The sequence below is a fragment of the Bradyrhizobium sp. AC87j1 genome (assembly GCF_002936975.1).
Classification (GTDB): domain Bacteria; phylum Pseudomonadota; class Alphaproteobacteria; order Rhizobiales; family Xanthobacteraceae; genus Bradyrhizobium; species Bradyrhizobium shewense.
Window position 1 is genome coordinate 114,606 of sequence record NZ_PTFE01000001.1, and the last position, 56,949, is coordinate 171,554.

The 56,949-nt window shown below is 64.2% G+C and carries 53 protein-coding genes (2 of these 53 running past the window's edge); 37 read left to right on the forward strand and 16 right to left on the reverse strand.

Annotation, left to right across the window (positions count from 1 at the left end; translation table 11 throughout):
• The 9 genes from CV770_RS00515 to CV770_RS00555 form a co-directional block, all read left to right on the forward strand.
• Positions 1-224 carry the end of an alpha/beta hydrolase gene (locus tag CV770_RS00515; RefSeq protein ID WP_104460969.1) on the forward strand. 562 nt of this gene lie to the left of the window's left edge, so only the last 224 of its 786 coding nucleotides appear in the window; its start codon lies off the left edge, out of view; its stop codon occupies positions 222-224.
• A gap of 180 nt (positions 225-404) precedes the next feature.
• The gene (gene mdcA / locus CV770_RS00520) at positions 405-2,051 is read left to right on the forward strand and encodes a malonate decarboxylase subunit alpha (protein WP_104460970.1); all 1,647 of its coding nucleotides are present in this window, start codon (positions 405-407) and stop codon (positions 2,049-2,051) included.
• 8 nt (positions 2,052-2,059) lie between these two features.
• Positions 2,060-2,377, forward strand: a complete 318-nt coding sequence (gene mdcC / locus CV770_RS00525; RefSeq protein ID WP_091952619.1) for a malonate decarboxylase acyl carrier protein — start codon at positions 2,060-2,062, stop codon at positions 2,375-2,377.
• On the forward strand, positions 2,374-3,312 hold the full coding sequence (locus tag CV770_RS00530) for a biotin-independent malonate decarboxylase subunit beta (RefSeq protein WP_165637090.1): 939 nt from the start codon (positions 2,374-2,376) through the stop codon (positions 3,310-3,312). The genes mdcC and CV770_RS00530 overlap by 4 nt, the downstream gene beginning before the upstream one ends.
• Entirely contained in the window at positions 3,299-4,021 is a 723-nt protein-coding gene (gene mdcE / locus CV770_RS00535; RefSeq protein WP_104460971.1) for a biotin-independent malonate decarboxylase subunit gamma, read from the forward strand. Before CV770_RS00530 ends, mdcE begins: the two co-directional genes overlap by 14 nt.
• Complete coding sequence (gene mdcG / locus CV770_RS00540) at positions 3,996-4,676, forward strand: malonate decarboxylase holo-[acyl-carrier-protein] synthase (protein WP_104460972.1); 681 nt, start codon at positions 3,996-3,998, stop codon at positions 4,674-4,676. Before mdcE ends, mdcG begins: the two co-directional genes overlap by 26 nt.
• Positions 4,673-5,548 carry a triphosphoribosyl-dephospho-CoA synthase MdcB gene (gene mdcB, locus CV770_RS00545; RefSeq protein WP_104460973.1) on the forward strand — a complete coding sequence of 292 codons (876 nt, stop codon included), beginning with the start codon at positions 4,673-4,675 and terminating at the stop codon, positions 5,546-5,548. Before mdcG ends, mdcB begins: the two co-directional genes overlap by 4 nt.
• On the forward strand, positions 5,545-6,495 hold the full coding sequence (locus CV770_RS00550) for an AEC family transporter (protein WP_104460974.1): 951 nt from the start codon (positions 5,545-5,547) through the stop codon (positions 6,493-6,495). The genes mdcB and CV770_RS00550 overlap by 4 nt, the downstream gene beginning before the upstream one ends.
• A 10-nt stretch (positions 6,496-6,505) precedes the next feature.
• Positions 6,506-7,444, forward strand: coding sequence for an acyltransferase domain-containing protein (locus CV770_RS00555; RefSeq protein ID WP_104460975.1), 939 nt, complete (start codon positions 6,506-6,508; stop codon positions 7,442-7,444).
• A 219-nt stretch (positions 7,445-7,663) separates the two neighbouring features.
• Here CV770_RS00555 and CV770_RS00560 read toward each other — a convergent pair whose 3' ends face one another.
• The 7 genes from CV770_RS00560 to CV770_RS00590 all read right to left on the reverse strand — a co-directional run bounded on the left by CV770_RS00560 (position 7,664) and on the right by CV770_RS00590 (position 15,362).
• Positions 7,664-8,671 carry a helix-turn-helix domain-containing protein gene (locus CV770_RS00560; RefSeq protein WP_104460976.1) on the reverse strand — a complete coding sequence of 336 codons (1,008 nt, stop codon included), beginning with the start codon at positions 8,669-8,671 and terminating at the stop codon, positions 7,664-7,666.
• A gap of 253 nt (positions 8,672-8,924) precedes the next feature.
• The gene (locus CV770_RS00565; protein WP_104460977.1) at positions 8,925-10,208 is read right to left on the reverse strand and encodes an HlyD family secretion protein; all 1,284 of its coding nucleotides are present in this window, start codon (positions 10,206-10,208) and stop codon (positions 8,925-8,927) included.
• Between the two features lie 11 nt (positions 10,209-10,219).
• Positions 10,220-10,423, reverse strand: coding sequence for a DUF1656 domain-containing protein (locus tag CV770_RS00570; protein ID WP_091952601.1), 204 nt, complete (start codon positions 10,421-10,423; stop codon positions 10,220-10,222).
• Positions 10,420-12,321: an FUSC family protein gene (locus tag CV770_RS00575; RefSeq protein ID WP_104460978.1), complete on the reverse strand. Its 1,902-nt coding sequence runs from the start codon at positions 12,319-12,321 to the stop codon at positions 10,420-10,422. Before CV770_RS00575 ends, CV770_RS00570 begins: the two co-directional genes overlap by 4 nt.
• Positions 12,322-12,485: 164 nt before the next feature.
• Positions 12,486-12,866: a response regulator transcription factor gene (locus tag CV770_RS00580; RefSeq protein WP_165637089.1), complete on the reverse strand. Its 381-nt coding sequence runs from the start codon at positions 12,864-12,866 to the stop codon at positions 12,486-12,488.
• A gap of 100 nt (positions 12,867-12,966) precedes the next feature.
• Complete coding sequence (locus CV770_RS00585) at positions 12,967-13,638, reverse strand: response regulator transcription factor (protein ID WP_104460979.1); 672 nt, start codon at positions 13,636-13,638, stop codon at positions 12,967-12,969.
• Entirely contained in the window at positions 13,635-15,362 is a 1,728-nt protein-coding gene (locus tag CV770_RS00590; RefSeq protein ID WP_245453634.1) for a PAS domain-containing sensor histidine kinase, read from the reverse strand. Before CV770_RS00590 ends, CV770_RS00585 begins: the two co-directional genes overlap by 4 nt.
• Before the next feature lie 622 nt (positions 15,363-15,984).
• On the opposite strand from CV770_RS00590, the gene CV770_RS00595 reads away from it, so the two are divergent.
• Both CV770_RS00595 and CV770_RS00600 read left to right on the forward strand, forming a co-directional pair.
• Positions 15,985-16,833, forward strand: coding sequence for a helix-turn-helix domain-containing protein (locus CV770_RS00595; protein ID WP_104460981.1), 849 nt, complete (start codon positions 15,985-15,987; stop codon positions 16,831-16,833).
• Entirely contained in the window at positions 16,830-17,039 is a 210-nt protein-coding gene (locus CV770_RS00600) for a hypothetical protein (protein WP_104460982.1), read from the forward strand. The genes CV770_RS00595 and CV770_RS00600 overlap by 4 nt, the downstream gene beginning before the upstream one ends.
• Before the next feature lie 89 nt (positions 17,040-17,128).
• Here CV770_RS00600 and CV770_RS43825 read toward each other — a convergent pair whose 3' ends face one another.
• Positions 17,129-17,254 carry a hypothetical protein gene (locus tag CV770_RS43825; RefSeq protein ID WP_283807978.1) on the reverse strand — a complete coding sequence of 42 codons (126 nt, stop codon included), beginning with the start codon at positions 17,252-17,254 and terminating at the stop codon, positions 17,129-17,131.
• Between the two features lie 159 nt (positions 17,255-17,413).
• On the opposite strand from CV770_RS43825, the gene CV770_RS00605 reads away from it, so the two are divergent.
• Positions 17,414-17,869, forward strand: a complete 456-nt coding sequence (locus CV770_RS00605; RefSeq protein ID WP_104460983.1) for a potassium channel family protein — start codon at positions 17,414-17,416, stop codon at positions 17,867-17,869.
• A gap of 61 nt (positions 17,870-17,930) precedes the next feature.
• Here the strand turns inward: CV770_RS00605 and CV770_RS00610 are convergent, their stop codons facing one another.
• Positions 17,931-18,614, reverse strand: a complete 684-nt coding sequence (locus tag CV770_RS00610; protein ID WP_091952582.1) for a helix-turn-helix domain-containing protein — start codon at positions 18,612-18,614, stop codon at positions 17,931-17,933.
• A gap of 308 nt (positions 18,615-18,922) precedes the next feature.
• Between CV770_RS00610 and CV770_RS00615 the strand changes: the two genes are divergently transcribed.
• Positions 18,923-19,546 (forward strand): response regulator transcription factor, encoded by a 624-nt coding sequence (locus CV770_RS00615; protein ID WP_165637088.1) that lies wholly within the window; start codon positions 18,923-18,925, stop codon positions 19,544-19,546.
• 195 nt (positions 19,547-19,741) lie between these two features.
• Positions 19,742-20,110, forward strand: coding sequence for a response regulator (locus tag CV770_RS00620; RefSeq protein ID WP_283811254.1), 369 nt, complete (start codon positions 19,742-19,744; stop codon positions 20,108-20,110).
• Positions 20,111-20,125: 15 nt separating this feature from the next.
• On the opposite strand, the gene CV770_RS00625 is transcribed toward CV770_RS00620, so the two are convergent.
• Genes CV770_RS00625 through CV770_RS00635 form a run of 3 tightly spaced genes read right to left on the reverse strand, consistent with a single transcriptional unit; the run spans position 20,126 to position 23,322 of the window.
• On the reverse strand, positions 20,126-20,710 hold the full coding sequence (locus tag CV770_RS00625; protein WP_104460984.1) for an invasion associated locus B family protein: 585 nt from the start codon (positions 20,708-20,710) through the stop codon (positions 20,126-20,128).
• Positions 20,711-20,733: 23 nt separating this feature from the next.
• Complete coding sequence (locus CV770_RS00630; protein WP_245453635.1) at positions 20,734-21,624, reverse strand: alpha/beta hydrolase family protein; 891 nt, start codon at positions 21,622-21,624, stop codon at positions 20,734-20,736.
• 9 nt (positions 21,625-21,633) lie between these two features.
• The gene (locus tag CV770_RS00635) at positions 21,634-23,322 is read right to left on the reverse strand and encodes an aspartate:alanine exchanger family transporter (RefSeq protein WP_104460986.1); all 1,689 of its coding nucleotides are present in this window, start codon (positions 23,320-23,322) and stop codon (positions 21,634-21,636) included.
• 136 nt (positions 23,323-23,458) lie between these two features.
• Here CV770_RS00635 and CV770_RS00640 point away from each other — a divergent pair, with 136 nt between their 5' ends.
• The 5 genes from CV770_RS00640 (at position 23,459) to CV770_RS00660 (ending at position 30,943) form a co-directional block, all read left to right on the forward strand.
• Complete coding sequence (locus tag CV770_RS00640) at positions 23,459-24,139, forward strand: YoaK family protein (RefSeq protein WP_104461059.1); 681 nt, start codon at positions 23,459-23,461, stop codon at positions 24,137-24,139.
• Positions 24,136-25,839: a SulP family inorganic anion transporter gene (locus CV770_RS00645; RefSeq protein ID WP_104460987.1), complete on the forward strand. Its 1,704-nt coding sequence runs from the start codon at positions 24,136-24,138 to the stop codon at positions 25,837-25,839. Before CV770_RS00640 ends, CV770_RS00645 begins: the two co-directional genes overlap by 4 nt.
• Positions 25,840-26,021: 182 nt before the next feature.
• Positions 26,022-28,775 (forward strand): decarboxylase, encoded by a 2,754-nt coding sequence (locus CV770_RS00650; RefSeq protein WP_104460988.1) that lies wholly within the window; start codon positions 26,022-26,024, stop codon positions 28,773-28,775.
• A 12-nt stretch (positions 28,776-28,787) separates the two neighbouring features.
• Positions 28,788-30,488 carry an aspartate:alanine exchanger family transporter gene (locus CV770_RS00655; protein ID WP_104460989.1) on the forward strand — a complete coding sequence of 567 codons (1,701 nt, stop codon included), beginning with the start codon at positions 28,788-28,790 and terminating at the stop codon, positions 30,486-30,488.
• 20 nt (positions 30,489-30,508) lie between these two features.
• Positions 30,509-30,943 carry a hypothetical protein gene (locus tag CV770_RS00660; protein ID WP_091953865.1) on the forward strand — a complete coding sequence of 145 codons (435 nt, stop codon included), beginning with the start codon at positions 30,509-30,511 and terminating at the stop codon, positions 30,941-30,943.
• Positions 30,944-31,005: 62 nt separating this feature from the next.
• Here CV770_RS00660 and ppk2 read toward each other — a convergent pair whose 3' ends face one another.
• On the reverse strand, positions 31,006-31,806 hold the full coding sequence (gene ppk2, locus CV770_RS00665) for a polyphosphate kinase 2 (protein ID WP_091952570.1): 801 nt from the start codon (positions 31,804-31,806) through the stop codon (positions 31,006-31,008).
• Between the two features lie 40 nt (positions 31,807-31,846).
• The gene (locus CV770_RS00670; protein WP_091952569.1) at positions 31,847-32,299 is read right to left on the reverse strand and encodes a hypothetical protein; all 453 of its coding nucleotides are present in this window, start codon (positions 32,297-32,299) and stop codon (positions 31,847-31,849) included.
• A 163-nt stretch (positions 32,300-32,462) separates the two neighbouring features.
• On the opposite strand from CV770_RS00670, the gene CV770_RS00675 reads away from it, so the two are divergent.
• The 18 genes from CV770_RS00675 (at position 32,463) to CV770_RS00760 (ending at position 55,254) form a co-directional block, all read left to right on the forward strand.
• A complete protein-coding gene (locus CV770_RS00675; RefSeq protein ID WP_049814962.1) occupies positions 32,463-32,879 on the forward strand; it encodes a hypothetical protein in 417 nt (138 codons plus the stop codon).
• Positions 32,872-34,104, forward strand: a complete 1,233-nt coding sequence (locus CV770_RS00680) for an HlyD family secretion protein (protein ID WP_104460990.1) — start codon at positions 32,872-32,874, stop codon at positions 34,102-34,104. Before CV770_RS00675 ends, CV770_RS00680 begins: the two co-directional genes overlap by 8 nt.
• Positions 34,105-34,195: 91 nt before the next feature.
• The gene (locus tag CV770_RS00685) at positions 34,196-36,088 is read left to right on the forward strand and encodes a sensor histidine kinase (RefSeq protein ID WP_104460991.1); all 1,893 of its coding nucleotides are present in this window, start codon (positions 34,196-34,198) and stop codon (positions 36,086-36,088) included.
• 108 nt (positions 36,089-36,196) lie between these two features.
• A complete protein-coding gene (locus CV770_RS00690) occupies positions 36,197-37,177 on the forward strand; it encodes an ABC transporter substrate-binding protein (protein WP_104461060.1) in 981 nt (326 codons plus the stop codon).
• A gap of 113 nt (positions 37,178-37,290) precedes the next feature.
• A complete protein-coding gene (locus CV770_RS00695; RefSeq protein WP_104460992.1) occupies positions 37,291-38,982 on the forward strand; it encodes a DUF3300 domain-containing protein in 1,692 nt (563 codons plus the stop codon).
• A complete protein-coding gene (locus tag CV770_RS00700) occupies positions 38,979-39,890 on the forward strand; it encodes a DUF2950 domain-containing protein (protein WP_104460993.1) in 912 nt (303 codons plus the stop codon). The genes CV770_RS00695 and CV770_RS00700 overlap by 4 nt, the downstream gene beginning before the upstream one ends.
• Positions 39,874-40,338 carry a hypothetical protein gene (locus tag CV770_RS00705; RefSeq protein WP_104460994.1) on the forward strand — a complete coding sequence of 155 codons (465 nt, stop codon included), beginning with the start codon at positions 39,874-39,876 and terminating at the stop codon, positions 40,336-40,338. The genes CV770_RS00700 and CV770_RS00705 overlap by 17 nt, the downstream gene beginning before the upstream one ends.
• 336 nt (positions 40,339-40,674) lie before the next feature.
• Positions 40,675-40,818: a hypothetical protein gene (locus tag CV770_RS42040; RefSeq protein ID WP_157644191.1), complete on the forward strand. Its 144-nt coding sequence runs from the start codon at positions 40,675-40,677 to the stop codon at positions 40,816-40,818.
• 302 nt (positions 40,819-41,120) lie between these two features.
• Positions 41,121-43,046 carry a TonB-dependent receptor gene (locus tag CV770_RS00710; RefSeq protein WP_104461061.1) on the forward strand — a complete coding sequence of 642 codons (1,926 nt, stop codon included), beginning with the start codon at positions 41,121-41,123 and terminating at the stop codon, positions 43,044-43,046.
• Positions 43,047-43,250: 204 nt separating this feature from the next.
• Positions 43,251-44,330 (forward strand): HoxN/HupN/NixA family nickel/cobalt transporter, encoded by a 1,080-nt coding sequence (locus tag CV770_RS00715; protein WP_104460995.1) that lies wholly within the window; start codon positions 43,251-43,253, stop codon positions 44,328-44,330.
• Positions 44,311-46,623, forward strand: coding sequence for a TonB-dependent receptor (locus tag CV770_RS00720; RefSeq protein ID WP_104461062.1), 2,313 nt, complete (start codon positions 44,311-44,313; stop codon positions 46,621-46,623). The genes CV770_RS00715 and CV770_RS00720 overlap by 20 nt, the downstream gene beginning before the upstream one ends.
• A gap of 146 nt (positions 46,624-46,769) precedes the next feature.
• Positions 46,770-48,089 carry a DUF3422 domain-containing protein gene (locus CV770_RS00725; RefSeq protein ID WP_104460996.1) on the forward strand — a complete coding sequence of 440 codons (1,320 nt, stop codon included), beginning with the start codon at positions 46,770-46,772 and terminating at the stop codon, positions 48,087-48,089.
• 1,300 nt (positions 48,090-49,389) lie between these two features.
• A complete protein-coding gene (locus CV770_RS00735) occupies positions 49,390-50,649 on the forward strand; it encodes an extracellular solute-binding protein (protein ID WP_104460997.1) in 1,260 nt (419 codons plus the stop codon).
• Between the two features lie 2 nt (positions 50,650-50,651).
• Entirely contained in the window at positions 50,652-51,593 is a 942-nt protein-coding gene (locus tag CV770_RS00740; RefSeq protein WP_091952549.1) for a carbohydrate ABC transporter permease, read from the forward strand.
• Positions 51,586-52,434, forward strand: coding sequence for a carbohydrate ABC transporter permease (locus CV770_RS00745; protein WP_104460998.1), 849 nt, complete (start codon positions 51,586-51,588; stop codon positions 52,432-52,434). Before CV770_RS00740 ends, CV770_RS00745 begins: the two co-directional genes overlap by 8 nt.
• 21 nt (positions 52,435-52,455) lie before the next feature.
• The gene (locus CV770_RS00750) at positions 52,456-53,553 is read left to right on the forward strand and encodes a Gfo/Idh/MocA family protein (protein WP_104460999.1); all 1,098 of its coding nucleotides are present in this window, start codon (positions 52,456-52,458) and stop codon (positions 53,551-53,553) included.
• 10 nt (positions 53,554-53,563) lie between these two features.
• Positions 53,564-54,208: a ThuA domain-containing protein gene (locus CV770_RS00755; RefSeq protein WP_104461063.1), complete on the forward strand. Its 645-nt coding sequence runs from the start codon at positions 53,564-53,566 to the stop codon at positions 54,206-54,208.
• On the forward strand, positions 54,205-55,254 hold the full coding sequence (locus tag CV770_RS00760; protein ID WP_104461064.1) for a LacI family DNA-binding transcriptional regulator: 1,050 nt from the start codon (positions 54,205-54,207) through the stop codon (positions 55,252-55,254). The genes CV770_RS00755 and CV770_RS00760 overlap by 4 nt, the downstream gene beginning before the upstream one ends.
• A gap of 128 nt (positions 55,255-55,382) precedes the next feature.
• On the opposite strand, the gene CV770_RS00765 is transcribed toward CV770_RS00760, so the two are convergent.
• Both CV770_RS00765 and CV770_RS00770 read right to left on the reverse strand, forming a co-directional pair.
• On the reverse strand, positions 55,383-56,423 hold the full coding sequence (locus tag CV770_RS00765; RefSeq protein WP_091952540.1) for a Bug family tripartite tricarboxylate transporter substrate binding protein: 1,041 nt from the start codon (positions 56,421-56,423) through the stop codon (positions 55,383-55,385).
• A 192-nt stretch (positions 56,424-56,615) separates the two neighbouring features.
• On the reverse strand, positions 56,616-56,949 hold the end of the coding sequence (locus CV770_RS00770; RefSeq protein ID WP_165637142.1) for a LysR family transcriptional regulator. It continues 635 nt past the right edge of the window; 334 of the gene's 969 nt are visible here — the last part of the coding sequence; the start codon falls outside the window, past its right edge; it ends in the stop codon at positions 56,616-56,618.

Below are 56,949 nucleotides of genomic sequence, written 5' to 3' on the forward strand. Positions count from 1 at the left end.
CGCTGACGGCGGCCGCGTGGAAGACCAAGCCGAGCTGGGGCGTCGTGGCGGGTGGCGACCAGATCATCAATCCGGATCTCGAGCGCTGGTACTACGAGCGCGCCAAGAGCCAGATCACCGTGATCCCCGGTGCCAGCCATTCGGTCTACGAGTCGCATCCGAAGGAAGTGGCGGCCGTCATCACCCGCGCCGCACGCAGCCTCCAGCAGCCGGCTACGCGCTGACGACGTTTTCTTGCCGGTCCTGACGCACGGCCGGCAGAAGGAAGGGCGGCGGGAGAGACAGCACTCCCGCCGACCTGACCGACCCACCGCGGAGAATCCCATGAGCGTGGTTGAGAAGACGGCCCCCGTCGTGGCTGCGTCCGGACCGAGCGGATCCAACGCCGCCAAGGAGCGAAAGTCATGACGAGCTGGCAAACGGGCCGGGCCGCGCGCGATGCCCGCATTGCGGCCGGTGCAGGACTTGCACACGGGAAGATCGTCGAGGCGAAAGACGCCACACGTCTGCTGGAGGCCGTGATCAGGCCTGGTGACCGGGTGTGCCTGGAAGGCGACAACCAGAAGCAGGCCGATCTGCTCAGTCGCGCGCTGCTCGCCGTTGATCTCTCCAGGGTCAAGGATCTGCACATGGTGCAGTCGGGTGTTGTCCTTCCCGAACATCTGGACCTGTTCGACCGCGGGGTCGCGAAGCGGCTCGACTATGCCTATTCCGGGCCGCAGTCGGCGCGTATCGCGCGCATGTTGTTCGGCGGCAAGATCGAGCTGGGGGCGGTCCATACCTATCTCGAACTGTTCGCCCGCTACTTCATCGATTTAACGCCGCACGTCGCGCTGATCGCCGCCGTCAGTGCCGACCGCGAGGGAAATCTGTACACCGGTCCGAATACCGAGGACACGCCGACCGTGGTGGAGGCGACGGCATTCAAGGACGGTGTCGTGATCGCCCAGGTCAACGAGATCGTCGAGAAAGTTCCGCGTGTCGATATCCCGGCCGACCGCGTCCATTTTATCGTCGAGTCCGATAAGCCGTTCTTTGTCGAGCCCTTGTTCACGCGCGATCCGGCTGCGATCACCGAGGGACAGATCCTGACCGCGATGCTGGCAATCAAGGGCATCTATGCGCCCTATGGCGTGCAGCGGCTCAATCACGGTATCGGCTTCAGTACGGCTGCAATCGAACTCCTGCTGCCGACCTTCGGCGAGCGGCTTGGGCTGAAAGGCTTGATCGCAACCCATTTCGCCCTGAACCCACATCCCGCGCTCATTCCGGCGATCGAGTCCGGTTGGGTCCGGCAGATCCATTCCTTCGGCTCGGAGGTCGGCATGGATGAATACATCCGTGCCAGATCCGACGTCTACTTCACCGGTCCCGACGGCTCGCTGCGCTCGAACCGGGCCTTTTGCCAGACGGCAGGACTCTATGCCTGCGACATGTTCATCGGCTCGACGCTGCAGATCGATCTGCAAGGAAATTCGTCGACCGTCACCACTTCGCGTATCGCCGGCTTCGGCGGGGCTCCGAACATGGGAGCGGACGCGCGCGGGCGGCGTCACCCGAGCGAGCCCTGGCTGAAGGCTGGAGCGGAGGCCGATCCCGACAGTCCGGCCCCGCTGCGCCGCGGCCGCAAGCTGGTGGTGCAGATCGGCGAGACATTCGGTGACAAGAACGTGCCGTTGTTCGTCGAGAAGCTCGAGGCGATCGAGCTTGCGGAAAAGCTGAAGCTCGAGCTCGCGCCGGTCATGATCTATGGCGACGACGTCACGCACATCGTGACCGAGGAAGGCGTGGCGAACCTGTTGTTGTGCCGCACCCCGCAGGAGCGCGAGCAGGCCATTCGCGGCGTCGCGGGCTACACCGATGTCGGTCGCCGGCGCGATCGCAACATGGTCGCGCGCCTGCGCGAACGTGGCGTGATCCGCCGTCCCGAGGATCTCGGCATCAATCCACTGGATGCCGATCGCAGCCTGCTGGCGGCGCGCTCGATCAAGGATCTCGTGCGTTGGTCGGGTGGGCTCTATTCGCCGCCGTCGAAATTCAGGAACTGGTGAGGACGGTCATGGAAGATCTCAATTTTCAACACCGGGCACGCGCGCGTGCCGGCGGCACCAGGCAGAGCGCGATCGTCGGCGTGGTCGCTTCGGGCAATCTGGAAGTGCTGGTGGAGCGCAGCCTGCCGGACGCGGATTGCGCCCTGGAGATCAAAACCGCGGCGGTCGGCTTCGGCGAGGTCTGGAGCGCTGTGATCGACGATTTCGTCGAGCGCTATTCGCCCGGTGGATTGAAGTTCTCCATCAATGATGGTGGCGCGCGTCCTGACACGGTTTCGCTTCGCCTGGCGCAGGCGGTCCGGTTGATCGAGGGGAATGGCCAATGATTGCGCCTCTGAAGGACATCATCCCGGCCGAACGGGCCCGTAGCACCAGCTTCAACGAGGCGTCGGCCCGCACGCGGCTGGAGTTGCTGCTCGATGCCGGCAGCTTCGTCGAATTCATCGGACCGGAGCAGCGTGAGGTCAGTCCGCATTTGAGGATATTCGACCTGCCCGAGCAGTTCGACGACGGCATCGTCGTTGGTCACGGCCGCCTCGACGGCTCGCCCGTGTTCGTTGCCGCGCAGGAAGGACGCTTCATGGGTGGCGCCTTCGGCGAGGTGCACGGCGCCAAGCTGACGGGGCTGCTCCGCGCCGCGCGCGAGATCGGATCGATCCCGGTGCTGATCCTGTTCGACACCGGCGGTGTCCGGTTGCAGGAGGCCAATGCCGGCGAACTCGCCATCGCCGAGATCATGCGGGCGGTGATGGAGGCGCGCATCGCGGGTGCGAAGGTCATCGGTCTGATCGGAGGGCGCTCCGGATGCTATGGCGGGGGCGGCCTGATCGCGGGCTGCTGTTCCGCGCTCGCCGTCTCGGAGCCCGGGCGTATCGCGGTCTCGGGCCCGGAGGTCATCGAGACCAATCGCGGCGTCGAGGAGTTCGACTCCCGCGATCGCGCTTTGGTGTGGCGGACAATGGGAGGCAAGCATCGCCGGCTGCTCGGCGCCGCCGACGTCTTTGCCGACGACACCGTCCAGGATTTCCGCGAGGCTGCGCTCGAGCTGCTCAGCCTCGTCGGGCCTTTCGGCCTCGACGGGCTGAGAGCGGAGCAGGCGCGGCTGGCCGACAGGTTGCGCAGCTTCGGCGGCTGCGAGGACGCCGTCGACATCTGGACGGCGGAAGGCATCGCACACGCGGAGAGGGTCCCGGAGCTGTCGGCTGACCTGTTCATCGCACTCGCCAACAGGATCGGGAGGACCAGCCGTGACGCTCGATGATGTTCTCGCATCGCTTTTCCCGGACGGCCATGACGTCAGAAACGACGAAGGCGTCGTTCTCGGCTCGGCCGTGCTGCGCTCCGGCACCGGGATGCTCGTCGTCGGTATCGCGGATCGAACGGCGCTCGGTGTCGACGAGGCCATCCGACTCTCCGGATATGTGCTGGAGTCCCTCGGCCGGGATACTGGGCCCATCCTGGTTCTCGTCGACAGTGACAGCCAACGCATGAGCAAGCGAGACGAGCTGCTCGGGCTGAACGAATTCCTGGCGCATCTCGCCAAGGTGCTGATCCATGCGGACATGAATGGCCGCGCTACCATTGGCCTGCTCTATGGTCACTCGGCTGCGGGCGCTCTGCTTGCCACGGGCCTTGCAACCCGTGTGCTGGTCGGATTGCCCGGCGCCGACCCCGCCGTGATGGACCTGCCGTCGATGGCGAAGGTCACCAAGCTGTCGATGGAGGCGCTGGAGGAGAAGGCGAAATCGACGCCGGTGTTTGCCCCGGGTCTGTCCAATCTCGCCCGAATGGGCGCGGTTCACATGACATGGAGCAGTGCGGTCTCGCTTGCTGGCCAGATGGAGGCACTGCTGGCCGACATGCCGGCCGTCCAGGATAAGCGGGATGCGCTCGGCAAGGAGCGTGGTGGCCGGGTGAAGGCCGCCGATATCGCGGAGCGCGTTCGTGACCTCGCCCTGCAAACCCGGTGAACGGCCGGCCGGCCGTCACGATCTCGTCTTCGTCAGCCCGGATGGCTGGCGCACGATGCTCGATCTGCATGGCGATCTTGGGTGCGATCCTCTTGTTGCGCACTGGGCGGAGCTGGGATGGCCGACGATCAGGCGGCGCGCCCTGCCGTGCGAGACAGCCGGCCTCGCGCTGGGGCTCCCGTTGCCGCCCTCTGCTGGAAAGAAACGGCTCGCTTTTCTCGCCGGCCTCGACGACATCGTCGCGGTTGCGCGGCCGCCTTCGCTGAAGAAAGCGCGTGCGTCCGCACCACCGCACTGGCGGATGACCCTCGACCACCTCGACGAGCTCGCGCTTCGCCATTCGGCGCACGCGCGCGTATTCGGTAGCCTGGCATGGGAGACGCTGACCGGGCTCGACTACGTCACCGCGGGCTCGGATCTCGACCTCCTGCTCGAGACCAGCCCCGAAACGGATCTGGATCGTCTTGTCGCCGATCTGGCTGCGATCGAGAGCCAAGCGCCAATGCGGCTCGATGGCGAGCTGATGCGCGCCGAGGGTGCCGCGGTGAACTGGCGCGAGTTCCAGGCGGGCGCGAGCGAGATTCTGGTCAAGAGCATCGAGGGCGTCACTTTGCGCGACAGGGGCGACTTCATTTCGGGAGTGACGCGATCATGATCACCGCGGCCTTGCGGAGCGCTGAACCGCGCGCTCCACGCTGGACGGGAATTGCGTCCGATGCCTCTGCAATCGGCGACGTCGCCGCCGACTGCCTTGTCCTGGAGCTGGAAACCTGGCCGAAGCCGGGTCTCGTGAGCCATGTCGACAATGGCAGTCACGACGACATGGATGTGGACACGTTTCGCCGCAGCGCTGCGGCCATCAGGCCTCATTTTCAACGCCTCGCCGATGCGGGCGCGCTTGGTTGCGGCATGGGACGGCTGCGGATCATCGGCCTTGAAGCCGAGCGGGCGATGCTCGCGGCGACCTCCGGCGTCAACACGCATCGCGGCGCGATCTTCGGTCTCGGCCTGTTGTGCGCGGCGGCCGGTGCGAAGGCCGGCGGGCTGGTCGATCCGGCATTGCCGCTCGGCCATGTCGTTGCGCGCCTCTGGGGCCGCAGCATCCTCGACGGTCCGGTGCTGCTGCACAGCCATGGCAGTGCCGTCCGCCGCCGCTTTCACGCTGGCGGCGCCCGTATCGAGGCTGCGCAGGGCTTCCCCAGCGTCTACCGTATCGGCCTGCCAGCCTTGCGGAGGCGCGCTGCGCCAGACGATGTGGAATCCGCTCGGGTCGAAGCGTGCTTCGCGTTGATCGCATCCGTCGAGGACACCAATCTGCTGCATCGGGGCGGACTTGAGGGCCTTCGTTTCGCGCATCGCGCCGCGCGTCGATTCATCGATGTCGGCGGCGTGCGCGCGGACGGCTGGCGTGCGCGGGCGCGATCGATCCATGAAGACTTCGTCGCCCGTCGTCTCAGCCCGGGCGGATCAGCCGACCTTCTTGCCATGACGCTTTTCGTCGACGCCCATGAGCGAACGGGCCGATGATGTCCAACGCAATCCTGATGGCCCTGGTGCCCGTCTTCTTCGTCCTGTTGTTGGGATACGCTGCCGGCAGGTTTCATATCGTCGACAATCTTCACGTCGACGCTCTCAATGCGCTGGTGATGGATTTCGCGCTGCCGGCCTCGCTGTTCGCGGCGACAGCTTCGGCGTCGCGCCACGAGATGATCGACCAGGTTCCGCTCTGCGTGGCGCTCGGCGTGACGATGCTGCTGCTCTATGTCGCCTGGTACTTTGCCGCGCGCAGATTCTCCTCGGTCTCGCGGTCCGACGCGTCGCTCCAGGCGCTGACGATCGGCTTTCCGAATCTGGCCGGAGTCGGCCTTCCAATCGTGGCATCGGTCGTGGGGCCTGCTGGCACCGTCCCGGTTGCCGTCGCATTGGCGACCGGTTCGATCCTGATCAGTCCGCTGACCCTGATCGTGGCTGAAATGGAGGCGGTCAAGGCACGCGGTGCCGAAATGTCCGGACGACAAGTCGTCATGGCGGTTTGGCGCGCGGTGACAAAGCCGGTCGTGCTGGCGCCCGCGCTCGGTATCCTGCTGTCGTTGTCGGATTTGAATCTGGATGCGCTTGCCCATGCGTGCCTCGCGCTGATCGGGAATGCGGCCGCTGGTGTAGCCCTCTTTCTCACTGGAGCCATCCTGTCGGCGCAGTCCTTCCGGCTGGATTGGAGGATCGTCGTCGCAACGATTGCCTCGAACATCGTCCGGCCGCTGCTCGCCGTGACAGTCATTCACGTGGTTCCGATCGCTCCCGATACCGCGAAGACGGCGGTTCTGCTTGCCGCGGTACCCTCGGGCTTCTTCGGCATCCTGTTCGCCGTGAACTACCGGCTGGATTCGGCAACGGTGGGCTCCATGGTCATCGCGAGCACCGGATTCAGCGTCGTGACCCTGGCGGTTGCGATCGCAATGCTGTTTCCGAACTAAGGCAGCGACAATGACGCTTGCGATCCTGTGCTCGGGGCAAGGCAGGCAACATCGGAAGATGTTCGCCCTTACGGGCGATGCGCCGGAAGCCGAAAAACTGTTTACGTACGCGGCGACATTGCTGGGCGGCAGAGATCCGCGTGATTTCGTGCGCCGAGAACCCGACGAGACCCTGCATAGCAACCGCGCCGGCCAGGTTCTATGCACCGTCCAGGCGCTGGCTGCGGCAGCCGCGCTCGCAGACGCCATTCCGCATGGCGCCATCGTCGCCGGCTATAGCGTCGGTGAAGTCGCGGCCTGGGGCGTGGGCGGCCTGTTCGAACCGGCGGCCACGCTCGACCTCGTGGTACGCCGGGCGGAAGCCATGGATGCTGCAACGCGGGCCGGTGACGGGTTGATATTCGTTCGCGGACTTTCACGCGAGGACGTCGACCGGATTTGCGCGCACCACGGGGCGGCGGTCGCCATCGTCAATCCGGGCGATGCCTTTGTGATCGGCGGCAACCGGGAGGCGCTGAACAAGGTTGCCGCAGACGCGGAGGCGATGAACGCCAGCAGAATCGTCGGTTTGCCGGTTCAGGTTGCTTCACACACTGAAAGGCTCGCAAAAGCGTCGGTTGCCTTTCGCCAAGTCCTGCGGGCGGCGTCGGTTGCGTTCCCGCCGGCTGCCGGTGCGCGTGTGCTGAGCGGCATCGATGGAGCTTCGGTGATGTCCGCCGGGACAGGTCTCGACAAGCTCGCTGCGCAGATATCGCAAACCGTGCAGTGGGCAAGTTGCCTGCAAGCCTGTGTCGAGGCGGGTGCTACAGTGTTTCTCGAACTCGGGCCCGGATCTGCGCTGAGCAGGATGATTGCGGACGTTCGGCCCGATCTTCCGGCACGTTCGCTGGATGATTTCAGGAGCCTTCAGGGCGTGCGCGCCTGGCTAGCGCGGCAACTGGCCGCCTAAGGATCGCGTCCGGTCTCGCATGGATGGCGTTTCGATCGCGCGTGATGCTTCAAAAAAAGGGGCCGTCCTTTTGGGGGAAGGACGGCCCTAATGCTCGTATGCCTGGGAGGAGAGGCTCGAGCCGTGACTTGGGGTCTTAAGTCACGCAACATCCGCAGCATCACCGATCGCGCGGGCAAAGTATTTCCTGAACCCAGCCTGTTTCTCATTTCGCATGATTCACGAAGGGGCGGCCGGCAGGGCGGGAGACACGGACTTGCGGGGCGAGGCCGGATCGCTGTCGGCAGGCCTGGACGAGGCCAGCGTATTCCGGCTAACGCATCGCCAGCGTGCCGGGGTGTCGCCCGTGATGCGCTTGAAGACGGTCGAGAAGTGCGCTTGCGTGCAGAAACCGACGGCCAGTGCCACCTCGGCCAAAGACGTCTCCGAATTCGACAACAGCGATTTCGCATGCTCGATGCGCTGATGCAGCAAATACTCGCGTGGCCGGTACCCGGTCGCAGCGCGAAACTGCGCCGCAAAATGCATGCGAGATAGTCCCGCGACCTTGGCGAGGTCGGACAGGCTGATGCTGCGGTCGAAGCGCGTTCTGACATACTCTTCGACCCGACGGAGCCGCCATTTCGGCAAGGCGTTGACCTTGGTGCGCGGCAACTCGCGCCGGGCAACATGCATCGCCAGCGTTTGGCCGATGCAGTGCGCGAATTCCTGGTCGGCCGAATGGCCATGCTCGATCAGCGCCTTTGCGAGCTGCTCGGCGAAGGGGTCACGCAGCAGAACCAGATCGTTCAGGCTTTCATGCGCGACGGGATCCGTTCCGGGCAGCGGCGACAGAAAGTAGCTGGCGGACACGTGGAAGTGCAGAAAATCGCACGGTGCATAGAATTGCGCGCTGATCTGCTTCGCCGGCGCACCGACATAGAGGGTGCCCGCCGGCATGATGCCGTCGAAGACGATCTGATTGCCTCTGCTCAGCTTGAGACGGGTTGTCTTCAAGGCGATGGAGAAGAAATAGCGGTCCGGAGGCGTTGTCGCGTCTTCGTGTTTCACCGCGGTCGGAGCACAGGTCCAGCGCGAGATCGTGATGTCCTCGGTGGCGAGGCGTTGTTCGGGCCTGCGCCATTTCCGTTCCTGGAGAAATACGCGCGCCCCTCGCGGGGAGTCGGGTTCGCGGGGGCTGGGTTGATACGTCGACCGGGTGCCGGCCGCGGGCATATCGGTGAGCATCGTTCGTCCCGTCTCTTGGGTTCCACTGCCGTCGTGACGGCCGCTGAACTGCCGAATGCAACAAGTCGATGCTCAAACGATAAGTCTGAACTCGCCGCAAAGCTCGTTAGGGATGCTTAAGCGGTGTTAGATTTTGCAAATGCACAGAGTGCGACCGGATGTCGCAAAAAATCCAATTGGACCAAGGGCATCAAGGACTTGTCTGTGAGCCCCGATGTTACGCTCTGGGATCCGCCTCGGCGCCTTGCCAGGCTCAGCGAGGACGCGGCGAGGCGTCGATGCCCGGGGTGAGGCCCGGCGCGATCGTCTCCGCGGGAGGAATTGCGGGCTCCCGCGCGATAGGAAGCGCTTCTATTTCGGGACGTTGTTCGGAAGCTGCCTGGAGGCAGTGCTGACGGGGAGGGCGGCCTTCGCCAAACCAGTCGGCGAGGGGATCCACGAGGCTCGCGCGGGCCTGATCAAACCAGCTTCGGCGCTCCGCGTCGGGCTGGCGGATCGTCACGGTCGCCGTCATGCCGGAGACGAGCGGCACGTCCGGCGGCACCGTGTCGATGGCGACGCGAACCGGTACGCGCTGCGCAAGCCGCACCCAGGTGTAAATGGGATCGACGTTGGGCAGGCCTTGCGTCCCCGCTGTGGCGTTGGACGCGCTGATGCCGCGCGTCACGGTCTTTACGTGTCCCAATATCGGCTTGGCGTAGCCGATCAGTTGCGCCTCCGCGCGATCACCGACGCAGATGCGCGCCATCTTGGTCTCTTCGAAATAGCCGTCGATCCAGAAACTGCTGGCGTCGATGACGGAAACGTTGCTGACGCCGGTGACGGCATAGTCGCCGACGCGCAGCAGGAGGTTAGTGACGTAGCCATCGACGGGACTGACCACATTGGTCCGCTTCAGGTTCAGCTCCGCCTGCGCAAGCTGGTGCGCCGCCGCCTCATAGGCGGCCTTCGCCTGCATCGCATTGCCCGCAAAGATCTGCTGCTCCTCGGGCGTGGTGGCGAGGTCGGTGAGATGCTGGCGCCGGTCGAACTCGGCCCGCTTCACCTCCAGATCCGCCGCACGCTGGTCGACTAGCGCCTTCCCGACGTGGACGGCGACCTCGAAATCGAAGGGGTCGATGACGTAGAGAACGTCGCCCTTATGGACGAATTGATTGTCGGCCACCCGCAGCTCCACGATCTTGCCCGCGACCTGCGGCGCGACGTTGGCGACCTGGACGCGGACGCTGCCATTCCGCGTCCAGGGCGCGGTCACGTAATGCTGCCAGGTCGCTGCCGAAATCAGGATGGCGATCAGCGCAATGGCGACAGTCGCAAGATGCCTGCCGGCACTGGCCAAGAAATGCCCGATGGCCCGCCGCCGCGACCTCGTCGATGGCACGGGCTGCCAGTCGCCTTCCGTGCCGCGATCGCTGGTGTCGCGTGCCACGAGCTCGTCGAGATCGGAACGATCGATCGTGTCGGCACCCGAAGGTGTTTCAACCGTCGCGTCATCGTGGCGCCGCGGGGCGGCATCTCGGGCCTGGGCAACACCCATGACGTTTCTCCCTAGAAGAATAGCGCAAACAGGCCGAACATCGTCACGTAGAGACAGAGCTCGGCCAGCGACGGGTTGCTGAAAAATCTGGTAAACCCAACCAACCGCAACACCGGGCGAAGCAACAGGAACGCGACCAGCGCCGTTGCCGCATAGGAGACGATGGGGGCGATGAGCACGCCGCCGATGACGAGCTCCCGATAGGTGTTCGTCATGGCCGCCTCTCCTGGCTGGAGCCGGTGAGAGGCTGCTGGCACCCGAATGCGGTGCTTGCCCGGACGAGCGCGGCCAGGATCGGATCGCACGACACATGACCTTGCGGTGCGGCCCGTTGCAGCGCCTCAGCGGCGGCGAGGATTGTATGTCCGTTTCGCGAGGTGAGGGCAGCTCGAGCGGCGCCCGCCGCCTCGGAAAGTGGCCCCGCCGCCAGCCGCTCCAATTCGGTATGACACCGTCGCAGCGCCGCTGCCTGGTCGAAGCAGTGCATGGCCTCCGCGACCACCTGCTGACCGGCGACGGAGCTGCCGCCGGCCGACATGATCTGCTCGATCTGCGTGGCATCGCGAAATGCAGCTTCCTCGGGTGCCGGATGCCGGGCTTGCCCAAAGTCCAGCCGCCTCAGCTCGCGGCGCGCCGCGGCCAGCAGCAGCTGGATCCGTCGCTCGCTCGACAAGGAAGGCAACAGAAGCTGTGCCGCAAAGGCCAGCAGCGCGGCCAGCTGGCAAAACAGGCACGTCACCAGAAACACCTCTGGATCGTAGCTCTGAGGATTGCTCGGCGCGAGAACGGCCAGCATGAAGACCAGGATGAGCCGGCCGAGCGAGGACAGCGTGCGGCTTGGCAGCGTGATCAGGAGCGCCATGCCGATCACGACGGGTGCGAGGCCGATTGCCAGCAGTTGAAATTCGGATACGCCGTTGAAGACGAGGTATTTCAGGATGCCGCCCAGCAGACACGCGATGGGCATGGCAAAGACCGCAAGCCTCGTGAAGCCCCGTGGATCCGGAGTCGTCGAGCTCAATGCGATGATTGCTGCGGCAAGCGTAAGGCAGAGCTCCGTGCTCGGCCAACCCGCCAAGTCGAAAACGATCGCAATGAGCGTGAAGTGGATTGCGGCCCTGAAGGCGCCTTCGGCCGCGATGCGACGCGATCGGTACAGGGGTGCTCGCCATTGCCGGAGAGGCTGCGTCCCGGCCCGCAGCGCCCCGAGATTGCCGCGCACGTCGCTATTCCTGCGGATGATCTCGCTCCGCAGCTGGGCCCGGCAAATTGCGATCAAGCTGGATTGGCCGCAGCCTGGATCATCCTGTGCCGTCGCGACTGCGGCAGGCAACGCCGCGAAGGCGCGGGCAAGAGCCAGCTCGTCCACGAGGTCCACCATCGCCGAACGCGCGGCCGCGGTTCTTGCCGTGCCGATGCTTGATTCCGTGCTGAGGCTCGCGATCTCCGGACGCAGGGCCGCGATATCATGCAAGAGGTCCGCCGCCGCCGGCGTGGACGAAACATCGCCGCGGATGGCGCCCCGAGCGAATTCCGTGACGCGGCGATGCAGCGCCTCGAGCCGGCTTGCCAGAACCGGATGATAGTCCGGTGCGGCCAGTAGCTCGTTGACCAGTGCCACCGCAAGGACGCCGATGCCGATGGCGGCGCCACGTGCGATGCCGGTCGGGAATACCTGGAGCGGGCTATCGATCTGCTCGATGGCAATCAACGCGACGGTGATGCAGCCGAGCGCCGCTGCATAGGCGCGATTGCCGTCCAGCATGCCCGCCACATAGACACAGAGCCCGACCCAGATGCCCAGCACCGCGAGCAGGAGAGCGCCCGTCTGCGAGAACAGGCCGGTGATCGCGATCGACGCCGCCACTCCGATGGCCGTTGCGAGCAGCCGGTATCCGGCCTTTTCCAGGCCTTGACCGCGCGTGGGCAGCGTCAGGACCGCGACGGTGAGGGCCGCCGACGAGGGGGACTCGAGTTCGAGCCAGAAGCCGGCATAAAGCGCAAGGAGCATTGCCAGCCATACGCGCAGCGCGAACGCCCAGGAGCTCACCGGGAATCCGGCGAATGCCAACGGACGCGCCCCGACGGCGGCGCTAATGGAGTTCACTTGCATCGCGCAACATCCCTCGGCAGGGCGGGCGCCGCTGCCAATGTCGTGATTTGTCCGCAAGTATGGGATTTGCGCCGGTTACCGGTATTTCCGGTCCACCAACATGGTTGCCGGAATGCACGCCGGCCATTCGAAGATGGCCGTTACTCGTTCGCGTGGAAAATGGACTATTGCTGCGCTTGGCCTGCCAGCGCCTCTTCGAGGCAGCGGATGATCTCGTCGCCGCTCGAGGGTTTTCCAAGAAAGCAATGTGCGCCTGCCGCCATCACGCGCTGGCGCACCAACTCGCTCGGAAATGCGGTCATGAAGATGATGGGAAAACGACGACCTGAGGCAACCAGCTGCGCTTGCAACTCATCGCCTGTGATAACAGGCATCTGAATGTCCGCGATCATGCATGTCGGATCGTTTCCCGGCGATTGGCGCAGGAATTCGGCGCCGGACGCATAGGCGTGAGCCTCGTAGCCGAGCGAGCGCACCAGGCTTGCGAGCGACGTGCGAACGCCTTCGTCGTCGTCCACGATTGCAATCACCGGGGTCTTGGCCATTGGCACACATCCTGGCCGCAATGTTCCGCAGGGAGGATATCTCCCATTGCGCGGCCGATGGCACCTTATGCCCCGCTGGGCGGTCCCACCGAAATTATACTCAGGTTTGGTCCGTGGTCCTGCGGGTCTGGGAAACCCCGAGTGCCTCGGCCTGGCGAACCAGCTCGGCCAGCGATCGGGCCCCCATCTTCCGCATGACGTTCCCGCGATGGATCTTGACCGTGATCTCGCTGAGGCCGATCAGGCCGGCGACTTGCTTGTTCATCAGCCCGGCCGTGACATGGCCCATCACCTCGCGCTCGCGCGCCGTCAGGGTCTCATACTGGGCGCGGATATCCTCCTTCGTCGCCGCCTCGGCCCGGCGCAGCGCATCGCGCTCGAGCGCCGCCGTCACGGCATCGAGCATGTCCTGGTCGCGAAATGGCTTGGCGAGGAAATCGACCGCGCCCGCCTTCATGGCGCGCACCGACATCGGAATGTCGCCGTGGCCGGTCATGAAGATGATGGGATATCTGATGCCCTGCCGGGTCAGTTGGCCCTGGAGATCGAGCCCGCTAACGCCCGGAAGCCTCACGTCCAGCACGATGCAGCCCGGGCCCTCGGGCAGCGTGCCGCCGAGCAACTCGGCCGGCGAGCCGAACAGGCGCGTCTCCAGACCAACGGATCGGAACAGGCTGTCGAGCGAGGCCCGAATGCCTGCGTCGTCATCGACGATCATGACGACCGAGCTGGAGGGTTGGGCCGGTGGAGACGCTTGGTTTGGTCGTGTCATGGCAGGGCGTGTTGTTGGCTGAATGGCAGTGTCAGGCGGAACGTCGCCCCCGAGCCGGGGATGCTCTCTGCCGACAATTGGCCGCCGTGAGCTTCCACCGTCGTTCGGGAGATCGCAAGTCCCATGCCCATTCCTCCGTTTTTCGTCGTGAAGAACGGGTCGAACAGGCGCGGCAGGTCGTCAGGGCGGATACCGGGACCACTGTCCTGCACCGTAACGGCGAGGTTTTCGGCCTGGGCAATGCTGGCGCGCAACGTGACGACGCGGGAACCGCTTTGGCCCGACATGGCCTGGCCGGCGTTGATCAGCAGATTGACGAGAACCTGCTGAAGCTGGATCCGGTCGCCGCGAATCGGCGGTAAGCCGGCCTCGATCTCGACGGTGAGGGCAACGTCGTCCTTGGCGAGCTCGCGCGCGACAAGTGAGGTTGCCTCCTCGATGATGTCGCCGATCTGCAGCATGTCCTGCTGGGGCGGTGCCTTCTTCAGGAAGGTTCGAATCCGGGCAACGACCTCGCCGGCTCGGCGGCCCTGGGCGACGACGTGATTGATGGTCGTTGCAACCTCCCTCAGATCGGGCACCTCGCGCCGCAGCCATCGCAAGCCAGCCTCGCCACTGGTGACGATCGCTGCCAATGGCTGATTCACCTCGTGGGCAATAGAGGCGCTGATCTCCCCGAGGGTGGCGACGCGCGCCGCGTGGGCGAGGTCCGCCTGTGCCGCGAGCAGTGCATCCTGAGCCTGCCTGCGCTCGGTGATGTCGACGACGAAGGCGAGTACGTTGCGATCTCCGTCGGGCCCCGCCGGGAAGGAAATTGTGAACAGTACCGGAATCTTGCGTCCATCCAGCCTGATGAGTTCGGTCTCGCCTTCGTAGAATGGCTCGCCTTCCGCGAACGCCACCAATGCGCCGACGAACTTCCGGTCGCTCCGGTCCAGGAGCTTGTCGATATTCGCAATGAAGACGGAAGAGCTGCTGGCTCCGACCATCTTCTGCAGGGCGGGGTTGACGTTCGTGATCTTGGCGAGCGGCCTGACCTGCCAGAAGAAATCGGGATGTCGCGAAAGATGGTCGCGCAAGCCGGCCCCGTCGAGGTTCAGCGCCGTCAGCGCTTTTCGGAGGTCGCTCCAGTCCTCTTCGGCGACGCCGATCCGGCTGGCGTCGAACATCCGGCGGTAACGTCGCTCGCTTTCGACCAGCGCGCCGTGCGCCATCATGCGTTCGGTCACGTCGGTATGCGTTTCAAGCACCGCGACCGGCTTGCGAAGATGGTTGTGCTGCAAGGCCCATCGGGTATCGACGGTGATCGCAGCGCCACCCTTGGTCCGCTGCTGCACCCGGCCTTCCCATCGGCCGGTGTCGATCAAGCCGGCCTCGATGACGTCTCGCCGGTCGGGATATGTGGTTTGCAGAAGCTCGTCGGCGATCTTTCCAAGGGCCTCGTCGGCTGACCAGCCGTAGGTCTGCTCCGCGGCCTTGTTCCAGAAGGTGATCACGTTTGCGCGATTCCTGACGAAGATCATATCATGCGACAGGTTGAGCAGGCGCGCCTGCGCCGCCAGGCGGTTGGTTGCGGTGTGATTCTGGAGCGCAAGCACTGTGGTGATGGCGACGGCCGCGAGGCTCACCAGGGCACGGAGGGCGGGCGAGGCGATAGATTGCAGGCCGTGCGAGAGCAGATAGGCCGCTATCGTCAGGGCGGCACAGCCGGCGGCAGCGACCAAGAGGTCGTGGCGCCGGTTCGTCCTCGCCGCGAGCAAGATGGCGACGACGTAGAGCACCGCGACGGCGCCTTCGAGCGGCGTCAGGACATCGACCAGGAAAACCGCGACGGCGAGCGCAGCAGACCAGAACCGCAAGCCAATGCGGCTCACGGATGGCCCCGTGGCTTGGTCAACAATCGTCATCGTCGCTGGTCGTCGTTCGCTTCATTCCAGCGGCGTTGATGCCGCGATTTGATCGCGCCGACAACATCCTGCCGCGTGATTTTCGTGCTCTCTTGGAAGACGCTCAGTGCGTCGAATCCGGTGCGAATGCCGGCAGGGGCCGTTACTGAAGCAAAACAAGGGCACTTCGCGATCCTGCTGGTCTGTGGCGCTCGGCGAGCGCGTCAACTTACCGCAGGTGGACCCGATCGCCCATCAGCGGCGATTCGGCGTCGCGGCGAGGCCGCGCGGGACGGCTGTGTTGCGATCATACCTAGGTATGACTCGATCAACCCGAGAACCTATCGATGCACCCCCGCGTAGAATGGAGCGCGTGGACCGGCGAATTATTCTTCGCTCATGACATTCGGACAGGCCGGTTCGGCCCTGCCGGATCGAAATGGGACAAGGAGATTCGACGATGTCGCTGCAGATGTCACACCAGCAAGCCGCCAAGGATCATGTCGTTCGCGCGATCGACGTCTCGGCAATCGATCGTCGTAGGCTCGGCCCGTCGGGACATGTCGAGTGGTTCGACGACGACGGAACGACGCTGTCTCTCGTTCATCTCGACGTGGCCCTGGCGGTCGAGGCATCTGCGGGCGATATCGAGCGATCCGCCGATCGCGTGCCCAGCTTCAGGGTCTCCGCCAAGCGTCTTGCGAGTGTATCGGACGGGAGCGAAGAGACCTCAGCGGATTTTACGGACCCCGTCATGCGGCGTCTCTCTGACGCGCTCGCGGCGACCGAAGCCACGCATGACGCTCATTCCGCCATCCTGGCGGATGCGTTGCGGCTGGCGATCCTCACCCGCAAGTTCAGCCGCCAGGCGCGTGACGAGCGGGCCGCGCTCGATCCCGTCGCCGGTGAGTGCGGGGATCATGCCAGCCGGACCGTACGGTCGCTGCAAAAATGGCGTCTCAGGCGTGTCATGCAATATGTCGAGGAGAATTTGAATGTGAGGATCACGCTGCAGGAGCTGGCGACGGTCGCCGGCCTCAGCAGGATGCATTTCGCCGCGCAGTTCCGCGCAGCTGTCGGCGTTCGGCCTCACGAATACCTTCTGAAGCGTCGCATTGCGCGCGCTCAGGAACTGCTCGCGCAGGCCGACGCATCTCTCGTCGACGTCGCCCTGACGGTCGGCTTCCAGACGCAGGCGCACTTCACCACGGTGTTCAAGCGCTTCACCGGCGATACGCCTCATCAATGGAGGAGCGCCCATCTTGCGCAGCTTGCGCCGCTACCGCGCGCGGGAGCCAACAGGTCATGACCATCATCGGAATTGAGGCTCTGGTGCTACCGCTGGCGGGCATCCATTCGGTGCTGACGCACCAGGAGCTGATGGGGACGGTCGAGTTCGTCCGCGCTCTCGGCAGCTCGTATCGCCTGGCAGCGTCAGAACCGGGGGTGAGTCTCTTCTATAGCCGCTTCGCCTTCGACTTCTGCAGGATCGTCGCGGCTTGCGTCACGCGATAGGCGGAGCGGGTTCAGCCGGCCGATCGAACAATCGGCAAGAACCTGAACGAGTGCGCAGACCCGACATCGGGTCTGCTTCAAGACGGCAGTCAACGCACGTGTTCGATATGAGCCCGGATCGCCTGTCGCTCTGCATCGATCCAGCCATGCTGGCGCGCCTTGGCGATCTCGCGGGCGGCGTTGAAGCAGCATTGACCTAGATCAACCGCCGCCATGGCCGATCGGCGCGAGTGTCGCGTGCTCGCCACGTGAAGTTCCAGGCCTTCGCCGTGGCGAGGGGAAACCGCGGCGGCGGCACGTCGACGAGCGGACCTTTGGCATCGTTTGGCGGGGACGTAGGACGTCCTGGGGTGAATTGAGGGCGGTGGGTCGCCATGATGCTACAGTTTCTCGCCGGCACGCTGGTCAGCGTGATCAATATCGGGCTTCATGCGCTCGTGACGGTCGTCGCCGTCGGGATCGCGCGCAGCGCAGGTCTGCGTCACTTTAAGCGGCCGAAATTGCACCTGATGGGCGTCATGATCGCAACCGCCGTGGTGTTGAAGGTCGCGCACATGCTGGAAGTCCTGGTGTGGGCCGCGGCCTACGGCATCGTCCAGGCTGCCGCCGCCGATACCGACCTGCTCTACTTTGCTTTCGTCAACTATACCACGCTCGGTTATGGCGACATCACGCCGGTACGCGAATGGCGGCTGATCGGCCCGTTCACCGCCATGAATGGCGTGCTGCTGTTCGGCTGGTCCGCCGCCATTCTTTTCGAGGTGTTGCGCAAGACGCTCGAGCATCTTGGGCTGACTGAAGCGCCTGGCCCAGTTTCACGCCCGCCATGAATGCGGCTGCGGCGAACGGCGCCCCGGATCATTGGTCAACCGCGATCGACGTTTCGCCAGTTCAAGGATGCAGATCGAGGCTGGCGAGCTGGTTCCGGTCGAGCAAGACGATCTGTCGTTGGGTGTTGCCGATGAAGCCGAGGATGCCGAGTTCGTGCAGGCGCGACAGAGCGCGCGAGACGGTCTCCAGCGTCAGGCCGAGATAGTCGGCAATATCGCGTCGCGACATCGGGAGCGCGATGACGCCCGCCGCCGTCAGCCGCTTGTCCATTTCGAGCAGGAACGCCGCGACCCGCTCCAGCGAGGTCTTGCGGCCGAGCAACAGCATGTGGTCTTCCGCATGCTGGAGGTTGTTCGTGGTCATGCTGAGCAGGTTTCTGGCTACCATGGCATCGCTCTCGGCCACCGTTTCAAGACTTTGTCGCTTGATCAGGCGCACCGTGGTGTCGACGACCGCTTCCGTCGTGAATCGATGCTCCCCGCCGTTCTCGAGCCCAAAGATGTCGCCGATGAGGTGGAATGCGCCGATCTGCCGGCGACCATCCGACAACAGCTTGTAGCTTCGCACCGCGCCCGCCTTGACCTGATAGACATATTCGGCGGGCTCTTTCTCGCCGTAAATCTCGGTGCCTTTTCTGTACGAAAATTCGCTTAAACTGACGAGCGCATTTGAATCGCTGGTCATGCCGAGGTCACGGAGGGAATTGGGACGCAGTGCGGAATCGGTTGTGATGCGAACAAACATTGGCCAAGTCCTCAGCTCATCGCCGAATTTGGTCCGTCCGACGAAGTATTTCCGCTGCTGGGAATGCGCCGCGCTGTTCCGCTCCCGCCGGGTTGATTTACGCCCAAGGCAGTATTTCAATCCATTGTCCCTAGGTTCATTGTACCAAGGGACAGCTCTGGCGCTTGGTGCGCAGAATGAGAAAGCGCTGCCGCTGCGGGGATTTGGCTCATTGCAAGCAGATATTTCGGTTCTCAAACTGTTGAAGCTGACTTTGTCGAGCGAGGGGACGTCAATGGTCCTCGCTGGAACTGGGCGAGAGGTTGAAGGTGTCGGGTCTCGTTCACGTGGTTGATGACGACGAGTCCTTTCGGACCGCGATCGCACGGCGTCTGAAGCTCGCGGGCTATGAGGTCGCGACCTATGCGTCGGCACTGGAGTTGGAGAAGACCGCGCTGGATCCCGAGCAGGCCGGATGCATTTTGCTCGACGTGCGCATACCAGGATTGAGCGGCCCCGATTTGCAGGCGCGATTGATCGCGTCCGGCTCGACGCTGCCGATCATCTTCCTGACGGGGTATGCAGACACGCCGACCACCGTGAGGGCGATCAAGGCGGGTGCGGAAGACTTCCTGACCAAGCCGATATCCTCCGAGCAGTTGATCGATGCGATCGAGCGCGCTCTGGCGGGTCAGCGGACGGCGCGCGTTCAGCGCAGCAAGCTGGATAGTTTTCGGACTCATCTGGCCACGCTGACGCAACGCGAGCGACAGGTGTTCAATCTCATCGTGCGCGGCCGGATCAACAAGCAGATTGCGCATGAACTCGGGACGACCGAACGCACCGTGAAAGCACACCGCCATCAGGTAATGGAGAAGATGCAGGTGCATTCGCTTGCGGAACTCGTTTCGATCGCGGAACGGCTCGGAATGCTCGGTACGAACGAGGATTAGCTGCTTCGTCACCGCAAGCCCGGTTCCCACGGTGGAGTTACCCCAAAGGACAATATCGAGGCGTGTTGACAGTGCACGGCGTGGCGTGCGCAATGATGCACAGGCGCCGGGTCGGCAACGCAAAGCAAGCGTGTGCAATATCCCACCGCCGTCACAGCGCTCGCAGTTCATCCATCTCCCGAAAGGCAGATCGCCTTGCCGCTATGCCCGTCCGTTTTTGTCGTCGATGACGATCAGTCCATGCGGACCAGCCTGAGCAGGTTGCTGCGTGGGCACGGTTTCGACGCCACACTGTTCGACTCCGCGAGGGCCTTGCTCCAGCACGGCCAATTCTACACTGCGATCTGCATCGTCCTCGACATCGATCTTGGTGGAAAATCCGGCATCGACGTCCGGCGAAGACTGGCTGAGCAGGGCGTCACCGCACCGGTAATCTACATGACCGGCAACGACAGCACCGCGAACCGCGCTGCGGCGCTTGGGTCCGGCTGCATCGCCTATCTGATCAAGCCCTTTACGGGCAAGTCACTGATTGAATCCGTCGAACGCGCCGGCACCTCGTAAGTCCGGCTCCAGCGGTCATTCGTCGATCTGCTGCTCGAGCGTCCTGGCTGGCGTTCCCTTGTGGACTGAGGCGAATTGCGCCAGCGGTATCGAAGTCGTCATGGCAAGGAGGTTCGAATCGACGAGTTCGAGCGTCAGGGTCTTGCCGGATTCCATCTCCCTGATGATCTTCGGCGCCGCCACATCGGCAGCGATGCACAGATTGGTGAGACACCAGGTATAGGGCAGGCGGAAGGGCGCGCCCTGGTCGACGCTCAACTTGGGTGCATGTTGCAGGTACATGCCGACAGGCACGAACAGTTGCAGCCGGGCCGTGGCGGCGTCTTCGCGCTCGATCAGATCGACGCGCACCGCCGTCTGTCCGGTCGCGAATTGGCCGGTGATCGAGGTCCGGCACAGTGTGGGCGCGCCTCCCGCCTTGAAGCAGAGCTTCTGCCAACCTCCGTAGCTGATGTCCTTTGCTTCACGCTGACCACGTGTGGCGACTTCGGGCGGCGTCTCGGCCTGGGCGCCCTTCGGTGCGGCATGGCCGGGCGCCGCCGCGGCGCCGGCGATGGTGATGAGCAGGAGACTGGCAAGGCAGTCACGGGCATGGGGCATGATTTCACCTACGGATCTGGCATCTATTTCAGCGCGTCGAGGAACGTCGTAACCAGCGGCGACCAGAGCGGGATGGCATCCCTCGAGCCGATGAAGAAATGGCCCTCATTGCCGAACGGCGGCATCAGGTGGTACTCGGCCCGGCCGCCGGCGGCGGTGAATGCCGTATGCATGCGCTTCGACAGTTCGGGGCCGAAGAAAGTGTCGTTCTCGATATAGATCCACAGCATCGGCACACGCGATGTGCGGCCGAAATCGGCGGTGGCCTCAACCAGCCTGTCGGGGGCGCAGTTGTTGTTCGGCTTGCCGCCGACGCGTCCACCACGACCCGCAGCGAAGGTGATGATGGCCTTCACCTGCGGCGGGTTCATGCTCGACAAGGCGATCGAGGCCCAGCCACCGGCGGACTGCCCGATCACGATCACGTCCTTGGGGATGATGCGCTTTTCGGCGGCCAGATAATCGATGATATCGAGGTCGACCTTGGCGACCGCGAGCCCGGCGTCGTGGAAATTGGGATTGGTGCACTTGCCGATCTTGGAGAAGAATGGTCCGTAGACCGCGCGCTCGGGAATGTCGATGGCGACTGCGCCATAGCCGGAGCCGACCGGCGCCACCACGAGGTAGCCGCGCCTTGCGAACCATTGGGCGGCGTCGCGGAATTCGACCAACGGAAAGAAACTGCGGTCGGTCGGGTTGAGCGAGACGCCGTGATTCATGATCACGAGCGGGAAGGGGCCGTCGCCGACGGGACGCACCAGATAGGCGAACATCGGAAGCGGTAGTGGCAGCGCCCATATCTCTTCCTGGATGCGGACGTCATCCTCCGCGCGCGCGGCCGCGGCGAAAGCGGCCCACGCGAACAATATGGCCGCAAAACATCCCAGCACCGATCTGGCCGGTCGCCGCATCATGGGTCTCCGTCATCCGCTGTAGGTTGCCGCTACGATGATCGGCCCTAGCACGGTAAGCACCACGTTTCCGACCGCATAGGGCACGGCGACGCCGAGGACCGGGGTCTGGCTTTCGGCCACCTCGCACGCGCCGGTCACCGCGGCATCGACGGTCATGGCGCCGGCCAGTGCGCCGCAGGTCACGACCGGGTTCATGCGCAGCACATAGAAGGCAAACAGCGTCGCGACGATCAGCGGCACGAGCGTGATGACGAGACCCATGCCGACCAGAAGCAGCCCGTGGGCCTGGATCGCGGCCCAGGCCGCGGCGCCGTTGCCGAGCCCGATCGCCGCGATGAAGCCGCCGAGTCCGAGATCGCTCAGGGTCTGTTGCGCCGCCGGCGGCAATGCGCCCATGGTCGGCTTGCGCGACCGCAGCCAGCCGCAGACGAGGCCCGCGATCAGCGCGCCGCCGCCACCGCCGAGCGTGAGCGCGACGCCGCCGATCCTGAAGCTGACGAGCCCGGCGAGCAGGCCCGCCGCAATGCCGGCGGCAAGAAAGGCGATGTCGGCGCGATCACCCGATCGCAGGATCTGGCCGATGGCCTTTGCTGCCCGTTCGATATTGCGCGTGCTGCCGACCAGCGTCATGACGTCGCCGACATAGATCCGTGTGTCCGCGCTCAAGGGAACCTCGCGGCCCATGCGGGTGAGGGCGCGTAGAAAAACGCCCCGGGCGTCAGTGCCGACGCGCGCCGCGATCTCCTGGATCGAGCGGCCATGGAGATGGCGATTGTCCACGAGCACCTCCAGCACGTTGCCCGGGACGGCCTTCAAGATTTCGTCGGCGTCGATCTCGGTGCCGATGATCGGCTTGGCGGCGACGATGACCGCAGTGCGGCCGGCGATGACGATGTCGTCGCCGGCCTCGAGCACCGTCTCCAAATGTGGCTCGACGTCCGCGCCTTGGCGCACGATGCGCTCGACGACCGTGCGGCTTCCGATTTCCTCCTCGATCGACTTGACGGTGCGCCCGGCGCCCGCGGTCACGCGATAGGCGCGGGCCTGGAACTTGCGATAAGAGAGGTTATCGGTCTTCGGCGGATCGCCACCGGCGAGCTCCGCCTCGAGCTTCTTTGCCTCAGCCTTCAGGTCGATCCGCATCAACTTCGGCGCGACGAAGGGGACGAACAGCAGCGTCAGGATATAGCCGAGCACGTAGGTCACGGCGTAGCCCGCCGCGATGTTCGCCTCCTGCTGGCTCAGCACATCCTTGGGCAGGCCGAGCTGGGCCAATGCGCCTGAGGCGGTGCCGATGACCGACGATTGCGTCAAGGCACCGGCCGCAATCCCCGAAGCGGTGCCGGGATCAAGCCGGAAGCCGTGGGCAAACAACAGGACGACGACCAGACCGGTGCCGCCCAGCACCAGCGCCATGGCGACCTGCGCGAGCGTGCGGACGCTCAAGGAGGCGAAGAACTCGGGCCCGGACCGGTAGCCGATCGTGAACACGAACAGGCTGAACAGGATCACGCGGAGCAGCGGCGGGAACGCAAAATTGCCGAGCTGTCCGAGCAGCACGGAAACGATCAGGATGCAGGCTGTGGTCCCGACGGCGAAGCCGCGGATCCGGACTCGGCCCAGGATCGTGCCGATGGCGACGGCCAACAGCAGAAAGGTTTCCGGAGCGGTGGAGATGATCCACCTGACGGTATCCATGTCGCATCTCCCCCGGCGCTTTGCCGTGATCTCAGTCGGGAAATCGCGGGCATTGCTTGATCCAGATCAAGCCCTGCGAGCGGCAAGGCACCGCCTATCGGATGATGCGGAATTCGCGACAGTCGGCATCGTCAACATGAGCGCTCTCGACCTCGCAGCCGGCGCGATCCGCCGCGACGAAACGGTGGAGATCGTTCTGCTGCTCGCGTTCTCGGGCGGCTATATCGACGCCTATACCTGGATCATCCACGGCGTGATGGCGAATGCCCAGACGGCCAACCTGATCTTCCTCTGGGTCTATGCGACGGCCGGCGACTGGACCAAGGCGTTTCACTTCGTGCCGCCGCTTCTCGCCTTTGCCGCCGGTATCGTGATGGCCGCATGGCTGCGCCGCGGTGCGGGCGAGCGGGCCAGTGCAATCAGTACCCTGCTCGAGATATTGCTGCTGATCGCGATCAGCATCCTGCACAACAGGCTGCCGGATCTGGCTGGAACGCTCGGCATCTCGTTCGTCGCCGCGATGCAGACCGCGATCTTCACCAGGGTCGAGGGCGTTGTTTGCAGCACGGTGATGATCACGGGCAACATGCGCCAGGCGATCGAGGCTGTCTTTTTGGCCGCCGCAGGAGGCGCGCCGCTCGGCACGCTGCGCCGCTCGGGCATCTTCTTCGCGCTGTGTGGCGTGTTCGGCTTGGGCGCCGCGGTGGGCGCCTTCGCCACCAAGGCTATTCCGGACCTCGCGCTCGGCATTCCCGTGGTCGCGCTGTTGGTGGTCTTGCTGCGCTGCGAAGCTTCGCATCAGAGGGCCGTCCAATGAGCGCGCCGTCCGAACCTGGATGGATACGGTTCTTCCCGCCGGCCGGCTGGCTTGGCTTCTACCGGCGAGAGTGGTTTTCCTCGGACGCCGTCGCCGGCGTCACGCTGGCTGCTTACGCCATCCCGGTTTCGCTCGCCTATGCCGCGCTCGCCGGCCTGCCGCCTCAGATCGGCGTTTACGGCTATATGCTCGGCGGCATCGGCTATGCGTTGCTCGGCTCGTCCCGGCAACTTGCGATCGGGCCGACGTCGGCGATCTCCCTGATGATCGCGGGCACTGTCGGTGCGCTGGCCGGAGGCGATGCGATACGCTATGCGCAGATCGCAAGCCTTGCGGCCTTTGCAGTGGCGGTGCTGTGCTTCATCGCGTGGTTGTTCAAGCTGAGCGTGCTGGTCCGCCTCGTCAGCGACAGCATCCTGGTCGGCTTCAAGGCCGGCGCCGGGCTCACCATCATCATGAGCCAGCTGCCGAGCCTGCTCGGCGTTGCCGGCGGCGGCCACAATTTCTTCGACCGCGCCATCAAGCTGGCCGGCCAGCTCGGGACCGTCAACCTGCTCGTGCTCGCCGTCGGCGCGGTCGCGCTGCTGCTCCTCCTGTTCGGCGAACGGCTGCTGCCGGGCAAACCGGTCGGCATCACCATCGTCGCGCTCGCGATCGGGACGGCGACGCTCCTCGGCCTGCCGGCGCTCGGCGTGCCCGTCACCGGGAAGATACCGGAAGGGCTGCCGGCCCTCGGCGTTCCGACGCTCGGCCTGCTGGACTTCGACGATCTCTTCCCGCTCGCCGCAGGGTGTATCCTGCTGGCTTATATCGAGGGTGTTTCGGCCGCCCGCAGCTTCGCCGCCAAGCACGGCTATCCCCTCGATGTCCGGCAGGAGTTCCTGGGGTTGGGGGCCGCGAACCTCGTCGTCGCCTTCGGCCATGGCTATCCGGTTGCCGGCGGGCTGTCGCAATCAGCCGTCAATGACAGCGCCGGCGCACGGACGCCGCTGGCTTTGGTGATCTGCTCGGTGACGCTCGGGCTGTGCCTTCTGTTCTTCACGGGACTCTTGACCAACCTGCCCAAGGCCGTGCTTGCAGCTATCGTCTTTGCCGCCGTCTACAAGCTCGTCGACGTCCGCGCGCTGGTGCGGATGTGGCAGGTCAGCCGGATCGATTTCTACGCCGCAACGATTGCGTTGGTCTCCGTGCTATTGCTCGGAATCCTGCAAGGCGTGCTGCTGGCGTCGATCGCTTCGATCCTTTTGCTGCTGGCCCGGGCCTCGCGGCCAAACATCGCGTTCCTCGGCCGCTTGCCCGGCAGCGGCCGTTATTCGGACAGTTCAAGGCACGCGGACGTCGAGCCCTTGATCGGCGCCATTGCGTTCCGGCCCGAAGCCTCGCTCCTCTACATCAACGCCGAGACGATCCTCGATACCGTCCTGATCGCGCTCCGGCGCGCTCCCGAGATCCGGCTGGTGATCTGCGATCTCTCGGCCTCACCTTATATCGACCTCGCTGGCGCGCGCATGCTGCACGATCTCTACGACGAGCTCGCCGCGCGAAAGATCATGTTCTCCATCGTCGGCGCGCACGCGCAGCTCCGCGACCTCTTGCGCGCGGAAGGGCTGGCGGAGAGGACGGACAGCGGCCAGTGGCTGCGATCGCTCGACAGCGTTCTCGGCGACGAGCAGGCCGTGACGGCGCAGCGGACGGCCTGAGCGGGCGTGTTGCAATGCGAATGACCGCTGCGGCCGACGGTCTCGCCAGAATGCGTCCGACCGTTGACTTGGATCAATGGAGCCAGCGGCGCCGAACTCACGATCGCGCTCATCTTCGCCCAATGGGCATCAAATGACCATCGAGTGATCATCAGGGCTTCGCCGAGGATCGGGAGAGACACATGTCGAAGGACACCAAGCCAGCGCAAAAGCGCATCGATCAGTTCTTTTCCGGTCCCGGGAGCCGGGCGGACGAATGGCGCGACCTCGTGGAGGCCGCAAAGGCCTGGGCCCGTGTCGGCAATCGCACAGTCTACGATGCGGCACTGGCCGAGCTCTCGGTGACTGAGGAGTTCTACGGCTATCCCGGCCTGCAACTTATGGCGGCACTGCGGGAAGCGGCCTCCGCAGGCGATGGAGCAACGTCGCTGGCCCTTGCGACGCGGATTACCCAGGCACTGACGACGCGATCCTTCCGTCAGCATGCCGGCGACTGGAGCGCGAAGGATGACGGCAATGGCGACGCGCCCGAGCTGGTGCCACCGACATTCGGTGCGCACACGGCGCGCCGGCCCTATTTCGAAACCCTGATCGTGACCGGCGTGTCATCCAGTCAGTGGCCGGCCCTCGCCGCCGAATGGCGCAAGTTGCGGCGCCCAATCGATGGCTTCATCTATGAGCCTGTCATCGTCGGCAGCCTGGAAGACGCATTCTGCGCGACCATGCTCAATCCCAATATCGCGGCCGTCATCATCAATGAAGGCTTCGGGCTGCGCTCGCGCCACAATGCACCCGTGCTGCGCTCGATCACGGCTTCGGCCGGCCTCAACGACGAGTCCGACGCCTCTGCGCTCCGGCTCGCCCAGATCATCAAGCGCGTCCGTCCCGAGCTCGACCTCTACATGATCTCGAACCGCGACGTCGAGGAGCTGGCTGGAAACCCCGAGGCCAATGCCGTTCGCCGCATCTTCTACTCCGTCGAGGAGCTCCTCGAGCTGCATCTGTCCATCCTCGAAGGCATTCAGGATCGCTACGACACCCCGTTCTTCGACAATCTGAAGAAATATGCGCAGCGTCCGATCGGCACGTTCCATGCGTTGCCGATCGCCCGCGGAAAGTCGATCTTCAAGTCCGACTGGATCCGCGATATGGGCGAATTCTACGGGCCGAACCTGTTCCTGGCCGAGAGCAGCGCCACCACGGGCGGCCTCGACAGCATGCTAGAGCCGACCGGCAACATCAAGAAGGCGCAGGAGAAAGCGGCGAGGGCGCTCGGCGCTGACCGCGTCTTCTTCGTCACCAACGGCACCTCGACATCGAACAAGATGGCGGTGCAGGCGCTGCTCGCGCCGGGCGACATCGCGATCGTCGATCGCAATTGCCACAAGTCGCACCACTATGGAATGGTTCTGGCCGGTGCGCAGCCGCTTTATGTCGAAGCCTTCCCGATGACGGAATACTCGATGTACGGCGCGGTGCCGCTGAAGACGATCAAGCAGGCGCTGCTCGGCGCCAGGGCCGATGGCCGGCTCGACCGCGTCAAGATGATCGACCTCACCAACTGCACCTTCGACGGCCACATCTACAACACCCGCCGGGTGATGGAGGAATGTCTCGCTATCAAGCCGGATCTGATCTTCCTCTGGGACGAGGCTTGGTTCGGCTTCGCGCGCTTCTCGCCGTTCCTGCGCCGCCGCACCGCCATGGGCGCCGCCAACGAGATCGAGGCGTGGATGCACGACCCGAGGTCGGTCGCGACCTATGAGAAGCAGCAGGCCGAGCTCGGCAAGAACCCGTCGGACGAGATGCTGCTCAAGGCCCGGCTCATTCCCGATCCCAGGCAGATCCGCTTGCGCGTCTACCAGACCAACTCGACCCACAAGTCGATGTCGGCGATCCGGCAAGGCTCCATGCTCTCGGTCAAGGACGTCGAATTCCACACGGTCGAGCAGCAGTTCAAGGAGGCCGTGTTCACCCACGCTTCGACCAGCCCGAACCAACAACTCATCGCCAGCCTCGATATCTCGCGGCGGCAGATGGAGCTGGAGGGTTACGGCCTCGTGGCCAATGCGATGGAGATCGCGCTTGCCATTCGCCAGGCGGTCAACAACAACCCGCTGATCTCGAAATATTTCCGCATCCTCGGCGCCGACGCCATGGTGCCTGCCCAGTATCGCCAGAGCGGCTTTACCGATTATCTCGCCGCGGGCGTGAATTGGGTCAACACCCTCAAGAGCCTGGACGAGGACGAGTTCTGCCTCGATCCGACCCGCATGACATTGGTGTGCGGCATGGCCGGTTATGACGGTACCCAGTTCAAGGGTATCCTCGCCAACGAGTACAACATCCAGGTCAACAAGACCTCGCGCAACTCGGTCCTGGTCCAGTCCAACATCAACAACACCCGCAGCGACGTCGCGCATCTCATCCGCGTCCTCGCCGAGATCGCGGGCGAGGTCGATCGCGGATTGGTGCAAGGCGGTGCCAATGCGAAGAAGACCTTCGAGGCACGGGTCAAGAGCCTGATGACCGACGTGCCCGATCTGCCCAACTTCTCGCTTTTCCACCCGAGCTTCCGCGGCGATGCCGGCAGCAAGACCAATGAAGGCGACATTCGCAGCGGTTTTTATGCGGCCTATGACGTCGCAGGTTGCGAACATATCCGTCTCAACGATCCCGAGATCGATCGCCGGCTCAAGTCGGGACCAGAGCTCGTTTCGGCCAATTTCGTGATCCCGTATCCGCCGGGCTTCCCGATCATGGTCCCCGGTCAGGTCATCACGCAGGAGACCATCGACTTCATGCGCAAGCTCGATGTGAAGGAGATCCATGGCTACGACGCCAAGGAAGGGCTGAAGCTCGTCCGCTCCGAAGCCTTGGCGAAGATCGGCAAGCCCAGGCCCGCCGCGACACCGAAGTTGAAAGCGGCATCTTAGAGGGGATCGAACATGCAGGGCTTTTTCACGTTCCTGCAGCAGAATCCGTACCTGCTGCTGTTCTTCGTCGTCGGCCTCGCCGTCTATATCGGCCGGGCCAGCATCAAGGGGTATGGCCTCGGCATGGTTGCCGGCGCCATCGTGGTCGGCGCCGGCGTCTCGGTGTGGTCGTCGACCTACGGCGTGAAGCTCGAGCTGAACAATTTCGCCAAGAGCCTGTTCTACTATCTCTTCATGTACGGCGTCGGGTTGCGCGTCGGACCGTCCTTCATCAATAGCCTGAAGGGCGACGGCCTGAAATTCTGCATCCTGGCGGTGGTCTCGAGCGTGATTGGGCTGGCGCTGGTGGTGATCGGTGCAAAACTGTTCTCGCTTCCGCCAGGCGCAGCCGGTGGCATGTTGGCGGGATCGCAGACCATGTCGGCGGCGATCGGCTCGGCCGAGCAGGCCGTCACGTCGGGCGTCGTCAAGCTGCCCGAGGGAATGAAGCCTGAGGAGGCCTCAGGCATGATCGCACTGTCCTACGGTATCACCTACATCTGGGGCACCGTCGGCATCATCCTGATCTGCAAATATCTGCCGCGCTGGTGGGGCGTCGACGCCAAGGCCGCCGCAAAGCAGTACGAGCGGGAATTCGGCGTCAAGGATCTCGAAGGCGGCGGCCTGACCGGCTATCGTCAGTTCGGTCTGCGGGCCTACCGGCTGGAGAATCCGGCGACGGTCGGCATGAGCATCGCAAAGTTCCGCGCGATCAATCCCGAATACCGGATCGTCAATGTCGGGCGGAACGGTGAGCCGCAAGGCGCGGATGCCGACCTCGTGCTGCAGAAGGGCGACATCGTCGCCCTCGGGGGCTCGACCGAGCACCTCACCGAGAAGATGGGCCTGATCGGTCCGGAGGTCCCGGATGCCAAGACGCTCGGCATTCCCATGGACCAGGCGGACATCCTCATCACCAACAAGGAGATGGTGGGGCGCACCTTCGAGTCCTTCCGCGATACCGCGATCGCCGGCCAGCTGCAGGTTACCAAGGTCGAACGCGGTGGCGTGCAGATTCCGGCGGGTCTCAAGACCAAGCTGGAGCGGATGGACATCGTCTCGGTGGTCGGCCTGAAGTCCGCGGTCAACGAGCTCGGCGAGATGTGGGGCCGCATCGCCCGGTCCAACACCTCGACCGATCTGCTGACGCTGGCGGTCGGGATGATCATCGGCTTCCTGATCGGCAAGATCGAATTTCCGGCGTTCGGTGCCAAGATCGGCCTCGGCAACGCAGGTGGTCTGTTGCTGTCGGGTGTGATCGTGTCGTCGGTCGTGTCGCGTCTGCGCTTCTTCGGCAACACGCCGAACGCCGCGCGCAACGTGCTGGAGGATCTCGGCCTCGTGGTCTTCGTCGCCATCGTCGGCGTCAACGCAGGCGCGGGACTGCTGTCGCAGCTCACGGGTGCAGTCGCCTTGAAGATATTCCTGGTCGGCTTCATTGCCTGCACGATCCCGCCGTTCATCGTCTGGGCGATCGGCCTCCACGTCTTCAAGATCAACCCGGCCGTGCTGATGGGCGGCGTTGCCGGCGCGCGGTCGCACTCCGGCCCGTGCCGTGAGGCCGCGGTCGAGATCCAGAGCTCGGTACCCTGGATCGGATTCCCGGTCGGCTATGCCGTCTCGGGCATCTTGCTCACCGTGTTCGGCTACTTCGCAATGATCCTTGCGCAATGATCAAAAGGGGGAAGAAAGTCATGAAGATACTTGCCGTTGGCGTCGCCCTGGTTGCCTCGATTGCCGCCCTGACCGGTCTCAGCACGCCGTCGCGTGCCGAGACCGGCGAGGTCGCCGTCGTCTTCACCAAGGGCGGCTTCATCGTCGGCGTCGGGGGCGGCGAGGGCGTTCTGCTCCTCAGGGGCAAGAAATATCCCTTCACCGTCTCCGGCATGAGCGTCGGCCTCACGGTCGGGGCGTCGACGACCAAATTCGTCGGCCGGGCGCTCAATCTGAAGGGACCAGCATCCATCGAAGGCTCTTACGCCGTGGGCGGAGCGGGCGGAGCCGTGGCCGCAGGCGCCGGCGCCGTTCAGCTGCAGAACGCCAACGGCGTGATCCTTCAGCTCAGCGGTCCGAGGGTCGGCGCGGAAGTGTCGGCTGCGGTCGGCGGCGTCACGATCCGCCTGAAATAAGCAGGCACTTAAAGCAAACGGGCTGCGTCACCCCAGCCCGTTTGGCATTTCAATATCGCGCTTCAGTACCGCTCTTCGACGAATTTCAGCCCGCGCAGGCTCGCCTGATCGTTGTAGCGTCCCTTGTGGGAGCGCGGCGGCAGCTTGACCTTGTCCCGCTTGACCTTCTTGTACGGGATCGTTCTCAGGATGTGCGAGATGACGTTGAGCCGCGCCCGCCGCTTGTCGTCGGAGCGGATCAGCCGCCACGGCGCATGCTTGGTATCGGTTGCCTCGAACATCATGTCGCGTGCGCGGGAGTAATCGTACCAGCGCCCGAACGATTCGGTGTCCATCGGGCTCAGCTTCCATTGCCGAAGCGGATCCTCGATGCGCGCCTTGAAGCGGAGCTCCTGCTCGTCCATGCCGACCTCGAGCCATAGCTTGATCAGGATGATGCCGGCGTCCACGGCGAATTTTTCGACCAGCGGACATAATTCCAGAAAACGCTTGTGCTCCGACGGCGAGCAGAAGCCCATCACATATTCGACGCCGGCGCGGTTGTACCAGCTGCGGTCAAAGATCACGATTTCGCCGCCGGCCGGGAATTGCTCGATATAGCGCTGGAGGAACAGCTGGGATTTCTGCCGGTCGGACGGCGCGGGCAGGGCGCAGACGCGGAACACCCGCGGGCTCACCTTTTCCGTCAGCGCCTTGATGGTGCCGCCCTTGCCGGCGGCATCGCGCCCTTCGAAGATGACGATCACCTTCAGCTTCTCGGCTCTCACCCATTCCTGGAGGTGACACAGCTCGACCTGGAGCTTTTCCAGCTCCTTCTCATAGTCCTTCCGCTTCATTCGCTCCGCGGGCGCATCCTTGGCCATGCCGGTCCCTTCGCTGCTGAGCTTGTCAATCGCCCCAGAACTAATCGTCCCAGGAGATGGTCACGCCGATATCGCCGGGCACGCCGCCCGGGAATTCGATGATCTGGTAGGCGATGCGATAGCCGCGCGGTTTCAGATAATCGGTCCAGAGCTGGAAGATCTCCTTGGGGATGCCGGTCAGCGTGGTCTCCCAGCCCTTTTCCATCTGGTTGATGGCGCGCCCCTTGTCGGTGCAAAGCGAGTTGGGGAAGCGATAGACCAGCACCTCCGTCAGGCCGTTTCGCACCGCACGCTGGATGATGGTCGAGGCGAGTTTGATCTTCTCCTCCTCGCTCTTGCCGGAGGGTTTGCTGAGCCGCTCGATCAGCGCGCGCTTCTCGGCTTCGACCGCGGCGGCGAGGCGGACATACTCCTCGGCCTTCTCGGCCTCCTTGAGAGCGGCTTCCTTCCGAATCTGGGCGGCGTTGGGGATGAGATCGTCTAGGCCGGGCATGGCTGGCGGCTCCTGATGGTTATCCAATCAGCATCCAGGAAACGCTAGGTCCGGCGGAGGATGTTCCCTTGATTCAAATCAAGCAAACTGCGGCCAGCCCGAACACAATATCGCACATGGGCATTTGATCGGGAGAGACGCTTTGAGCGACCAGCTTCATCCGATGGCTCCGCACCATCTGCCGTTTTATCTGGCGCCGGGGAGCGGGACCGATACGCTGATGGTCGTGATGGGGCTGTTCCTGATCGGCACCGTGCTCTGGGTCGGTACGCTCTATTGGAAGCTGCACAGCCTGCCCGAGCGGATGGCACACAAATCGCAAAAACTGCAGTTCGAGCTCGTCGCGGTGCTCGGCCTGATCTCGTTGTTCACGCATATGCACATCTTCTGGGTCGCAGGCCTCCTGCTCGCGTTGATCGATCTTCCCGATTTCGGCACGCCGCTGCGCAGCATCGCCGGGTCGGTCGAGAAGATTGCAGAGGCAGCGCCTGCCGCCGGTGGCGAAGAGATCCGGACAGAGGCCGCGACGCCTCCCGCACAGAAGCCGGAAGCCGCAAAGAAGGAGCACAGCCATGTTTGAGCTGATGTTCTGCTCGCTGCTGACGATCCTGCCGGACTATCTCTATCGCCGCTACGCCCAGGGTAAGCGTTTCGGCATGGAGATCACCTTCTTCTCGGTCTGGTACGAGCTGCGCTGGGGCATTACCGGCTGTCTGATGCTGACGGTGTCGCTGATCACCATGATCTTCTACTTCCATCCTTCGACGTCATCGGCGACGCTCTATTTTCGCACCGTGCCGATCCTGCCGGAAGGCTCGGGCCGCGTTGCCGAGGTCAAGGTCGGCTTCACCGCGCCGGTGAAGAAGGGCGACGTGCTGTTCACGCTCGACGCCTCGAAGCAGCAGGCCGCGCTCGAAACCGCCAAGCGGAAGGTCGCGGAGGTCGATGCCGCCATGCAGACGGCGCAGGCCGACGTGGTCAAGGCCGAGGCGCAAATCGGGGAAGCAAAGGCGAACTATCAGCAGGCCAAAGATGAGCTCGAGGTCAAGACCGAGCTGCAGCGACGCAATCCCGGCATCGTTCCGCAGCGTGATATCGACAAGCTCCAGGTCTTGGTCGATCAACGTCAGTCCGGGATCGATGCCGCGACCGCCGCGAAGCAATCCGTCTCGATGCAGATCTCCATTCTGCTGCCGGCGCAGAAGGCCAGCGCGGAGGCCGCGCTCGACCAGGCCCAGGTGGATGTCGACAAGACCTTCGTCCGCGCCGGTGTCGATGGGCGCGTCGAGCAATTCCTGATCCGCCCCGGCGACGTCGTCAATCAACTCATGCGACCCGCAGGTGTTCTCATCCCGGAGGGGGCCGGCCGCAAGGCGCTCCAGGCCGGCTTCGGCCAGATCGAGGCACAGGTGATGAAAGAGGGCATGGTGGCGGAAGCGACCTGCATCTCCAGGCCATGGGTGATCATCCCCATGGTGATCACGATAGTGCAGGACTACATCGCTGCCGGACAATTCCGATCCGGGGAGCAATTGGTCGATCCGCAGAACGCCGTCCGCCCCGGCACCATCCTGGTGTTCATGGAGCCGCTTTACAAAGGTGGCCTTGATGGCGTGACACCGGGCAGCAGCTGCGTCGTCAATGCCTACACCAGTAACCACGAGGAGATCTCGGCCAAGGGGACTTCGACCAGCCGGAAGATCGCCTTGCACGTTGTCGACGGTGTCGGCCTGGTGCATGCCCTGCTCCTGCGCATTCAAGCGCTGCTGCTGCCAATCCAGACGCTGGTGTTGAGTGGGCATTGAACTGTGACGGCGCCTCACGAGCCTGTCGCAGCGGTACAATTCTCGCTAGAATTGCTGGGACAGCAGTTGCTGGAAGCTGCAAGGATGGAGCATGAGCGGGCGCACGTCCATCTCCAAGGTCAGGCCAAAGGCCGTGGCGGCGCTATTCTGTCTTGCGCTGCTTTCCGCCGTGTGCCTGTCAACCGGGCGAGTTGGTGCAGTCGAACGGAGTCTCCGGGGGGAGCTGAAGCGCGTCCTCATATTGCATTCTTTCGGCCGTGATTTTCGGCCGTGGAGCGAGTATGCGCGCGATATCAAGGCCAAGCTCGAACGGCAATCGCCCTGGCCGCTCGACATCCAGGAGCACGCGCTGCTCACCGCGCGCTTCAATAATCCTGGTCCCGAGGCGCCCTTCGTCGACTATCTGCAATCGCTGTACCAGGGAGCGATGCCCGACATCGTGTTGAGCATCGGCGCGCCGGCGGCCCGGTTTGCGCAGAAATACCGCGGAAGATTATTCCCTGATGTGCCATTGATTCTCTCCGCGGTCGAGCATCGGCTGATCAATCGCGCCGATCTCAGCGACAACGACGTCGTCGTGGCGATCCGCAACGATTTCATGGCCGCGTTCGGCAACATCCTTCAGGTTCTGCCAGACACAAAGTCGATTGCGGTCGTGATCGGTGCATCGCCGCTCGAGAAGTTCTGGGTAGAGGAGGTGAAGCGGGAACTGCAACCTTTTGGGGAAGGGATTGAGCTCGTCTGGTACTCGGACTTGTCATTCGAGGAAATCCTGAAACGCGCATCAAGGCTGCCTCCGCACACCGCGCTGTTCTGGGGACTAATGTCGGTCGATGCGGCCGGGGTCGTCCACGAGAGCGACATCGCCTTGCGCAGCCTGTACGCGGCCGCGAATGCCCCGATCTTCTCCTACCAGGAGCCGTTTTTTGGTGACGGCACCGTCGGCGGACCGATGCATCTGATCGCGGAAACGAGTTCCCGGACCGTCAGTGCCGCGATTGGGATTCTCGGCGGCGCGAAACCAGCGAGCATCAGTTACGAGCCGATCGGCTTCGCCGCGCCGAGATATGATTGGCGCCAGTTGCAGCGTTGGGGCATCAGCGAGAGCCGTTTGCCTCCCGGCAGCGAAATCGTGTTTCGCGAACAGAGCATCTGGGAGCGCTATCGTTGGCAGATGCTGCTGATCGCCTCCGTGATTCTGGTGCAGGCCGGCCTGATCAGCGGGATGCTGCATGAGCGCCGTCGGCGCCAGATCGCCGAAGTCGAGTCACGCCAGCGTCTGGCCGAGCTCGCTCACGCCAACCGCTATTCGGCCGTGGGCGAGTTGACCACATCGATCGCCCATGAACTGAACCAGCCGCTCGGCTCCATCCTGACCAACGCCGAGACCGCGGAGCTGATGTTGAAGGCCGCTTCGCCCGACATCGACGAGATCCGGCAGATCCTCGCGGACATCAGGCGCGACGATCAGCGGGCGAGCGAAGTCATTCGCAGGCTACGCAGTATTCTGAAAAAGACGCCGTTCGAGGTCAAGAACATCGAGCTCAACGATATGGTCCGCGAAGCGATCGGCCTTGTGCGCGCCGTCGCCGATGGACGCCGGATCACATTGATCTACACGCCTGTCCTGGCCGACCTGCATGTCAGAGGCGATCCGATCCAGCTTCAGCAGGTCGTTCTCAACCTGATCATCAACGCGATGGATGCGATCTTCGACGCAGATCCCGGAAAACGCCAGGTCAGCGTCTCGACCCTGCGCGTCGGCAACGTAGCGGAGATCCGGGTCTCCGATACTGGTCCCGGGATTGCCGCCTCCGACCTCGCGAACGTGTTCGATCCGTTCTTCACGACCAAGCCGCAGGGCATGGGCATGGGGCTCGCGATCGCCAAAACCATCATCGAGGCCCATCACGGCACGATCTCTGCCGAAAACCAGGCCGCGGGCGGCGCGCTCTTCACGATCCGTCTTCCGATCCTTCACTGATCGTCGGCATCTTGATCTTGATCAAGCCCGCAGGTTCGGCGAAGCCGTTTCCTTCTCGCAATTGCGCGATGACCGGGATGGGTGCGCATGTGGGGAGTGTCGGTGGCGATGAGACGCCGTGAATTCATGTCGCTGGTTGGCGCCGCGGCTGCGTTCCCGGTCTTGGCGCGGGCCCAGGACAGAGCGCCGTTCGTCGGCGTGCTGACCGGCAACGTCGCCGGCGATCCCGGCGCGCAGATGCGCGTCGATGCCTTTCAGCAGGGGCTCACCGATCGCGGCTGGATCGCCAACCAGAACTATCGCCTGGAGGTGCGCTGGCCGGGTCCCAATCCGGCACGCCAGCAATTGGAGGCGCTCGAACTGATTGCCGCCGGGCCGGACGTGCTGCTCTCGACCAGCACGGGCACGACCCGGGCGCTGCGCGATGCCACGCAGCGAATTCCGATCGTCTTCGTCGGGCTCTCCGATCCCGTCGGGACCGGCCTCGTCGCCAATCTGGCGCGGCCGACCGGCAATCTCACCGGCTTCTCGCTCTATGAGCACTCGATGAGCGGGAAATGGCTCGGTCTGCTGAAGGATATGGTGCCGGGGCTGAGCCACGCGGCGCTGCTGTTCAATCCGGAATCGTCGCCCTATGCGCCGTTCTATCTTCAGGCGGCGCACCAGATGGAAAACCGCCTCGGTCTCAAGGTCACCGGTGCCAGTGTCCGGAGCGGGGCCGAGATCGCGGCGGCCATCGAAACTGCGACACGCGACGGCGGCGGCCTCGTCGTGCTGCCTGATGGCGGCTTCTTCGGGACCCAGAGCGCGATGACGATCGCGCTGCTGACGCAGCGCCGCGTGCCCGCGATCTTCGCGGTCCGCTTCTACGCGGTGAACGGTGGGCTGATGTCCTATGGCGCCGATCTCACCCAGCAATTTCGCGATGGCGCCGGCTATGTCGATCGCATCCTGCGCGGCACCGAGATTCGGTCGCTCCCAGTGCAGTTCGCCACCAGGTTCGAGCTCGTCATCAACATGAGGGCGGCCAATGCCCTCGGGCTGACGGTGCCAAGCCGCCTGCTGATGGACGCCGAACTGATCGAATGACGTGTGGCTCTCGCGCTGCAGCAGCCACGAGGACCTCGTTTCGTTGATCTCGATCAACAAACGTCTGCGTTCCGGCCCGATCGTCCCACCCTGGACGTGCAAGGGAGGATGCAATGTTTCGCTGCGGCAAGACCCTGATGGCGCTTGCGGTCGTCATGGCGACATCGTTCGCCGCAACGGCGCAAACCAACACGACGCCTGCGGCCCCGTCTCCGCAAGCGCAGCCGGCCACTCCGCCTGCGCCGACGGCCGAGCTTCTGAAGCCGGAGCAGCTTGAGGCGTTGGTGGCGCCGATCGCGCTCTATCCGGACGAGCTCCTTGCCAATGTGCTTGCCGCCTCAACCTATCCGTTGGAGGTAGTGCAGGCCGACCGCTGGCTGAAGGAGCGCAAGACCCTGAAGGGCGATGCGCTGAAGACGGAGGTCGAGAAGCAGGCCTGGGACGACAGCGTCAAGGCGCTGGCCAGCACCGCCGACGTGTTGACCATGATGAGCGATCAGCTCGAATGGACCAAGAAGCTCGGTGATGCCTTTCTCGCCCAGCAGCCCGATGTGATGGATGCGATCCAGCGCCTGCGCAACAAGGCCTATGACAACAAGAAGCTGGTCACCACCAAGCAGCAGAAGGTCAGTGTCCAGTCGCAGGAAGGCAAGCAGGTCGTCGTGATCCAGCAGGCCGACCCCTCGGCGATGTACGTGCCATATTACGATCCGGCGACGGTCTATGGCAGCTGGCCCTATGCGGAGTATCCGCCGTATTATTGGGGCTACCCGTCCTATATCGGCGCCGGCGTGGTTGCGGCGGGCCTCGCTTTCGGCACCGCCTGGGCGATCGGGCGCTGGGGCAATTATTGGGGCGGCGGCTGCAATTGGGGCAACCGCAACGTCTACGTCAATCATCGCACCACCAACATCGGTAACGGCTGGCAGCACAATCCGGCGCATCGCGGTGGCGTGCGCTACAACAACAGCAATGTTCAACAGCGCTTTGGCAACAACAACCTGAAGGCAGGCGTGTCGGACCGGATGGATTTCCGCGGTCGTGACGGCAACCAGGTGCTGCGTCCCAATCAGGGCGCAGGAGATCGTACAGGCGATCGTGCAGGAGATCGCGCAGGAGATCGCGCGGGCGATCGTGCAGGAGATCGTGCAGGTGATCGAGCCGGCGATCGTGCGGGTGACCGTGCCGGCAATCGCGGCGATCGGCCGGGCGGTGGTGATCGCGCTGGTGCCGGGGATCGGGCCAAGGGCGGAGGCGACCGGGCCAAGGGTGGCGGCGATCGTGCGAAGGCCGCCAGCCGCCCCAGCGGCGGTGCGGCCAACCGCGGCGGTGGCGGCAATCGCGGCGGCGCGATGAACGTCTCCTCCGGCCGGTCGGCAGCCGCAGCATCCGCACGCGGACGATCCAGCATGGCGAGCATGCCGCGCGGTGGTGGCGGACCAAGCATGGCTGGCCGCGGCGGAGGTGGCGGAATGGCGATGCGCGGCGGCGGAGGTGGCTTTGGTGGTGGCGGCCGCGGAGGTGGCGGCGGTGGCCGGCGTTCCGACATCACACTGAAGCACGATGTCGTCCTGCTCGGCCATCTCGCAAGCGGCCTCGGATACTACCGCTTCAGCTATATCGGCAGCGACAAGACCTATGTCGGCGTGATGGCGCAGGAGGTCGAGCGAGTGGCGCCCGATGCTGTAACGCGCGGCAGCGACGGCTATCTGCGCGTCTACTACGACAAGCTCGGTTTGAGATTCCGATCCTACGCTGACTGGCTCGCCAATGGCGCAAAGATCCCTGCGGAGGAATTGCCATGACCGGCTTGAAGTTGCTTCGTCGCGCCGTTCTGCCGGGCATCGTGGCGCTGGCGCTCATCACCACGGCCCGAGCCCAGCAGTCCTATCCGACGCCGGAGGATGCCGCCTCGGCACTCGCGGCGGCGGCCAAGAGCGGTCCACGTGACGTTCTGAAAGTGCTCGGAAGGGCGGGTGATGACATCGTCTCGTCGGGCGACGAAGTCGCCGACGCCGATATCCGCGCCCGCTTCGTCTCGATGTACGACGCCAAGCACGCGGTCAAGGCGGAGGGCAACAAGAAGGCGACGCTGGTGCTCGGGCCTGACGATTTCCCGTTCCCGATTCCCCTTGTCAACACCAAGGCAGGCTGGGAGTTCGACACTGACGAGGGACGGATCGAAGTGCTGCGCCGCCGCATCGGCCGTAACGAGCTCGACGCGATCCAGACCGCGCTCGCCTATGTCGACGCGCAGAATGAATATGCCGACAAGGATCGCGGCGAGGGCGCCGGCATCTACGCACAGCGCTTCCTCTCGACGTCAGGCAAGAAGGACGGTCTGTTCTGGCGCGACGACAGTGACCCGAGTCCGCTCGGTCCCCTGGTCGCGGAGGCTTCAGCCGAGGGCTACAAGCCGGGCGAAAGGCTTGCGCCGTATCACGGCTATTACTTCCGCATCTTGAAGGGGCAGGGTTCTGACGCGCCTGGCGGCGCGCTCAACTATGTCGTCAAGGGCAAGATGATCGGCGGCTTCGGGCTGATCGCCTGGCCCGCCGAGTACGGCAATTCCGGTGTGATGACGTTCGTGGTGAACCATGCCGGCACGGTTTACGAGAAGGATCTGGGGGCGAGAACCGATTTCATCGCGCCGCGCACGACGTTGTTCGATCCCGACCAGACTTGGAAGAAAGTCGATGCCGCAAAGCCTTGAATGGATCAGGGCATCGCGGCTGCGCGCCCTAATTGCGATACTGGTGCTGGCGCTGAGCTTCGCAGTGCCGGCTACGCCGTCCTTCGCGCAAGCCGCCGGTCAGGTGCGCGCCAAAATCATCAAGGCGGGTCTCCTTGTCGGCGGTGGCGCTGGAAGCGGTGTGCTGACCTATCGGGGCAATAAGTATCCCTTCAAAATTACGGGCATGAGCTTCGGCATCACCGCCGGCGCGACGATCGGCCGGCTCGACGGCTGGGCCTCGGGTATCCGCGAGGTCGGCGACTTCGGCGGCACCTACAGCTCCGTGGGCGGCGGCTTCGCTTTGGTCGGGGGCGTCAGCGGCGTCCACCTGCGCAATGAGAAGGGGGTGACGATCGTGATGCAGGGGCCGAAAGCGGGCCTGGAGCTTGCGGCCAACATCAGCCAGATCATGATCTCGCTGAGATAGAACGCGTCAGCGGCAGATGTCGTCGCGATAAAGGCCACAGCAACGAAGTGATGATGCCGAAGCGTTCCTGACGAGCGCACTCCGCGCAAGCCTTCCTGCGGCATTTTGACCGTACCGATCTGGAATCTCCAAAGCGTATTTGAATCGTTCCAGACATTCTCCTCCCAGTTGGCGATGATCGAGGCATTCTAAGCCACGCGCACGCATTTGCGTTGCCGTCACGATGGCGTCTTTTTAAAGAGGCGATGCAGATCGCTGACATTCGAATGTTGCCGCCAAGACGAAGGCAGCAAATGCGCGTGCGCGTCTGCAGAGCAACTGATTGACGGGCCATGCATGCCGGCCGAGCTCGGATACGAAGAGCTGCTCTTCGATCCGTGGTCGTTGCTGGCCAAACGCGGAAGCCGCTTCACGGCGGGCTGCGCGCTATTGATGAAGGACTTTCTGGAATGCGACGTGCGGGTGGGGATAAGACGGTAGCTCGCTTTGGTGCGGCCCTGCTGGGTGGTGTGGCGTGGCTGACGTGGTTCGAATCGCCTGCTCAATCCCAGACGCCTCAGGGCGGCAGCTCCCTTCCGCCCGTGACTGTCGAAGCTCCGACGCAACAGTCGGTTCGCCGTGCGCCAACCAGGCGAAACGACACGCGGGTCCGATCGACCTCACGGCGCGCCCCGCAAGCCCCGACGGTCGCAGTGCAATCGCAACCGGCTGTCGTCCCGCCATTTGCCGGCGGGCAGGTCGCTCAAGGCGCGCGACTGGGGATGCTCGGAAATACCAACACCATGAAGTCACCCTTCAGCGCGACGAGCTACACGGACAAGTTCATTCGGGATCAACAGGCGGCAACGGGTGCGGATGCCCTGATCCTCGATCCCTCCGTGCGAAGTTCCCACCCGACCGGCGGTATCGTCGACTCTTTCAACATACGCGGCTTCCCGATCAACGAAGGCAATAACGGTGAGTTCGCCTTCGAGGGCCTTTATGGAATCGCGCCGACATATCGGATCTTCACGGACTACGTCGAGCGCATCGAGGTGCTCAAAGGTCCTTCGGCCGCGCTCTCGGGCATGGCGCCCAATGGCGGTGTCGGCGGCGTCATCAATGTCGTGCCCAAGCGCGCGGAAGAGGATTTGACCCGCTTGACCGCGAGCTACGGCTCGACCGCAAGTTTCGGCGGTCACTGGGATGTTGCGAGGCGCTACGGCGATGGCAAGGAATGGGGCGTACGCGCCAGCGGAAGCGTCCGCGGCGGCGACACGCCCATCGACCGCCAGTCCGAGACGACAGGAGTCGGATCGCTGGCGCTCGACTATCAAGGCGAACGGTTCAGGTCCTGGCTCTATCTCATCGCCCAGACCGATCGGTTCGACGCGCCGTCACGTCCCTTTCTGATGGCTCCCGGCCTGCAGGTGCCGAAGGCGCCGGACGGCAAGCTGAACGTGACCCAGCCCTGGGAATGGTCGCGCATCAACGACCAGTCTGCCTTGCTGCGGACCGAATACGATCTCACCGAGCAGGTCACGCTGTTCGCGGATGTCGGCGGCTCCAAGACCAACGTCGAGCGGTTCTTCGGTCTTCCGACCATCGTCAGCACGAGCGGCAATACGACCTCGACGCCGCAGTACTTCGGCCTCAGCATCGATCGAACCACATATGATGGCGGCCTTCGCGCCCGCTTCGATACCGGCTTCGTCCACCATGCCGTCGCCTTCCAGGCCTCGGTCTATCACGACGCGCTGCACCGGCGGCTCACCAATGGCAGTTTGGTCACCTCGAACATCTACAGTCCGATCGTCGCGCCAACTCAGTTCGCGAACGAGATCAGCGACCGCCCTCGGCTCTCGGACAGCGAGCTTACCGGGCTTTCGATTGCCGACACCTTGTCCGTGCTCGATGAGCGCGTCCTGTTGACTTTGGGCGTCCGCCGGCAGGGCATCGAGGCGAACAACTATTCCTCCAATGTCGGGACACCGACGTCGTCCTATGACAAGAGCGCGGTCACCCCGGTGGTCGGCCTGGTCGTCCGTCCCCAGGACAACGTCTCCCTCTACGCGAACTATGTCGAAGGTCTCGCGCGGGGCGACATTGCCCCTCAGGGTACGTCCAATTTCGGTGAAGTGCTGCAGCCCTACATCGCCAAGCAGTACGAGGCCGGCATCAAGGTGGAGTTCGGCCGGATCGCAACCACCTTCAGTGCCTTCGAGATATCGAAGGCGAGTGGCGAGTCGTCCGCTGGGCGCTTCGCGGCGACAGGCGAGCAACGAGTCCGCGGGCTCGAATTCAACGTCTACGGCGAACTCTTGCCGGATGTTCGTGTCCTCGGAGGCATCTCGCTGCTGGACGGCACCCTGACGAAGACCGCCGTCGCGGCCAATGTGGGCAACACGCCGATCGGCGTTCCGAACATACAGGCCAATATCGGCATGGAGTGGGACCTCCCGTGGATGAGGGACCTCACTTTGAATGGAGCCGTGATCTACACGGGCAGGCAGTTCGTCGACGCCGCAAACAAGCAGCCGATTCCCGAGTGGACGCGGCTCGACCTCGGCGCCCGCTACACCACGGCGATCAACGGCAAGAAGACCGTTTTCCGCGCAAACATCCAGAACGTGACCGGTGAGAGTTACTGGTCCAGCGTGGCTTCGTTCGGAACGTTCTTCCTGGGAGCACCGCGTACATATCTCTTGTCGATGACCGTGGACATGTGATCGTTGCGCATTCGCTTGCGTGAAACGCAGCCCAGCATTCCGCTCCGGCGCCGTGATGCGCCGGACAACAAAAATCTCCATTGAATCAACGAGGTGACTTCCGTCTCGGTGCGCCCTTTCGGCCGCCAGGCCGAAAAGTGGCGCGGCTCTTGCTCTTGCCAGTATGAGGGTTCTTGATAAACGTCATACTGCGGGATCAGGTGGATGGAGCGGGCGGTGAGGCGGACTTTGCGGGCGGTCGAGCCCGGAACGGTGGTGCTGTTCGGGGGGCTGATCGCCGCCAACATCGCCGCATGGGCCTGGGCCTTCGCGCTGTTCGGCGATCGGCCGACGGTGCTGGCGACTGCGCTGCTGGCCTGGGTGTTCGGTCTGCGCCACGCCGTCGATGCCGACCACATCGCCGCCATCGACAACGTCGTGCGTAAGCTGATGCAGACGGGTGGCGCGCCGCGCAGCGTCGGCCTCTATTTTGCGCTCGGCCATTCCACCGTCGTCGTGGTCGCGACCATATTGCTCGCGCTCGGCGTGGTGAGCCTTGGCGGCGACAGCCTGCTCAAGGAGATCGGCGGCCTCATCGGCACGTCGGTGTCGGCGCTGTTCCTGCTCGTGATCGCGGCCATCAATCTCGTCATCTTCGTCGGCCTGTGGCGGACGTTTCGCGCGGCGCGGGAGCAGGGGGTTCACGACGCCGAAGGCCTCGAGAGGCTGCTCGCCAATCGCGGCTTCCTCGCGCGACTGCTCGGACCGCTGTTCCGCCTGGTCACAAAACCCTGGCACATGTATCCGCTCGGTTTCCTGTTCGGGCTCGGCTTCGACACGGCGACCGAGATCGGCCTGCTCAGCATCTCAGCAACCGAAGCCGCGCGCGGCGCGTCAGTCGCCGACGTGCTGGTTTTCCCTGTATTGTTCGCGTCGGGAATGGCGCTGGTCGACACCGCCGATTCCGCGCTGATGGTGAGCGCCTATCGATGGGCCTTCGTCGACCCCTTGCGAAAGCTCTGGTACAACCTCACGATCACCGGCGCCTCGGTGGCGGTCGCCCTGTTCATCGGCGGTATCGAGGCGCTCGGGCTGATCGCCGACCGGCTCGATCTGTCCGGAGGGGTGTGGACGCTGGTTGGCGACCTCAACGAGTCGCTCGCCAATGTCGGCTTTGCCGTGATCGCGCTGTTCGCGGTCGCCTGGCTCGTCTCGGTCGTGCTCTATCGCCGCGTCTTTGCGGACGGCCGGCACCGGGCCGCGACGAAAGCTCTGGCATGCGCCGATGCGACCGAAGTGGCGTGAGCCCTGTCGTGGCGGCGGCGCGCTGACGGCACTCTCGGCCCTGGTTCTGCTCGCGGATGACGGCCGCGCTTTCGCGCAGAGCGAGAACACCTCACGCGAGCTGCCGCCAATCCAGATCGGCGGCGGCGAGACGGCGGGGCGCAAGAAGCCGGTCGCATCGCGCCGGGCCGGCAGGCCGTCCCCAGCGGATCACCGCATCCCCGTGTATCCGGCAGCGGCGCAAGCGTCGGATGTGCGCAGCGTCGCCTCGGGTGCAAAGGGCCAGCCCAGCATGGCCAGCGAGATCTCCGTCTCGGGCGAGGAGATCAATGCACGCCCCTTCACGCGGCCGGGCGAAGCGCTCGAAGCCGTACCGGGTCTCATCGTGACGCAGCATTCCGGCGAGGGCAAAGCCAACCAGTATTTCCTGCGCGGTTATAATCTCGACCACGGTACCGACCTTGCCATCACCGTTGACGGCGTCCCCGTGAACATGCGCACCCACGCGCACGGCCAGGGCTATGCCGATCTCAACTGGCTGATCCCGGAAACCATCGCCGCAGTGGATGTGCGCAAGGGTCCGTACTTCGCCGACGAAGGCGATTTCGCCTCGGCCGGCAGCGTCCATATCGGTCTGATCGACCGCACCAGGGGAATAGCGCAGGTGACCGCCGGCAGCTTCGGCTATCGCCGCCTGCTCGGCATGGACTCCGCGAAGGTCGGTGACGGCTCCTTGCTCGTGGCCGGCGAGATCGGGACCTACAACGGTCCGTGGGAGAATCCGGACAATGTGCGAAAGCTCAACGGCCTCGTGCGCTTCAGCCAGGGCACCGCGACCGACGGCGTCTCCGTCACCGGCATGGCTTACGCCAACAAATGGAATTCGACGGACCAGGTCCCGCAGCGCGCAATCACCGGTGGCCTGCTCGACCGGTTCGGCTCCGAAGATCCGAGCGACGGCGGCAACACCAGCCGTTTCGCACTCTCCGGCCGCATCGCGCAGACCGACGATCTCGGCTCCTGGAAAGCCAACGCTTATGTCGTGAAGAGCCAGCTCGACCTCTTCAACAATTTCACCTACTTCCTCAGCGATCCCGTGCTCGGCGACCAGTTCCACCAGCACGACGATCGCCTGATGGCGGGCGCCAACATCTCGCGCACGCTGAACGGCGCGTTGGCGGGCTTGCCGATGCAGACCAGCTTTGGCCTGCAGTCGCGCTATGATGCGATTGATCTCGCGCTCACCAACACCTTCCAGCGAGGCTTCCTTGCCAGCGTTCGCAGCGACAAGGTCGGCGAGGGCAGCGTCGGCGTCTATGCCGAAAACACGGTGCGCTGGACTGACTGGCTCAGGACGACGGTGGGTTGGCGCGGCGACTATTATACCGCCGACGTCACCTCGCGGTTCAATGCCAGCAATTCCGGCCGCACCGACGCCGCGCTCGGCAGCCCGAAATTCAGGATGGCGCTCGGCCCGTTCAACCAGACCGAATTCTTCTTCGGCGCCGGCTACGGCATGCACTCCAACGACGCCCGCGGCGCGACCACGAGGGAGGATCCCAGCGACCCCGCGACGAGGCTGACGCCATCGCCGCTCCTGGTGCGCACCAAGGGTGCAGAGGTCGGCGTGCGCAGCAGGATCGTTCCCGGCCTCGACACCTCGCTCAGCCTCTTCATCCTGGATCAGGATTCCGAGATCCTGTTCTCCGGCGATGCCGGCGACACGTCGGCGACCCGCGCCAGCCGCCGTTACGGCTTTGAATGGACCAACCACTACCGGCCCAGATCCTGGATCGACATCGACGCCGATCTCGCAATGACCCATGCACGCTTCCGCGGTTATGACAGCGAGCAGGCGGACGTCTATGCCTCGCTCGCCGGCTATCCCGAGGCGCAGATCGGCAATGCGCCCGGCAACTACATTCCGAACTCGCCCGCGATGGTGGCATCGGCAGGCGTCACGCTGGGCGAGAGGACCGGCTGGTTCGGGACCTTGCGCTGGCGCTATCTGGCGTCGAGCCCACTGACCGAGGACAACGCGTTCCGTTCCTCTGCGACCAGCATTTTCAACGGCCGCCTCGGCTATCGTATCGACAATGGCTGGCGTCTTCAGCTCGACGTGTTGAACCTCCTCAACACGAGGGCGAACCAGATCAGTTATGCCTATGGCTCGCTGCTCAAGACCGATACGCTCTACAACCTCTGCGCATCGGGCACTGCGCCAACTTCAGTCTGTCAGAACGGCGTGATGGACTACGTGCTGCACCCCGTGGAGCCGTTGACGTTCCGTCTTACCATCGCCGGGACGTTCTAGGTCTGGTCAGGTCGTGGGCGGCGAAAGTCTCCGCGGCGAAAAAATGGCCTCGCAACGCGCGATGCGTTGCAGGCGAGGTGTGTTGTGGTAGTGAACGGCCAGGTTGGCGGCGCATCGCGGCCTGAAAGCCCACCAGGGGACCGTCGATGAACCGTGACCTCGATCTCGCCGACTTCGAACTGCATCCGCAGCGTGGTGCGGTGCTGGCCGAGGTGCATGCGCGTCCATTCACCCGGTTGACGGCGCCGGTCACGGTGCTCCGCTTTGCCTTTCTCGGCCAAGGCGAGGTCGCTGCGGCGGACCGGCAGAGCTTCGTGGCATTCTGCATGTCGCACGGGCAGGCGCCGCCGGACGCCGGAACCAAGCATCACCAGGTGACGATCGGTGACACCCAGCTCCGCTGGGAGCAACACTCGGAGTTCAGCACCTTCACCTGGATCCTGAGCAGCCCGGAGACGCCCGCGCGTCGGTTCGGCGAGATCGGTGAAGAGTCGGCCGCGTTGATCCGGTCTCTGCGCCAATCCGGCCAATTGCTGGTCGCCGTCAAGCTCGAGGTCGAGCAGACCTCGGCGGCGCTGGAGCGTGCGCAGCAGCTGTTCGAGAGAGGCAGTCTCGCCATCGCTGCGGTCCGCAGCGGACCTGCCGTCGTCGCATCCGACTTTCGCACCGATGATCAGGGTTTCGTCCGCATTCTCGTTTGCAACGACGGCCTGTCGCCCGGCCGGCTCGGCGCCCTCGTGCAGCGTGTGCTGGAGATCGAGACCTATCGCACGCTGGCGCTGCTCGGTCTGCCCGCCGCGCTCGAGCTTGCGCCCTCTGTCGATCATATCGGCCGGCGGCTCGTCGAAGTGCTCGAGGAGATGCAGGGCGCCGAGGATCTCAAGCTCAACAACCATCTCCTGACGGAACTGACCGCATTGGCGGCTTCGCTCGAAAGGGGAGCTGCCGGCAGCTCGTTTCGGTTCGGCGCCAGCCGCGCCTACAACGACATCGTACAGGCCCGCCTCGCCGTGATCGAAGGCGGCGAGATCGCGGGCTATCCGACCTGGTCCTCCTTCCTCGCCCGCCGCATGGCACCTGCGATGCGCACCTGCGCGACGATGGAGGACCGGCAGGCCGATCTGTCGATCAAGCTCGCGCGCGCGGCCGATCTGTTGCGCACACGCGTCGATGTCGAGCTCGAGGAGCAGAATCGCGATCTGCTGCGCTCGATGGACGAGCGCACCCGGTTGCAATTGAGGCTGCAGAGCACGGTCGAAGGCTTGTCGGTGGCGGCCATCGGTTATTACGTCGTCAGCCTGTTCGGCTACCTCGCCAAGGGCGCCCATGACGGCGGTCTGCATGTCGAGCCTTCGCTGGCAACCGCGATCTTCGTGCCGGTTGCCGTGGCCGTGGTCTGGATCGTCACCCGCAATATCCGCAGGCGGCACTTGAAGCACGACGAAATGTCGGGCGCTCACGACTGAGGGCGCAAACGAGGCTCTTGCGCTCTGGCGCTGCCCGGCTCGATGTCGCTGAACAGGATCCGCGCGTCCGCACCCATCGCCGTGCCGCGACTCGCGCCGATCCCGGATGTCGCTGCGTTCATCCGGGCTACGGCACCTGCCTGTGTCGCCCTCTGTCAATCCCCGCGCGCAGAAATATTCCACTTTACCGAAATTCGGTTTCGGCGTATGTGTTGCCCATCCCGGCTCAACCAAGAGGGGCGATCATGTGTCGTCACTATCGCGAGCCGGGCTTGCGGTGGACGCGGCAGCGTCGGCACGAGAGGCGCGGGCAGGGCGGGTAGTCCCTGTGAGCCCGAGGCTTCGTGCGGATGAGCGGCGCTGCTAGGCTTCGTCTCGTCTGTAAGTTTCCGGCTCCGTCGACAGGGCTGGAAAAACTGCGGCGAAATGGCGGGCCGTGCGTACGGCAAAACCGTGTGGTCCTGGCCGTCGTTGCTACGGTTAAGCTGTCTGCGAAGGTGCGAGCGAGCCCAACCGGGCGGACTGCATCATCCAATTCGCGGGGCGAGGGAGGCCAGAAGGAAAGTTCGGCTCCCAGGAGATCACGGCATAAGCCGTCCGACCACTGCGCAGGGAAGGCCGAGTGATCGGCACCACCTGTATGCTGCTGTGCGGTTCTTCCTGCGTGCGCTTTTCGCGCAGCGGACCGCGGGTGCGAGCCGGCACCCGGCCTTCCCTGCGCCCTCTTGGCTTTTGAGGGTAGCGAGACGAAGCAAAGCTCGGGCGAATTACGCCGCGAGAATGCGAAGGTGTGTCTGCGACACACACGCGATGTCATTTCCGGGCCTCGACCAGGCGATCAAGTACGCCGAGACGGTAATGATTGAATCGAGAAGCCGCGGCGCACCGGACGCTCGTCTTCGCGGGGAATGCCAGCGGAGATCGGAAAATGGTCGATCGCCCCATGCCCCGAAGCGAGTCACGGAGTCTATCAGGAAGAGCACCCGCCGGCCCTGATCGCGAAAGCACGCGCATTCGCTCATGGTGGGTGCCGACGACCCGCATGAAATGCGCGCTCCCAGTTAGGCCCACGGCTCGCATGCCCTAGTTTGGCCCACGGGACGCCCACCATGCTGGATTTCTGCCACGCAAAACGCCGCACGGATCGCGGCGCCAGTTCCGGATGCGCCGCGGGCGACCAGCACTTCCGGATATAGACCCCCTCCCGCGTGAGGTGCGTAGATCAGAATTTTAGTTGCGTACCTCAAAAATCGGGAGCAGGATCGCGGCAAAGAATAAGATCCGGTCGGGAGGAGATGTGATGAGACTGCTCAGGAAGCTGGGACTCGCCGCTGCCACATGCCTGCTTTTGGCCGACGCCGCCGCAGCCGATACGATCGTAAAGTGGCTGCACATCGAGGCAAATCCGGCCCAGGTGAAAATCTGGGAGGAGGTCGCGCGCGCCTATGAGGCCTCCCATCCTGGCGTCAAGGTCGAGATGCAGTTTCTCGAGAACGAAGCCTATAAGGCCAAGCTGCCGACCATCCTGCAATCCAAGGATCGCCCGAACATCATCTACAGCTGGGCCGGCGGCGTCCTGAAGACCCAGATCGAGGCAGGTGTTCTCGACGACATTACCGAACAGGTGAAGGGTTACAGCGACAGTCTCACGCCGGCCGCGCTCGCCGCGTTCACCGCTAACGGCCGCGTTTATGGTCTGCCGACCGCGCTGTCGCAGGTCGGCTTCCTCTGCAACAAGGAGCTGATGGCCAAGGCGAAAGTCGATCCTGCCGGGATCAAGAGCTGGGACGATCTGCTTGCGGCGGTGAAGACGCTGAAGGCCGCCGGCGTGACTCCGATCGTGGTCGGCGGCGCCGACAAATGGCCGTTGCACTTCTACTGGACCCATCTTGCGGTGCGTATCGGCGGCAAGCCGGCGTTTGACGCTGCATTGCGCGGCGAGGACAGCGGCTTCGCCGGCGAGACCTTCCAGAAATCCGGCGAGCTGTTCAAGCAACTCGTCGATCTCCAGCCGTTCCAGAATGGTTTCCTTGGTTTCAAGAATCCGCAGGCCGTTGGCCATTTCGGTGACGGCAAGGCAGCGATGACGCTCGCGATCAGCACTGTCTATCATTTGCAGCGCGCTCTCGCCGCCGACAAGGTCGGATTGAGCGAAGACAAGATCTGCTGGTTCGACTTCCCGGTGGTGGCCGGCGGCAAGGGCGCACCGACCGATACGCTCGGCGGCATTACCGGCTGGCTGGTCACGAAAGGCTCGCCGAAGGAGGCGGTCGATTTCCTGAAGTACTTCGTCTCGAAGGACGTGCAGACGCGGCTTGCGGCGGGTAACTTCATCATCCCGGTGGTGCAGGGCGCGGACGCTGGTCTCAACAATGCCTTCATGAAGCTGATCGCGGCCAATCTGGCGAAGTCGAACTACCACCAGAACTTCTATGACCAGAGCCTTGGTCCGTCGGTCGGCCGCGTCGTCAACGACGTCACCGCGGAGATCGCCGGTGGCAGCATGAGCCCGCAGAATGCGGCGAAGGCGATCGAGGCGGCGTGGAAGCAGGGCAACTGACGGTGGCGCGGCGTATCGCGAATTCGCCCGCGATTGGCGTCGCGGAGACACCGTTCTCTTCGCTCGCGGTCCGCGGCCCGGCTTGGGACGGCCGCTTTACGGTCCTGATCCTGTTCCTGCCGCCGGCGCTGCTGTTGTTCACCTTGTTCGTGGTGCTGCCGATCGGCGAGGCCGCCTGGTATTCGGCCTTCAATTGGAACGGGTTCGGCAGGCCGACCAACTGGATCGGCTTCGACAATTACCGCTTCGTGCTGGAGACGCGCGCCTTCTGGCTCGCGCTGCGCAACAATGGGCTGATTATTGCGGTCTCGCTCGCGATCCAGCTGCCGCTCGCGCTGACGCTGGCCTTGATGCTCGCCGAACGCTTTCGCGGGTCGGTGGCGCTGCGCATGCTGTTCTTCATGCCCTATATCCTGGCCGAGATCGCGACCGGGCTGATCTTCAGCTTCGTCTATGACGGCGACTACGGCCTCGTCGCCTCGATCTGGCGCAGCTTCGGCGCCGAGCCGCCCCATCTGCTGGCTTCAACCGACACGTCGATGCTGGCCGTGCTGATCGTGATCGTGTGGAAGTATTTTGGCTTCCACATGATGTTGTTCATCGCTGCGCTCCAAAGTCTCGACAAGAGTCTGATCGAGGCGGCACGCATCGACGGTGCGACGCGCTGGCAAGCCCTGCGCCATGTCGTCATTCCCTTGCTCTATCCGACGATTCGCCTCTCGGTGTTTTTCGCCATTGTCGGCTCGCTGCAGCTGTTCGACCTCGTCATGCCGCTGACACGCGGGGGACCTGCGGACTCCTCGAACACGATGGTGAGCTTCCTCTACAACAACGGCATCTCTCGCATGCGGGTCGGTTATGGCAGCGCCATCGGCGTCATCCTGTTCGCGATCTGCGTGACCTTTGCCTTTACCTACAAGCGTTGGTTCATGCGCGATGAGTAGTGCCGAGACCTCCCGCACTCTGGTCGATCCCGCCGTGCTGTTCAAGGCAGTGTTCCTTGCCATCGTGGCCATCTTCGTGCTGGTGCCGCTGCTCGCGACGTTGCTCGGCGGCTTCAAATCGCTCGGCGAATTGCGCGTCAACCCGTTCGGTTTGCCGCGTCACTGGGAATGGCAGAATTACTCCGACATCCTGTTCTCCGCGCGCTACTGGCAGCTCCTGCGCAACTCGCTGATCATATCGTCGCTCGCGGTGGTGTTGACCCTGATCACCGCCTCGATGGCGGCGTTCACCTTTGCCCATGTCAAGTTCTACGGCAGCTCGATGCTGCTGAGCTATCTCACGCTCGGTCTGCTGTTTCCGGCGGCGACCGCGGTGCTTCCGTTGTTCATCAAGGTGCGCGATCTCGGGCTGCTCGATACCTATTTCGGCGTTGCGTTGCCGCAGGTGGCCTTCAGCCTCGCGATGAGCGTGCTGCTGCTCCGGCGTTTCTTCAAGGACATTCCCTATGAACTGCTCGAGGCTGCGCTGGTCGACGGCTGCAGCTACATCAAGTTCTTCCGCTATGTGACGTTGCCGCTGTCGCGGCCGATCCTGGCGACCGTCGGGACCATCACCTTCGTCAACAGCTGGAACGCCTATCTGTTGCCGCTGGTGATGCTCAACACGGATGCGCTCTATCCCTGGCCGCTCGGCATCATGGTCTATCAGGGCGAGTATTCGTCCGAATGGCACCTGATCCTGGCCTTCATCACGTTGACCATCCTGCCGACGATCATTCTCTTCCTTCTGGCGCAGAAGCACATCGTTGCCGGCCTCACTGCAGGTGCGGTCAAGGGATGAACGGACCTTACGGAGATCACTATGAGAAAAGTCGGAATTGGAATCATCGGCTGCGGTGTCATCAGCACCGCCTACCTCAAGGCGGCGCAACGCTTCCCGGTCATGGAGGTCAGGGCGCTCGCCGATATGCGCAGTGACGTCGCGGAGCGGCAGGGTGCCGCTTTCGGGCTGCCGGCGATGCGGGTCGATCAATTGCTCAAGCGCGATGACGTCGAGGTCGTCATCAATCTCACGGTGCCGCTGGCCCACACCGACGTCAGTCTCGCGGTGCTGAATGCCGGAAAGCATGTCCATTCCGAGAAGCCGCTCGGCATCAACGCCGCCGAAGCCCGCAAGGTGATCGATCTCGCCGCACAGAAGAACCTGCGCGTCGGCAGCGCGCCCGACACGTTCCTCGGCGGCGGGCACCAGACCGCCCGCAAGCTGATCGACGACGGCGCGATCGGCACGCCGGTGGCGGGCAGTGCCTTCTTCGGCTGCCCCGGCCATGAGCGCTGGCACCCGGCGCCGGGCTTCTATTACTTGCGCGGCGGCGGGCCGATGCTCGACATGGGGCCGTACTACATCACCGACCTCGTGCAGTTGCTCGGCCCGGTCGCTAGCGTGATGGGCTCGACCGCGCGGCCGAAATCGGAGCGCCTGGTCACCAGCCAGCCGATGAACGGCACGCTGATCCCGGTCGAGGTTTCGACCCATGTCGCGGGCACGCTTGAATTCGAGAGCGGAGCAGTCATCTCGATCGCGATGAGCTTTGATGTACCGAAGCACCGGCATGCGCCGATCGAGATCTATGGCGACAAGGGCAGCATGCAGGTGCCGGATCCGAATCGTTTCGGCGGCGAGGTGCACCTCGCCAGGACCGGCGGCGAATGGGAAACGATGCCGTTGACGCACGGCTATGTCGAGGGCGAGTTCCGCTCCATCGGGGTCGCCGACATGGCGTCCGCGATCCTGAACAACCGACCGCACCGCGCCAGCGGCGCACTTGCGTTCCACGCGCTGGAGGTGATGGAGGCGTTCCAGACCTCCGCCGATGAAGGGCGCCGCGTCAAGATCGAAAGCAGCGTCGAGCGGCCGGCGATGCTGCCGGCGGGACTTGAAACGGGACAGATCGACTGAGGGAATGACCATGCGCAAGGCAATGATTGTATGGGGCGGCTGGCCGGGACACGATCCGGATCTCTGCGCCTCGATGATTCGCGGCTGGCTGAAGGCGGAAGGCTTCGAGGTGCGGATCGAGACGACGACGGCGGCATTCGCCGATCCCGCGATCCACGACATGTCGCTGATCATCCCGATCTACACGATGTCGAAGATCGAGAAGGCGGAAGCGCTCAATCTCTGCGCCGCAGTGCGGAGCGGCGTCGGGCTCGCCGGTCATCATGGCGGCATGTGCGACGCGTTCCGCGATTCCGTCGACTACCAGTTCATGTGCGGCGGGCAGTGGGTCGCCCATCCCGGCAACATCATCGACTACAAGGTCGACTTGACGAAGCCGGATGACCCCATCATGAAGGGCCTGAACAGTTTCGAACATCGTTCCGAGCAATATTACATGCATGTCGACCCCGCCAACGAGGTGCTGGCGACGACGACCTTCACCGGCGAGCACGCGCCGTGGATCGAGGGCGCGGTGATGCCCGTGGTCTGGAAGAAGCGCTACGGCGCGGGCAGGGTGTTCTATTCCTCGCTCGGCCACCGTGCCTACGAGCTCGACGTGCCGGAGATCCGGACACTGATGACCCGCGGCATGCTGTGGGCGGCGCGCGAATGACGGGAGGGGCGACGCAGCCGGCGATTCGTGCCACGCTCGAGGACGTCGCCCGTGCCGCCGGCGTTTCGCTCGCGACCGTTGATCGCGTCGTCAACCGGCGCGAGGGCGTGCGCGCCAAGACCGTCGCGCGTGTCGAGGCCGCAGTGGCAAAACTCGGCTATCGCGCCGACGTCGCGGCGGCGCGGCTCGCCCGCGGGCAGACGTTCCGCTTCGCCTTCGTGCTGCCGACCGGCAGCAACAGCTTCATGACCAATCTGAGCGAGCAGGTCCTGCGCACGGCGGACTGGCTCGCGGGCCAGCGCGGCTTCATCGACATTCTCCATGTCGACGTGTTCGATCCGGATGTGCTCGCCGGCGCGCTGGAAACCCTGTCGCCGGCCTACCAGGGCGTCGCCGTCATCGCGCTCGATCATCCCAGGGTTCGGGCCGCGATCGACGAGCTCGTCGGACGCGGGGTCGCCGTGGTGACCCTCGTGTCGGACGCGCCAAGCTCGCGCCGCCTGCACTATGTCGGCATCGACAATCCCGCCGCAGGCCGCACTGCCGCGACGCTGATGGGGCGCTTCCTTGCTGGGTGCGAGGGGACGGTCGCCGTGATCGCGGGGTCGCTGTCGCTGCGCGATCACACTGAACGGCAGTTCGGTTTCCATCAGATCCTGTCCAGCGAGTATCCGAACCTGCCCGCGCTACCGGTCATCGAGGGCCGCGACGACAGCGACCGCACGCGGGAGCTTACGGCCGCGCTGCTCGCGCGCCATGCCGATCTTCGCGGCATATACTGCTGCGGCGCCGGAAACCGCGGCATCGCCGATGCGCTCGAGGCCTCGGGCCGCGCTCGCGAGGTGGTCTGGATCACCCATGAGCTGACCCAATACACCCGGCGTTTCCTGGTTCGCGGCACCCTCGATGCCGTGATCAATCAGGATCCCGGGCACGAGGCGCGCTCTGCGGCACGCATTCTGCTCGCGCATTGTTCGGGCGAGCCAATCAGCGCCGACCAAGAACGCATCCGCATCGACATTTTTCTGCGGGACAATCTGCCGTAAGGCGAGCTCATACCGCCAGCGCCACTGCGTTGAGCCAAGCGCGGGCCGGTCGGCGAGCGAGCTTTGGGCGAGCAGGGCGCGGGTGGCGGATCGCGCAGAAAGGCTGACGATCACACAACAGCTGGAAGTCACATCGGCTCGATGCCGATCTTCTTGATGATCCCGGCCCATTTTGTGGTTTCCGCGGTCATGAAATCCTTCAGACCTTGGGGGGCCATCACCAGGGGCTCGGCGCCCTGCTCCACCAGGAGGGTGCGCAACTTCGGATCGTTCATGGCTTCGATCATGGCGGCATAGAGCTTATCGATAACGGCGGTGCCGGTGCCCGCGGGCGCGAGCAGGGCAAGCCACGCCGCGCTCTCGTAATCCTTCAGGCCAGCCTCGGCCGCGGTCGGCACGTCCGGCAGCGCCGTCATGCGTTTGTCGCTGGCAACTGCGAGCGGGCGCGCATCGCCGCTCCTGATCAGACCGATGACGTTCGGCAAGAGCTGGAAGCCGAGCGGGACTTGGCCCGCGATGAAGTCCGGCGTGTAAGCAGCGATGTTGCGGTAAGGAACGTGGGTGATCTCGGTGCCCGTGAGCTGCTCGAAATAGGCAGCCGCAAGGTGCTGCGACGAGCCGACTCCGACCGTCCCGTAGTTCAGCTCCCGGGGGCGGGCCTTGGTGTACTCGATCAGCTCGTGCAGTGATTTCGGCGGCAGCCTCGAATTGATCACGATGACATTCGGCAACGTGGCGAACAGTCCGATCGGGGCGAAATCCTTCAGCGGATCGTAGGGCAGCTCCTTGTATAATGATCGGTTCGCGGCCAGTGGGCCCGATGTGCTCATCAGCAACGTGTAGCCGTCCGGGGCGGCATGTGCAGCGGCCGCGGTACCGATATTGCCGCCGGCGCCTGGGCGATTGTCGACCACGAAGGCCTGTCCCAATGACGCCGACATGCGGTTAAGCAGGATGCGCGTGATGACGTCGCTGGCGCTGCCGCCTGCGAAGGGCACGAGCACCTGGATCGGACGCGCGGGGTAGTCTTGGGCTTGCGCGGGACGCAGCCCTGTGGCGGAGAGAGCCGCGCCCAGGCCGAGCGAGAGCAAAGACCTGCGGTCAGGGTGAAATCCTTCAACGTGCGGCGCTGTGCCGTCCGTGATCTTGCTGTGACCGAACCTTGCCATCTCGGACTGAATCTCCCGACCGTGTCTTGTTCTGCGAGCCTTGGGAGCGTCCGCGACAAGAATGTCCGGGAGGAGCGCCAGGCCGCGATTTTCTGCGCCTGGACCGTAGTTAGCGGCTTGACGTGACCGTCATGCCGGCTCGTCTCGAAACTTACCAGCCCGTCTCATTTTGTCCGGGTAAGCGTTCGGAATTCAGGAAATCGTCTTCCCAGCCTTGCGACGTTGCTTGCGGGATGACGAGGCTGCGCCGCCGGAGCCAGGTTCAGCCAACTCCTTTGCCACCGCCGCGGCCTGCGCCAGATCGTGGCTGATGACGTCCAGCACGGCCTTGGCCGCAACCGAGACCGCTCGCCGCGGGTGATGCACCCAGGCGATAGAGCGAACGATCCGTTGCGCGTCGAAACGGTGGGCTCGAATGGTCCCGCTAGCCAGCGACTGCCGGAGCGCGATGGTCGGCAGCACGGTCGCGAAATCGGTGGTCGCGATCACGTCGCAGAGGGCGGGCAGGGTGTCGAGCTCCAGGCGC

Bases quoted from the DNA above. Each gene is read 5' to 3' on its own strand.
- mdcA (WP_104460970.1), top strand. From the start codon at position 405: ATGACGAGCTGGCAAACGGGCCGGGCCGCGCGCGATGCCCGCATTGCG.
- mdcC (WP_091952619.1), top strand. From the start codon at position 2,060: ATGGAAGATCTCAATTTTCAACACCGGGCACGCGCGCGTGCCGGCGGC.
- CV770_RS00530 (WP_165637090.1), top strand. From the start codon at position 2,374: ATGATTGCGCCTCTGAAGGACATCATCCCGGCCGAACGGGCCCGTAGC.
- mdcB (WP_104460973.1), top strand. From the start codon at position 4,673: ATGATCACCGCGGCCTTGCGGAGCGCTGAACCGCGCGCTCCACGCTGG.
- CV770_RS00550 (WP_104460974.1), top strand. From the start codon at position 5,545: ATGATGTCCAACGCAATCCTGATGGCCCTGGTGCCCGTCTTCTTCGTC.
- CV770_RS00555 (WP_104460975.1), top strand. From the start codon at position 6,506: ATGACGCTTGCGATCCTGTGCTCGGGGCAAGGCAGGCAACATCGGAAG.
- CV770_RS00560 (WP_104460976.1), bottom strand. From the start codon at position 8,671: ATGCTCACCGATATGCCCGCGGCCGGCACCCGGTCGACGTATCAACCC.
- CV770_RS00565 (WP_104460977.1), bottom strand. From the start codon at position 10,208: ATGGGTGTTGCCCAGGCCCGAGATGCCGCCCCGCGGCGCCACGATGAC.
- CV770_RS00570 (WP_091952601.1), bottom strand. From the start codon at position 10,423: ATGACGAACACCTATCGGGAGCTCGTCATCGGCGGCGTGCTCATCGCC.
- CV770_RS00575 (WP_104460978.1), bottom strand. From the start codon at position 12,321: ATGCAAGTGAACTCCATTAGCGCCGCCGTCGGGGCGCGTCCGTTGGCA.
- CV770_RS00580 (WP_165637089.1), bottom strand. From the start codon at position 12,866: ATGGCCAAGACCCCGGTGATTGCAATCGTGGACGACGACGAAGGCGTT.
- CV770_RS00585 (WP_104460979.1), bottom strand. From the start codon at position 13,638: ATGACACGACCAAACCAAGCGTCTCCACCGGCCCAACCCTCCAGCTCG.
- CV770_RS00595 (WP_104460981.1), top strand. From the start codon at position 15,985: ATGTCGCTGCAGATGTCACACCAGCAAGCCGCCAAGGATCATGTCGTT.
- CV770_RS00600 (WP_104460982.1), top strand. From the start codon at position 16,830: ATGACCATCATCGGAATTGAGGCTCTGGTGCTACCGCTGGCGGGCATC.
- CV770_RS43825 (WP_283807978.1), bottom strand. From the start codon at position 17,254: ATGGCGGCGGTTGATCTAGGTCAATGCTGCTTCAACGCCGCCCGCGAG.
- CV770_RS00605 (WP_104460983.1), top strand. From the start codon at position 17,414: ATGATGCTACAGTTTCTCGCCGGCACGCTGGTCAGCGTGATCAATATC.
- CV770_RS00610 (WP_091952582.1), bottom strand. From the start codon at position 18,614: ATGTTTGTTCGCATCACAACCGATTCCGCACTGCGTCCCAATTCCCTC.
- CV770_RS00625 (WP_104460984.1), bottom strand. From the start codon at position 20,710: ATGCCCCATGCCCGTGACTGCCTTGCCAGTCTCCTGCTCATCACCATC.
- CV770_RS00630 (WP_245453635.1), bottom strand. From the start codon at position 21,624: ATGATGCGGCGACCGGCCAGATCGGTGCTGGGATGTTTTGCGGCCATA.
- CV770_RS00635 (WP_104460986.1), bottom strand. From the start codon at position 23,322: ATGGATACCGTCAGGTGGATCATCTCCACCGCTCCGGAAACCTTTCTG.
- CV770_RS00640 (WP_104461059.1), top strand. From the start codon at position 23,459: ATGAGCGCTCTCGACCTCGCAGCCGGCGCGATCCGCCGCGACGAAACG.
- CV770_RS00645 (WP_104460987.1), top strand. From the start codon at position 24,136: ATGAGCGCGCCGTCCGAACCTGGATGGATACGGTTCTTCCCGCCGGCC.
- CV770_RS00650 (WP_104460988.1), top strand. From the start codon at position 26,022: ATGTCGAAGGACACCAAGCCAGCGCAAAAGCGCATCGATCAGTTCTTT.
- CV770_RS00655 (WP_104460989.1), top strand. From the start codon at position 28,788: ATGCAGGGCTTTTTCACGTTCCTGCAGCAGAATCCGTACCTGCTGCTG.
- CV770_RS00660 (WP_091953865.1), top strand. From the start codon at position 30,509: ATGAAGATACTTGCCGTTGGCGTCGCCCTGGTTGCCTCGATTGCCGCC.
- ppk2 (WP_091952570.1), bottom strand. From the start codon at position 31,806: ATGGCCAAGGATGCGCCCGCGGAGCGAATGAAGCGGAAGGACTATGAG.
- CV770_RS00670 (WP_091952569.1), bottom strand. From the start codon at position 32,299: ATGCCCGGCCTAGACGATCTCATCCCCAACGCCGCCCAGATTCGGAAG.
- CV770_RS00675 (WP_049814962.1), top strand. From the start codon at position 32,463: ATGGCTCCGCACCATCTGCCGTTTTATCTGGCGCCGGGGAGCGGGACC.
- CV770_RS00680 (WP_104460990.1), top strand. From the start codon at position 32,872: ATGTTTGAGCTGATGTTCTGCTCGCTGCTGACGATCCTGCCGGACTAT.
- CV770_RS00685 (WP_104460991.1), top strand. From the start codon at position 34,196: ATGAGCGGGCGCACGTCCATCTCCAAGGTCAGGCCAAAGGCCGTGGCG.
- CV770_RS00690 (WP_104461060.1), top strand. From the start codon at position 36,197: ATGAGACGCCGTGAATTCATGTCGCTGGTTGGCGCCGCGGCTGCGTTC.
- CV770_RS00695 (WP_104460992.1), top strand. From the start codon at position 37,291: ATGTTTCGCTGCGGCAAGACCCTGATGGCGCTTGCGGTCGTCATGGCG.
- CV770_RS00700 (WP_104460993.1), top strand. From the start codon at position 38,979: ATGACCGGCTTGAAGTTGCTTCGTCGCGCCGTTCTGCCGGGCATCGTG.
- CV770_RS00705 (WP_104460994.1), top strand. From the start codon at position 39,874: ATGCCGCAAAGCCTTGAATGGATCAGGGCATCGCGGCTGCGCGCCCTA.
- CV770_RS42040 (WP_157644191.1), top strand. From the start codon at position 40,675: ATGCCGGCCGAGCTCGGATACGAAGAGCTGCTCTTCGATCCGTGGTCG.
- CV770_RS00710 (WP_104461061.1), top strand. From the start codon at position 41,121: ATGAAGTCACCCTTCAGCGCGACGAGCTACACGGACAAGTTCATTCGG.
- CV770_RS00715 (WP_104460995.1), top strand. From the start codon at position 43,251: ATGGAGCGGGCGGTGAGGCGGACTTTGCGGGCGGTCGAGCCCGGAACG.
- CV770_RS00720 (WP_104461062.1), top strand. From the start codon at position 44,311: ATGCGACCGAAGTGGCGTGAGCCCTGTCGTGGCGGCGGCGCGCTGACG.
- CV770_RS00725 (WP_104460996.1), top strand. From the start codon at position 46,770: ATGAACCGTGACCTCGATCTCGCCGACTTCGAACTGCATCCGCAGCGT.
- CV770_RS00735 (WP_104460997.1), top strand. From the start codon at position 49,390: ATGAGACTGCTCAGGAAGCTGGGACTCGCCGCTGCCACATGCCTGCTT.
- CV770_RS00745 (WP_104460998.1), top strand. From the start codon at position 51,586: ATGAGTAGTGCCGAGACCTCCCGCACTCTGGTCGATCCCGCCGTGCTG.
- CV770_RS00750 (WP_104460999.1), top strand. From the start codon at position 52,456: ATGAGAAAAGTCGGAATTGGAATCATCGGCTGCGGTGTCATCAGCACC.
- CV770_RS00755 (WP_104461063.1), top strand. From the start codon at position 53,564: ATGCGCAAGGCAATGATTGTATGGGGCGGCTGGCCGGGACACGATCCG.
- CV770_RS00760 (WP_104461064.1), top strand. From the start codon at position 54,205: ATGACGGGAGGGGCGACGCAGCCGGCGATTCGTGCCACGCTCGAGGAC.
- CV770_RS00765 (WP_091952540.1), bottom strand. From the start codon at position 56,423: ATGGCAAGGTTCGGTCACAGCAAGATCACGGACGGCACAGCGCCGCAC.